This window comes from Citreicoccus inhibens (assembly GCF_019039035.1).
Lineage (GTDB): Bacteria > Myxococcota > Myxococcia > Myxococcales > Myxococcaceae > Citreicoccus > Citreicoccus inhibens.
The window spans coordinates 1-41,435 of record NZ_JAHNZT010000052.1 but is presented as its reverse complement, the minus strand read 5'-3'; the positions used below and the strand labels follow the sequence as shown (position 1 = coordinate 41,435).

The window sequence follows — 41,435 nt, the reverse complement described above, 5'->3', positions numbered from 1 at the left end:
ATGCGTCGCCACAGCTCGTCTGGCACTCGCCAGCCATCGTCCTTCTTGACTACCCCATGGCTGCGTCCTCCTGCCTCTTCAACCCGGCAGGAGGCCGACCTTCTTCCCTACCGAAATAGGTTCTAAGTGCGGCGCCACCGCCCCGCTTGTATGATTCTGCACATGGAGAGCCACTTGCTCTTGGGCGGCGGAAGGGCGTTGTACGTCGGCCGCTTCGATGTGCTGCCCAGGCATCGCTTCGCGGCCAACGCCGTGCTCGTGGGGCTCGATGACGCGTTCGCGCTCGAGGACGACGACGGCCACGTCGAGTACCACGCCGCCGCGTTCGTGCGCGGGTGGCAGTGGCACGCGCTCGATTTCCAGGGCGGACGCGCCGCCGTGCTGTTCCTGGAGCCGGGCGCGGGGATCCGTCGTCGCATCGGCGCGGGCGTGTTGCGCGAAGCCGTCGAGGCCGCCCTGTCCGCGCGAAAGCCCGAAACGTGGACCGAGCTCCTCCAAGATGCCCTGGGGCTCGGGCCGTGTCCGCTGACGGTTGACGCCCGCATCGCCCGGGTCGCCGCGTTTCTCTCGACACCCGACGACGCGCCCGCTGACGCGATGTCGCTGGCGCAGCGCGTGGGGGCTTCGCTGTCACTGGTCGAGCACCGATTCCGAGCGCAATTCGGTGTCCCCATGGGGGCGTTTCGCGCGTGGCACCGGATGCAATGGGCCGCGGCGCTCGCGCTTCGTGGCCAAAGCCTGACGGAGGTCGCGCACGCCGCGGGCTTCTATGACTCGGCTCATTTCTCGCGGCTGTTTCGAGGGATGTTTGGGTTGTCTCCCTCGAAGGTCTTCACCCAGGGGCTCACGGGTGCCGTCTTCGAGCCGCGAGACGCCGAAGTGAGTCGCTGACGCCAGGAGGCCACGCCGCCCGGTGCATCTGCTGCGCTGGGATTCGAGGCGGCGCCGGTATTCCCAGTCCGCCACATGCGGACGCTGCTGCTCTGAGTCACGTCGCGTGGGCCGTGACGCGGGGCTCGTCGGGATGGGGCTCGGAGATGGCTGGCCCGGGCACGACTTCATGGCGCTTCCACAGGAAGTAGACCGCCGGGTAGACGAGCAGCTCCAGCAGGAAGCTGGTCAGCAATCCTCCGACCATCGGTGCCGCGATGCGCTTCATCACGTCCGCGCCCGTGCCGGTGGACCACATGATGGGGAGCAGGCCGAGCATCGCCGCGAGGACCGTCATGGCCTTGGGGCGCACGCGCTTCACGGCCCCGTGGACGATGGCTTCCACCAGGTCCCCCTCGGTGCGCAGCACCCCGCGCTTCTTCGCCTCATCATGCGACAGGTCGAGGAAGAGCAGCATGAAGGCGCCGGTCTCCGCGTCCAGGCCCATGAGCGCAATCATGCCCACCCACACCGCGATGGAGACGTTGTAGTCGAGCGCCCAGAGGAGCCACACCGCGCCGATGGCGGAGAAGGGAACCGCGAGCATCACCAGGCCTGCCTTGAAGGCGGACTTCGTATTCAGGTACAGCAGCCCGAAGATGAGCACGAGCGTGAGCGGGATGACGACCTGGAGCCGCTCGCGGACGCGCAGCATGTTCTCGTACTGCCCACTCCATGCCATGGAGTAGCCCGTGGGCACCTTCACGCTCGCGGCCACCGCCACCTTGGCGCGCTCCACGAAGCCGCCCACGTCGTACTTCGACGTGTCGAAGTCCACATAGACGTACCCCGTGAGCATGCCGTTCTCATTGCGAATCATGGACGGGCCATGGGCGAGCACCACGTCCGCGATGGCCTCCATGGGAATCTGCCCCTGTCCGCCGGGCAGGGACAGCAGGACGCGCTTCAAGGCCTGGAGGTCCTCGCGATAGTCGCGGGCATAGCGCACGTTGATGCCATAGCGCTCACGGCCCTCCACGGTGGTGGATTGGTTGTCGCCGCCCACCGCCGTCATCACCATCATGTTCGCGTCGTCCACGCTCAGGCCGTAGCGGGCCAGCTCGTCGCGCTTGAGGACGAAGTCGAGGAAGTAGCCGCCCGCGACGCGCTCGGCGAACGCGCTGCGGGTGCCCTCCACCTTGGCCACCGCGGCTTCCGTCTCCCGGGCAATCCGCTCCACGGTGGTCAGGTCCGCGCCCATGATCTTGATGCCCACGGGCGTGCGGATGCCGGTGCTCAGCATGTCCAGCCGGCCCTTGATGGGCATGGTCCACGCGTTGGAGAGGCCCGGCAGTTGGAGCGCGGCGTTCATCTCGGATTCGAGCTGCGCCTGGGTGATGCGGTCCCGCCAGAAGGGGCGCAGCAGACCCTTCAGCCAGGAGGGCGCCCAGCCGCTGTACCAGCGGGGGACCTCGCGCCACGCGGACTCGGGGCGCAGCAGCACCGTGGTCTCCATCATGGTGAACGGCGCGGGGTCGGTGGAGGTGTTCGCGCGGCCCGCCTTGCCGAAGACGCGCTCCACCTCGGGGAACTTCATGAGCAGCTTGTCCTGGACCTGGAGCACTCGCTGCGCCTCGGTGACGGACATGCCGGGCTCCACCGCCGAGGGCATGTAGAGGAGGGTGCCCTCGTTGAGCGGGGGCATGAACTCGCTGCCCAGGCGCAGGTACACGGGGAGGGTGGTGGCCACCAGCAGCGCGCTCACCGCGAGCGTGGCCTTGGCGTGGCGCACCACGAAGCGGCAGGGCCCGTCATAGAGTCGGTGCATCAGGCGGCTGATGGGGTGCCGCTCCTCCGCGTAGTACTTTCCCACCAGCGCCTGGGTGGCGGCCCACGCGAGGAACTTCGGGCGGAAGCGGAAGGGCTCCACACGGGCGAAGAGCATCCGCAGGGCGGGGTCGAGGGTAATCGCCAGCACCGCGGCGATGGCCATGGCCAGGTTCTTCGAATACGCCAGTGGACGGAAGAGCCGGCCCTCCTGGTCCACCAGCGTGAAGATGGGCATGAAGGCCACGGCGATGACGAGCAGGCTGAAGAAGACGCCCGGCCCCACCTCCATCAGCGCTTCCAGGCGCACGTGATGGAAGTCGCCCTTCTTCCCGTCCTTCATCCAGTGGTGGATCTTGTTGTACGCGTTCTCCACCTCGACGATGGCGCCGTCCACGAGCACGCCAATGGAGATGGCGATGCCGGCCAGCGACATGAGGTTGGCGTTCAGCCCCATCAAGTACATGGGGATGAATGCCAGGGCCACCGACACCGGGATGGTGACGATGGGCACGATGGCGGAGGGGATGTGCCACAGGAAGAGGAGGATGATGAGGGAGACGATGATGATCTCCTCCACCAGCTTGAAGGACACCGTGTCGACCGCGCGCTCGATGAGGTCCGAGCGGTCGTAGGTGGTGATGACCTCCACGCCTTCCGGCAGCGAAGGGTGGAGTTCGGCGAGCTTGGCTTTGACGCGGTCGATGACGTTGAGGGCGTTCTCCCCCTGGCGCATCACCACGATGCCGCCCACCGCGTCTCCTTCTCCGTCCAGGTCGGCCACGCCCCGGCGCAGCTCAGGTCCCAGCGTCACGCTGGCCACGTCCTTGATGGAGACCGTGGTTCCGCCCGAGGACTTGAGGACGAGCCGCTCCAGGTCCTCGACCTTCTTCACGTAGCCACGCCCTCGGACCATGTACTCGCGCCCGGCCAACTCCACGAGCCGCCCGCCCACGTCGTTGTTGCCTTGGCGGACCGCGCGCACCACCGCGTCCAATGAAAGCCCATAGCTGGCGAGTGCGTTGGGGTTGACCATCACCTGGTACTGGCGCACCTGGCCACCCACGGTGGCCACCTCGGAGACCCCGGGCACGCTCTGGAGTTGGTAGCGCAGGAACCAGTCTTGATAGGAGCGCAGCTCGTCCAGCCGGTGCTTGCCGCTCTTGTCCACCAGCGCGTACTGGAACACCCAGCCCACGCTGCTGGCATCCGGCCCCAGCTCGACCTTCACGTCGGATGGAAGCTGCGGCGTTATCTTCGAGAGGTATTCGAGCACCCGCGTGCGGGCCCAGTACAGGTCCGTGCCGTCCTCGAAGATGACGTACACGTAGCTGAAGCCGAAGTCGCTGAAGCCGCGCACCGCCTTCACCTTGGGCGCGCCCAAGAGCGCGGTGGTGATGGGGTAGGTGACCTGGTCCTCGATGATGTCGGGGCTGCGGTCCCACCGGCCGTACACGATGACCTGCGTGTCGGACAGGTCCGGCAGCGCGTCCAACGGCATGTTCCGCAGGGTCCACCACGCGCCGAAGAGCGCCACCACGGTGGCCGCGATGACCAGGTACTTGTTCTCTGCGGAGAAGCGGATGATGGCTCGAATCATGGCTCAGAGGTCTCCGTGGCTGGAGGCCGTGCGGGGCGCGGGCGGTGGTGTCGCCGCGGGGGGCGCGGAAGAGGCGGTCAGCGCGGTCAGGGACGCGCGCAGGCGCGACTCGGAGTCGATGAGGAAGTTGGCGCCAGTGACGACTGAATCACCTGCCTTCAAGCCCGAGGTGACCTCGACGTTCGTGCCATCGGATTCACCCAGCCGGACCTCGCGTGGCTGGAAGCGTCCGTCGCCGAGCGCCACGAAGACGACCTGGGTGGTGCCCGTGGGGACCACGGCGTCCGAGGGAACCTTCAGCGCCTCGCGTGGGGTGCCGCGGAGCACGACCTCGCCGAACATCTCGGGGCGCAGGTCGCCATCGGGGTTGGGGAACTCCAGGCGGACCTTGACGGTGCGCGTGGCCGGGTCGAGCACCGGGGCCAAGAAGGCCACCTTCCCCGCGAACACCCGATTGGGGAAGGCCTTGAGCTGCAGCGTGGCGGGCATGCCCACTTTGACGTGGCGCAGCTCATTCTCATACACATCCGCCAGAACCCAGACGCGTGACAGATCGACGACCTCGTAGGGCGTGGCACCCAGCTCCAGCCTCGCGCCCTCCACGATGTCCTTCCGGGTGATGACTCCGGAGATGGGTGACACGAGGGTGAGCGTGCGGCTGGCCTCTCCCGCGCGCGCGAGCCGTTCCAGCGCGGCCTGGGGCACGTCCCAGAGCTGAAGCTTGCGCAGGGCCGCATGGACCAGGGCCTCGCCGTCGGTCGTCATGCCCCCGGCCTGGCTCAATGCCTCGCGGGTGCGCAGCGCCAGGAGATACTCCTCTTGGGCCGCGAGCAGCTCCGGGCTGAACACGGAGAACAGCGGCTCGCCCTGTCGCACGGCCTTGCCCGTGAAGTCCGCATACACGCGCTCGACGAAGGCAGGCACCTTCATGTTGACGCGGCGCACGCGCGTCTCGTCCTGGGCCACGCGTCCGTTGGTCCGCCACGTTCCCCCCACCTTGCCCTCCGTCACCGGGGCGGTGCGCAGTCCAATGAGCTGCTGGCGCGAAGGATCGATGGTGACGGAGGAGAGGCCGTCCACCGTGGAGCCACTCGAATCGCCCGGCGAAGCGGGCGCGGTCGTCACGGCCACCAGGTCCATGCCGCAGATGGGGCACTTGCCTGAGTGGTCCTGCACGATGCTCGGGTGCATCGGGCACGTGTACTGGCGTGGCGCTGGCGTGGCGTCGGTGGGCGTGGCGCCAGCGGGCGCGACCGCTGTGGGGGCATGCGCCGCATCTCCATGGGACAGCAGGTGCACGGCACCTCCGCCAAGCACCGCGCTGACCAGCGCCGTCGAGGCGAGCGCGATCGCTCCGAAGCGGCGGCGCGAAGCGACCGGAGAGGGAGGAGTGGGAGTCACGGGAGACATGCGGACCTCGGAGCTACATTCCGGACATGGAGGAAGAGGAGGGCGGCGCGGCGCCGGGCGCACTGCTCGAGGACACCGTGCCGCCAGCCGCCGACGAAGGCGCGCTTCCCGCGCCGGGCACGCCGACCGACCCCACCGCGCCCCCGGCGATGGATGGCACGGGCTCCAGGCTCACCTCCGCCAGGGCGATGGCGATGCGCTGCGCTTCGACGAGCGTGCGCAGGAAGTCTTCTTCGTCGCGGAGGATGCCGCCGTTGGCCTCCAGCACCGACGCGAAAGAGGCACGCCCGACGCGATACTGCGTCAGGGTGCTCTCGGCGGTCGCGGCCGACTGCATCAAGAGGCCATTGCGATAGAGCGTCACCGTTTCGCGCAACGCGGTCAGCGCGGTGAGGCGCTCCCGCACGCGCAGCCGAAGCACTTGCTCCACGGTCTCCGTCGCACGGGCGGTTGCTTCGGCCTGCGCCTGGCTCTCGGCCACCGCGCGGTTCTGCTTGCTCCCGGAGAAGACGGGCAGGGTGATGCCGACATTGGCCTGCCACATGGGAGGGAAGTCTCCGCCGCGAGGCATGACGCCGGCGCTCACCGTGAAGTCGGGCAGCCGCTCCCGGCGAGCGAGCGCCACCTGCTTGTTCGCCTGGGCCATGGAGGTGCGCCCCCCGGCCAGTTCCGGGCTGCGCGCGAGCGCGTCCGCCTCGGCGGATGCGACGTCGCCGGGCTCCGGCACCCCGAGGTCTCGCACGCGCGTGGTGGTGGGCAGGGCGTCATCGAGCGGTCGGCCACTCAACCGGTTCAGGGTCTCCACGCGGGTGCGCTCTTCGGCGGTCAGCGCCACGCGGCGCTGACGGATCCGATTGAGTTCAAGCTGTGCGCGAAGGAGGTCGGACTGGGCCCCGTCGCCGGTCTCGTATCGGATGCGCGCCAGGTCGGCGGATTGTCTCCAGAGCGCATCGAGTCGGTTGAGCAGCCCGAGCCGCTCGCGCGTCAGCAGCAGGTCCAGGTAGGTGCGTCGCACCTCGGCTTCGATGGTGAGCCGCGCGCGGGCGATCTGCGCCGACGCGACTTCGGCCCCGAGGCGTGCGACCTCGGTCCGCAGCGCCCGCTTGCCAGGGAAGGGCACGCCCTGGGAGGCCATGATACTGTAGTAGCTGCCCTCCATCTTGCCAATCATCAGCGCGCCAAACCCGTCGTTCTGGATGCCCAGTTGCAGCACTGGATCCGGCAGCGCTCCCGCCTGGGGAATGCGCTCGTGGGCGGCCTGGGCTTGGGCCTCGACCTGCCGCAGCTCCGGGCGCGCTTCGAGCGCCTCCGTGAGAAGTCGCGCGAGCGTCGCGTCCGTCGACACCGCCGTCGTCTGCGTCGCGGGTGTGGCAACGTCGCCCTGGGCCAGCGCCGCCATCGACGAGACGAGCGCCAGCAAGAGGGCCCCGCGCATCATGGCGGCGCGCCTCCGCGCGGGGAAGGGAACGGGCTGGGGCATGGAGGACACGTCAGGGAGAGACTGCGGAGCCTGGAGGGGAATCAGCGCGATGGAGAGCGTAGCGCGACGCCATCGCCACCATGGCGTGGGCCTCACGTGAGGCCCACGCCACCGCGCGGCGGAATCACTGGATGGTGACGAGCCCGCTGATGTGGTCCATCGCGCAGGCGTAGCGCAGCGTGCCCGACTCGCTCGGGGTGAACTCCACCGTCACGGGCGTGTCCAAGGGGAGCGGCTGGTTGATGCCCAGGTCGGCCACGACAATCTCCGTGGCGCATGTCTTGTCTGTCTTGCGCGTGACGACGAGGCGCACCGGCTGCCCCGCCTTCACCTTCACGTTCGCGGGCTCGAAGCCCTTGGGCGTCACCGTGAGCTCCACGGTGTGCATGCCATTCTTGCTGGCCGGGGCCGCGGCGGGCTTCTGCGTCGGGGCCGCGGTGCCGTGCGCTGAATGCGCGCCGTGCTCGCCCTTGCTCGGGGCGGCGCTCGGCGCGGCGTGCTCCTCACAGGCGCGCGCGGGGGCCGCGACAAGCAGGGGCAGGGCGGCAAGGACTCCCATCAGGTGTGTCTTCATCGGCGGGTGCTCCCAGGTGGGGATGCCCTGGCGACGGCCGGCATCCAGTGCGTCCCGGTCGCTAGAGCACGGCGCGTGCCGAGGCCCGAACGTCCCTGTTCCCGCGAGGTTGCGGGCGCGAGGCCCGCGCCCGGAGTGCCCGAACCGGTTTCGGTGTAACCGGCGCAATCACAGGCGGACCGTGTGGTCGGCCTCGACTCCAGATGCCGCGCGAGCCTGCCCCTGGGCCCGTGGGTCAGACGGGAGCCCCGGAGCGCTCATCGGGATGCCGCTCCGGAGGCGCCATGAACTCGGGGCCCACCGGGTCCCGCACGGACTCGCTCACCACGGAGTCCGTGTAGGCCAATGCCTCGCTGTCGAGGCTCCAGCCCGTCACCTCCCGCAGGGGCGCCAGCTCGCCGGGATGGCGTGCGCCCCACAGCGCCACCGTGACGCCGGGTTGATCCAACACCCAGCGGATCGCGAACGGGAGCATGCCCTTGCTGTAGCGCTCGCTCGCGAACTGCGCGAGCCGTTGGACCGCCTGGAGGTATTGCGCGTAGCGCGGGGGGAGGAACTTCGGGTCGGTCTTTCGGAGGTCGTCCCCCTCGAACCGGGTGTCCTCCTTCATCGTCCCGGTCAGCAGTCCTCGACAGAGCGCTCCGTAGGTGAGGGTGGAGACGCCATGCGCTCGGCACCACGGGATGATCTCCTCCAGGGCCTCTCGCTCGAAGAGGTTGAGCGGAGGCTGGGCCGAGGAGAGCGGCGCGATCCGCCGGAATCGCTCCATCGCCTCGATGGCGTAATTGGAAACGCCGATCGCGCGAATCTTTCCGGCGCGCTGGAGCTCGAACAGCGCCTGCGCGGTCTCTTCGTAGGGCGTGGCGAAGTCGGGCCAGTGGACCTGGTACAGGTCGATGTAATCGGTGCGCAGGCGCCGCAGCGAGACCTCGACCTCTCGATTGAGTTGCTGCCGCGACGAATTGCGGATGACGCCATCGCCGCGCTGCTCCAATCCCACCTTGGTCGCCACGACGATGCGCTCACGCCCGCCTCGCTCGGCGATCGCCCGGCCCACGACTTCCTCCGAGTGCCCGAAGCCGTAGGCCGGCGCGGTGTCGATGAGCGTGATGCCCAGGTCGAGCGCCGCATGGATGGTGCGCACGGACTCGTCGTCGTCGGTGCCGCCCCACTGCGTCCCGCCCATGGCCCAGGTGCCCAGGCCCACCCGACTGGCAGGGGTCGAAATGCCCAGAATGGATGCGTACTCCATGGCTCTCCTCCGTGTGCGTGGTGCCGGCTTCGTGTGGGGGCTTCATTCCGCGGGCGGCGCGGCCTCGGGCCGGGGCCCGAGGTGATTGACCGGGGAGCGAGGAGGAAGCCCGCTCAGCACTCGCACGGCCTCCTCGGCGGCGATGCGGCGCACCGCCGTGATGGACTCCTCCGAGTAGTAGGCGGCGTGGGGGGTGATGATGACGTTGGGCAGGCGGAACAGCGGATTCGTCGGGCGCCAGTCGCGCTGCTTGGCGGGCTCCTCCTCGATGTCGTCCAGCGCCGCCCCGGCGATCCACCCCTCGGTGAGCGCCTGGTAGAGCGCCGCGTCCTCCACGATGGGACCGCGCGCGGTGTTGATGAGCAGCGCGGTGCGCTTCATCCGTCGCAGCGTCTCGCGGTTGAACAGGTGACGCGTGTCCGGTGTGAGGGGCGACTGGATGATGAGGGAGTCGGAGCCCTCGAGCAGCGCGTCGAACGACACGGGGCGCACCTGATGTTTTCGGACCTCGGCGGCGTCGAGGAACGGGTCATGGGCCCAGAGCTCGACACCAAAGGGGCGCACGCGCTCCGCGATGAGGCGCGCGATGGCGCCAAAGGACAACAGGCCGACCACCCGTCCCCGCAGGCGCCAGATGGGCTGCCCGGTCTGCCAGGCCCACTCTCCCCGGCGGGTCGCATGGTCGTACTCGCAGACCTTGCGCGCGGCCGCGAGCCAGAGCGCCACGGCGTGGTCGGCGACCTCCTCGGCGCACCACGCGTTGGGGGCGTTGGTGACCTGGATGCCTTTGCGCGTGGCGGCGTCCACGTCCACGATGTCCACACCCGTGCCATAGCGAGCGATGACGCGGCAGCGGGTGAAGGCCTGGATTGCCCGAGCCCCCACGCGCGCGTACTGCGTGAGGACTCCCTCCGCGTCGCGGCCGTTCGCGATGACCTCGTCCTCGCTCTTGCACTGCGCCGCGGCGAGCCGGAATCCCGCCCCCTCGATGATGGCGCGCTCGATGTCCGCATCGCCGAAGTCGGAATCCGCGATGAGGATGGTGCCCTTTGCTCGTTCGCTCATTGCGCCCCCTCCGTCATGGTGCGCGCGGGCTCTCGCGGCTCAGTGGGAGTCACGGGGGATGCCCATGGTGTGCGCGATGTCTTGGTACTTCAGGGCCAGCTCCAGGCAGCCTCCGCTGTCGAGCTGACCGACCGAGTCTCGGTACATCTCCTGCCAGGGCGTCTGGTTCTTGAGGGTGAGCGGAGGGAGTGCTCGCCGGCGCGCGGCAATCTCCTCGTCGGTGAGCAGCACGTCGACGCGCGCATGGCCCAGGTCCACGCGGATCCGATCGCCCGTCTTCAAGATGGCGAGATTGCCGCCCGCCGCGGCCTCGGGGCTGGCATTCAGGATGGAGGGCGCATCCGCGGTGCCGCTCTGTCGCCCGTCACCGAGCGTTGGCAGGGCCTTGATTCCCCGCGCGATGAGCGCGGTGGGCGGCTGCATGTTGACGACCTCGGCACTCCCCGGATAGCCGAGCGGCCCGGTGTAGCGGATGACCAGGATGCAGCCCTCGTCAATCTCCAGCCCAGGGTCGTCGATGCGCGCGTGGTAGTCCTCGGGGCCCTCGAACACGATGGCGCGCGCCACGAACGCATCCGGATCCTCGTGATTCGAAAGGTACTGTTTGCGGAACGCCTCGCCAATGACAGAGGTCTTCATGACCGCCGAGTCGAAGAGGTTCCCGCTCATGACGAGGAACCCGCCGTGCTCGACCAGGGGGGCGTCGTACGTGCGGATGACCGCCCGGTCGTGGGTGCGGGCCTTCTCCGTGTTCTCGGCCACCGTGTGGCCCGACACGGTGAGGACATCCCCATGGAGCTGTCGCGCGACCAGCAGCTCATGCATGACGGCGGGGACACCTCCGGCGCGATAGAAGTCCTCGCCCAGGAACTCCCCCGCGGGGGCCACGTTCGTGAGGACGGGGATGTCTCCGGCGATCGTCTGCCAGTCGCGAATCGAGAGCTCCACGCCCACGTGTCGGGCGATGGCGTTGATGTGGATGGGGCAATTGCTCGACGCGGCGATGGCGGCCGCGACGGCGATGGCGTTCTCGAAGGCCCGCCGGGTCATCACCTTTCGGGGCGTCAGGTCCTCGTGTACCAGGGCGACGGCGCGGCGCCCTGTTTCGTAGGCCATCTGCGCCCGCTCCCGGTACGGGGCCGGAATGGCCGCGCAGCCGGGCAAGGTCATCCCGAGCGCCTCCGCCAAGGCGTTCATCGAGAGCGCGGTGCCCATCGTGTTGCAGTGGCCCACGCTCGGCGCCGAGGCGGCCACGCGCTCCATGAACTCGTCGTAGTCAATCTTCCCGCCTGCGAGGAGTCGCCAGCACTGCCAGAGAATGAGCCCAGAGCCCGCGCGCTTCCCCTCGTAGTACCCGTTCAGCATGGGGCCGCCGGAGAGGACGATGGCGGGGAGGTTCACCGTCGCGGCCGCGGTCAGACATGCGGGCGTCGTCTTGTCACACCCGGTCGTGAGCACGACCCCGTCGAGCGGGTAGCCATAGAGCACCTGGACGATTCCGAGATACGCCAGGTTGCGATCCAACGCCGCGGTCGGTCGTATTCCTGTCTCTTGAAGGGGATGGACGGGGAACTCGAAGGGGATGCCGCCCGCATCGCGGATGCCCGCCTTGACGCGCTCGGCGAGGACGAGGTGGTGCCGGTTGCAGGGGACGAGGTCGCTGCCGGTCTGCGCGATCCCGATGATGGGCCGCCCGCCTTGCAGCTCCTCGCGCGTGAGGCCGTAGTTGAGGAAGCGCTCCAGATACAGGGCGGTCAGCTCCGGGTTCGCCGCGTTGTTCCACCATGCCTCACTGCGAAGCCCCCGCCGCGTGTCCCTCGTCGCCATGGCACTTCGGTGGGCACCGCGTGCCCGCGAGTCAAGCTGTCGCCCGTCCGGGCCGGGGGGCCTCCTCGCGCTGTCTGGCCCACGAGGGAGCGACTCGGCCGCCCGGTGCGGTCGCCCAGCTCCTGCTCTCCGCCGTGGGGACATGCCTATCTGTGCGACAGGCTGTCATTGCGCGAGGTGCGGCATGCGAGCGGTCGCGGTGTTTCCCAAGGTGCGCGAGGTCCGTGTCATCAACCTGCCGGAGCCCCCACCCGTGACGGGCTCGCATGTGCTCCTGAAGGTCCTCGAGGTCGGCATCTGCGGCACGGATCGCGAGATTGGCGCGTTCGAGTATGGGGCTCCGCCTCCAGGCTCCGACCACCTCATTCTGGGGCACGAGGCGCTCGCCGAGGTGGTGGCGACGGGCCCGGATGTCACCTGGGTCCGCAAGGGAGACCTCGTGGTCCCCACGGTCCGCCGCCCCTGTCCGCAGGCGCGCTGCCGCCCGTGCCGCGCGGAGCGTCAGGACTTCTGCGTCACGGGGGAGTTCTGGGAGCGGGGCATCAAGGAGGCGCACGGCTTCCTCCAGGAGTGGACGGTGGAGGAAGAGGCGCACCTGGTCGCGGTGCCTCGCAAGCTCGCGGATGTCGCGGTGTTGACCGAACCGCTCTCGGTGGCCGCCAAGGCCGCGGAGCAGGCGCAAGCACTTCAGGGGCGGCTGCCTTGGGAACGCGCTCACGTGCGCGCGTTGGCGCTCGGCGCCGGACCCGTGGGGCTCCTGGGCGCCATGAGCATGGTGGTGAATCACTTCGACACCTTCGTCTACTCCCTGGAGCCCGCGGCCAGCGAGCGCGCGGAGCTCGTCCGCTCCTTCGGCGCCACCTACCTCTCCGGGCAGGACGTGCCCCTGGGAGAGCTCCGACAAAAGGTGGGAACCTTCGACATCATCTATGAGGCGGTGGGCGTGTCGAAGGTCGCGTTCGCGGCCGTAGATGCCCTGGGGGCGAACGGGCTCTTCATCTTCACCGGCATTCCCGCGCACGGCAGCCCGAGCCCCGTGGATACGGACACCCTGATGCGCAACATCGTGCTGCGGAATCAATTGCTGCTCGGGACGGTGAACGCGAGCCGGAGCGCCTACGAGCTGGCGCTTCGTGAACTCGAGCAGGCGATGTTCCTGTTCCCGCGGAGCGTGCGCGCGCTCATCACGCACCGCGTCCCCATCGAAGCCGCACCCGCGCTCATCACGGGGCACGGTGGAGTCAAACAGGTCATCGCGCTGTCGTCGGCAGGGACTCCCTGAGTGGGGGCGCTGGGGGTGACGCGGTTGCGCGGGCCCGCTCCACATCCCAACTTCCTGCCATGTCATCCCCCCTCGAGCACTACGGCCTCATCGGCGACCTGACGACCGTTGCCTTGGTCTCCCGGAGCGGCTCCATCGATTGGATGTGCTTGCCACGCATCGACTCCGGGGCTTGCTTCGCCAGGTTGCTTGGCACCAACGCGCACGGCTACTGGAGCGTCCGGCCCGCGGCGGAGGTCCGGGCCGTCCAGCAGCGCTACCGACCCGAGACGCTGGTGTTGGAGACGGAGGTCACCTGCGACGGCGGTCGGGCGCGCATCATCGACTTCATGCCGCCGGGGGAGGGGGAGCACGACATCATCCGCATCGTGGAGGGGCTCGAAGGCGAGGTCCCGATTCACACCGAGCTGCGCGTCCGCTTCGCCTACGGCAAGCTGACGCCGTGGATCCGCTGCAATGGCCACCGCGCCACCCTGACCTCGGGGCCGGATGCCCTCGCCTACCTCAGCCCGGTGCCGCTCCAACCGGACTGGGACGCAGCCTGTCTGGAGGCGGACTTCGTCGTTCGCGCGGGCGATCGGCTCCCCTGCTCTTTGACGTACTTCGAGTCGCACAAGCCCGCGCCGGAGCAGGATGTGGATGCGGAGCGGGACCTGGCGCGGACCGAGCAGTACTGGCGCGACTGGGCGAGCCGGTGTCGATATGCGGGCCCGCATCGCGACGCGGTGGTGCGCTCGCTCATCACCCTGAAGGCGCTCACCTTTGAGCCGACCGGCGGCATCGTCGCGGCCCCCACGACGTCGCTCCCCGAGGAACTCGGCGGGGAGCGGAACTGGGACTATCGCTACTGCTGGCTTCGCGATGCGTCCCTCACGCTCGAGGCGCTGATGCGTGGCGGGTACCTTGAAGAAGCGAGGGCCTGGCGCGAATGGCTGCTGCGCGCCGTGGCCGGCGCCCCCGCCGAAGCGCAAATCATGTATGGCGTTGCGGGTGAGCATCGCCTCACCGAGGTCAAGCTGCCATGGCTGCCCGGCTACGAGGAGTCTCGGCCGGTGCGCATCGGGAATGCCGCGTACGATCAATTCCAGCTCGACGTCTATGGCGAGACGCTGAACGCCATGTATGAGGCGCGCATCTACGGCATGCCGGAGGAGGGCTCGCTCCCCTGGGACACGCTGAAGGTGATTGTCGACTTCGTGGAGAAGAGCTGGCAGCGCCCGGACGAGGGCATCTGGGAGATTCGCAGCAAGAGCCACCTGCACTTCACGCATTCGAAGCTGATGGCGTGGGTGGCGGTGGATCGCGGCGTCCGGTTCGTCGAGCAGTTCGGCGCCAACGCGCCGGAGCAGGTGAAGAAGCGCCTGTATCGCTGGCGCGCGCTGCGAGAGGAGATTCGCGCCGACATCCTGGCGCGCGGCTACAGCGCGCGGGTGAGCGCCTTCACGCAGTCCTATGGTTCGGATGCGCTCGACGCGAGCGTGCTCTTGATTCCGCACATGGGCTTTCTGCCAGCGGATGACCCGCGCATGTTGGGCACTGTCACCGCCATCGAGAAGGGCCTCACCAAGGATGGATTCGTGGAGCGCTACTCGACCGAGACGGGAGTGGATGGGCTGGCAGGCGACGAGGCCACGTTCCTCATCTGCAGCTTCTGGCTCGTCGACAACTACATCATGTCGGGTCGCCTCGATGAGGCAGAGGCTCTGTTCGAGCGCCTGGTCTCCATCCGGAACGACCTCGGGTTGCTCGCGGAGGAGTACCACCCCGGGCTGCGGCGCCAGTTGGGCAACTTTCCGCAGGCGTTCTCGCACGTCGGGCTCATCAACAGCGCGGTGCTGCTCGAAGCCAAGCGCGCGGGCCGCGACGTGTCGTTCTCGGCGGTGGCCGCGGCGAGCCTGCACTGAGCGGGAGGCCAGGCAGACAGTTCACCGGGAGTGGAGTTAGAGTCCGATGAATGCGCCACGCGCCTCGAGGACTTCGCTCATGCATCGCGTCTGTTTGTGCCAGGGCATGGGTTCGACTGGGGCTGGTGTGTTTGTGCATGGCGGTCTCCTCCGCGCGCGCGGATGAGCCCCAGTCCATGGGGGTTCAGCTCGACCTGGAGCCCATCACCGCTGTGCCTCCGGGAACCGAGAGCACCTGGGCCACCGAGGTTCATCTGCACCTTGAGCCTTCCGCCGGTGGCTTCCTCGGCGCGGAAGGCCCGGGCCCACGGATCGGATGGGGCCTGTCGCTGAAGGCAGACTTCCCCTGGGTCACCGCGCGAATGCTGACGGTGGCCAGGATGGTGATGTGGGTCCTGAGCCTCGGCGCCCTGGGCTCGGACGCGTGGCTGGAGCGCACGCCTGTCTCCATCCAGGTGGAGGTCTTCGGAACCCGGTTCTCGGACACCACGCTGCTGAACAACGGCTGGGCCTGGGGCGGGGGACTGGGGGCACGTGCCCACCTCTATGAGCGCCCGCCGGAGGAAAGCGTGGTGCGGAATGTCTGGTGCGACCTCAATGCCCAGCTCAGCTCTCGCGGCTTCGGGATGGACAGCGCCCTGGGGCTTCAATTGTCCTGGGGCGGTCTCGTGTCGATGGGGCCCTTCATCAAGTTCGCACGCGTGGCGGGCGTGAATGCGCTCTTCGGGGGCCTCTCGCTGGACCTGGGCGCACCTCCTGGTGGCCCCGCGGCCCCTCCGGCGAAGGAGTGACGTTGTCGAGGGGCGAGCGCACGCGGTGTCTGAACCGCATCGCATGGGGCCGCTGATGCATGGTGTGCAGCCAGCGGCGTTGGGCTTCGAGCGGCCCGTCACCCGTCACTGCGCCTCAAGCGATTCTCGCAGCCGCCAGACCTATCGGGGGTGGACGGGCGCGACATCTCCGGCGCGCTCCGCGAATGGACGGGCGTCACGGACGAGGGAGAGCAGCACCTTGCCTGGCTCCTCGGCCATCACCTCGTGCGCGGACTGCTCGAACCAGATGAGCTTCTTCGATGGGGCCTTGACGCCCGCGAACCATTCGGCGGCGACCGTCGCCGAGACGTTGCGGTCGTGCCGCCCCAACAACAGGAGCAGCGGGGTCTTCAACCGCTTCACGTGTGACAGGTCCGCCGTCAGGATGGCGGGAAGCAGCTTCTCGACCGAGAGCTCCTCCGCCTTCCACATCTGGCGGATGTCCTCGTCGGTGTACTCGGGCGACAGGTTCGACGCGGCGCCCTCGAAGCTCGCATCGAGACGCCGATACGCGGCACCTCCGAAGAAGTTGAGCCAGCGCCGCTGGAGCCCGATGTCCTTCAGCGCGATGGGCTCCTTGCCCACGCCGTAAGGCGCGAGCGAGTCGAGGTCGCGGATCGCCTCTTCGTTCTTCGCCGCGCGCGCCTGCTCCATTGCCCAGGCCCACCCGCGCCGCTCACTCTCGCGTGCGTCAACCGCCTGCCCGACGCCGATATAGGCGTGGAACCATTCGGGGTGCTTGTTCGCGAGGGTGAGGCCCAGCAGGCTCCCCCAGCTGTGGCCCAGGATGAAGATCTTCTCCTTGCCGAAGGTCGCGCGAGCCCACTGGACGACCTCCTCGGCGTCGGCGTTCAGCCGCTCGACCGTGAGCGTGGGAGTGACCGTGGCGGGATTGTTCGCCACGTAGGTCTTGCCCGCGCCGCGCTGGTCCCACTGGACGACCGTGAAGAACTCGTCCCAACCATGCGTGACGTACCAACTCGTCGGCATCGCGACCCAGCCGGGGCCGCCATGAAGCACCAGGAGCACGGGGTTGCGTAGGTCTCTGCTGCGGACCGAGACCCATTGGTCGATGCCTCCAATGCGAATCTTCTCGGTGCGCTCCGTTCCCTCGGGCGCCACGACCCTGCGCAGGTCCGCGATGATCTTGGTGGCTTCCGCCCGGCCATGCGGTCCGGGCGCCTCCTCGGCCTGGGCGTGCAAGCCCACGAACAGCAGCGCCGCCACTGGTAACCACGATTCTCGTCGCACCCGATCCCCCTCCAGCCACTCCATCCTGATTCAACGTATCCGGTTCAGCGCGAAACGCGCGCTGGCTATAGTCCCTACGATTGGAGCGATTCAGTGATTGCCGTCACCCGGAGGTCCGCTTCACCTCCGGGATGTGCGACGCGGGGAGGACGGGATGCGAAGGTCTGTGCTGATGCTAGGGCTCCTGGGGTGCGTCGGGTGCGCCTCCGCCACACGAGGACTCTCCACCCGGCTCAACCCAGAGACCGGCCTGTACGAGACGCCCACGCACGAGGTCATCTATTCGGTGCCTGTCGAGGACGCGCTGCTGACGGTCCGGTACATCCTGGAGAAGAACCACTACTCCGTGATGGAGAAGGAGGGGGGCCTGGAGATGTTCAGCTCCTTCATTCCGGAGGTCGTCCCGCCCGAGCGCTATTTCATCCAGGGCGAGCGGCTCGGAGCGCGACAGTCCCTCGTTCGAGTCTTTCGGATCCGATACACCATGCTGGGGGGCTATGGCGCTCAGGCCTCCGACAGTGGCATGCAGCAGGTCTCCATTCCGGCCGCCTTCTCCAATATCCCAGGCCTCGAAGGCTACAGCCCCGCGCATGGCTACCGGGACCTGGTCATCGAGCAGAAGCTCCTGGAGCGACTGGAGATGGCGCCCTCGCTGGAGGTGGTGGCCGGCAATCCACCGTTCGCCGTGCGCTCCGTGATGATGGAGAGCGGGGGAGAGGAGCAGAAGACGGGCGCCTTGACTCCCGAGTGTGGCGCGCCCTTGGAGGGCGCCTCGTCCCTGTTCTCCGCGGGAGGCGTCCTGCTCATGGCGGATCCGCTGGGGACGCAGGAGGTCCCGTCCGCGGTGCTGCGGATGGTGTGTGAGGCCTCGGCCCAGAACCTGCCGGTGACGCTCGCGCTGTCCATTCCCGCCTCCGAGCAGCCCATCCTGGAGCGGTACCTCGCGAGCAACGGCGACGCCGCGGCCGTGCAGGAGCTCCTCTCGTGGAGCGCCTTCTGGCGTCGGACCTACCAGGATGGGCGCAGCAGCCGCGCCATGCTGTGGCTCGTCGAGCAGGCCCGGCGCTTGCGCGCCTCAGGCAAAGACATCGCCTTGGCCGCCATCGACACCGAAGCGGCCAAGGGCAATGCGCGTGAGGAGCTGCTGGCCCAGCACCTGTTGGATGCCCAGTCGAAGCGCCCCCAGTCGTGGACGCTGGCCCTCACGGGCAGCGTCCACGCGCGCACCACGGAGGTGAACTGGAATGGCGACCTGGAGACGATGGGCGCTCGCGTGGCCAAGGCCCTGCCCTCGGTGCGAGTCCTGGACGTGGGCTTCCAACGCGGCACCCAGTTCACCTGTCGCTACAACGACTGGACGGAGGAGGTGGAGTGCAACGTCTTCGGCCTCAGCCCGGCGCTCGAGTCCCGGCAGTCTTCCCATCAGGCGTTCGGCTTGAAGCTCTTCACGCCCAAGGAAGCCCACGGCTTTGATGGTCGGCTGTATCTCGGCGCGCTGACCGCCTCACCTCCGGCGCTCCAGGCACCCAGTCAGGCGAGTGCGGTCAGGCCCGTTCCCGCCGCGGAGTGACTCCGCCCCCCTCTGCCTCGATGACCGCGTCATCCATCGCGGCCAGGAGAGCTGGCACCTGGTGAACACGGGCAACGGCTGGAAGATTGTCTCGGTCATCGGGTCCAGCAGCTAGGAACACACGCTGCGCTGCACAGGGCTTGTCCAAGTCCGAAGGCGTCCCCAGCCTATGCGGCATGGTTTGCAGGCTCGTATCCATGCCAGCGTTTCGCGGGGCCCGTGCCGTTCAGGGGATGAGCAGTCGGTTCGTGTTCTCCCCCAAGCACTCTCTTGCCCGGCGTGACGAACCCGCGGCGGTCCCACGGCATGCCGGGGACTCTCTGCCGCGGGTCGTCCCCTAAACGCCGGCCAGGGTCCTGCGCGCCCCACGCGAGGCGCGCGGACGAGTCGGAGGGGCGCTCTGGCCCCTCGCCGAGAGCAGGCTCACGAACGCACGTAAAGGATTGCCTTCATGTTCCAGATTCCTCTCTCCGAGGCGGGCTTCAGCGCAGGTCATGTTCACGAATGGCGGCTCGGCCCTCCGCTGAACACCCTCGACATTCTTTCGGCCGGCGACAGGCCGGCCTCCTACAACCAGGAGAAGCACTTCTCGGCCGCGGTGGCGGCACGCAAGGAGCACGTCTCGGAGGACTACTGGATTGGTTTGTCGTTCAGGATTCCGGGGCCGCTCAACCTGCCCGCCCTGGAGGCCGCGCTCCTGCGGTTCGTGAAACGGCACGAGGTGCTGCGCTGCGGGTTCGAGCAGCTCATCGCTGGCGATCTGCGCTGCGACGTGATGACGCCCGAGGAGGTCCGGCTGGTGCACAAGGACGTGGGGGCCTTCGAGTCGAGTGAGGCGGTGACCGACCACATTCGGACCACCTTCAATCGAGACATCGACACGCTGTCCTGGCCCCTGTTCGTGATGGGCGTGGTGGTCGAGGCGTCGCAGTCCACGGTCTACATGGGGTTCGACCACATCCTGTGTGACGGTCTCTCGTTGGTCATCGCGGTCGACGAGGTGGAGCGGGACTATGCGGCCCTGTCGATGGGCCAGCGCCCCGAGTTCGAGGTGGCGGGCAGCTACTTGGACTTCGGTGATGCCCAGCGGCGTCGCTATTCCAAGCTCACCGCGGACAGCCCCGAGTTGGACTACTGGCGCTCCTTCATCGCGGACGCGGGGAACCTGTTTCCGCGCATCCCGTTGGACCTGGGCCTGGACTCCGGCCGCATGTATCCGGCGCGCAATGTGACGGTCCGATTGCTCGATGATACGAGCGCCCTGGCCCTCGAGCGCATCTGCAGACAGCACGACACGAAGCTGTTCATGGGCTTGCTGGCGGTCGTCGGCCTCGCGCTTCGAGACATCTCGGGCTGTCAGACGTACCACGGGTTCCTTCCGGTCAGCGAGCGTCAGGACCCCCGTTGGCACAAGTCGTTCGGCTGGTTCGTCAACACCCTGGCGATCACCTTTCCCATCGCGGACGGGATGACGTTCCCAGAGGTGGCCGCGGGCGTGAAGGCTGGCTTCAAGCAGCTCATCCGCAATGTCGACGTGCCGTTCGTGAAGGTCTGGGAGCTGCTGGCGCCGCAGTACTACCACCTGCGGACCTGGCCATTCCCGGTCAACTTCTTCTCGTTCCTCGACTACCGCAAGTTGCCGGGAGCGGAGCACTTCGACGTCTGGCAATCGAAGACCATCCCGGCGTCATCCCATTCCAACACCGGCAATATGTGGTTCTTGCGCAACGCGCACGGTCTCTACCTGAACTCCATCTTCTGCGACGTGCCCAAGAGCATCGAAGCCTTCGCCCGGTACCGCGCGGCCATCTCCGCCACGCTCGAAGGCCTCATTCAGGGCTCCACTCGGGATGGTGCCGTGCCCAGGGAGAGCCCTCAGCCGACCGCGGCGCTCTAGCGAGGAGTCATTCGCGAGGCCATCTTCTGCCTCGACTGAATCCCCGGGTACGCGCCTGGGGAATCCCTGCGGGAAACGCCTTGGCGCGTAAGCGCCAGGGATCTTGCTCAATCGTCCGGACGGTCAGGCGAAGCTCGGCTCACGGAGAAGTCGGCCCTGAGCCGAACGCGGTCGAGCGATGTCCCAAGTCCTCCGGTCATACGCATTCATCTGTTCGTTGCGCGAACGCGCGATGGGAGCGGCTCGGCACCGAGTCCTGGTGCGACCTCCCCGCGCGAGCGCTGCATTGACCTCTGAAGTCCATCACGAGGTCCCCAACCTGTGCTGGGAAGTAGGTCTGCACAAAGCCGATTGGGTTTGCCGCGCTGACGTGAAATCGCGTCGCACGAATTGAGAATCCATTCTTGTCAAGAGCGGGTTGATACGCACCCTGCTACACCGTGTGTGCGTTGTTTGTACTCGGCGTCTTGACAAAAGAATCAGATAGTTGCGAAGTTTCATATTTGTCACCTTCTTTGGGGAAATCGCGTTGATCGCCTTGGAGGCGGTGACGTTGTTGCTGCACCCACCCCGTACACCCAAGGAGGAAGCAATATGAGCAGCAATCTCTCGACGCTCGCGGACCGTCTCCAGGCGAAGCTCAACGGCGCCACCGAGAAGAACCTGGTCGTTGCGGACCAGGACCTGGTGGAGCTCATGGACGTGCACCTGGATGCCGTCAGCGGCGCCGCGATCCACGGCTCTGCCCACGGCTCCGGCCACCTCTCGGGTCACGGCTCGATTGGCCGTCAGGCCGAGTAGTCACTCGCTGTAGGCGGCCAGACGCCGCTGGCTCAAACCCGCGGCGTCTGGCCACTTCTTGCACTGCAACCCAGAGGATGAGTGAGGCGAGGATGAGCGGAGAACCTCGAGAGGCCGTCAACTGTCTGGACGTGGTCCTCAAGATCGCGGAGCGGTGCAACCTGGCGTGTCCGTATTGCTATTACTTCTACCAGGAGAACGACCTCTACAAGAGCAGTCCCGCGCTCATCTCCGAGGACACGGTTCGCGAGGTCGCCAGGTTCCTGCGCCGGGGCGCGCAGGAGCTGAACATCCAGCACCTCTTCATCGGCTTGCACGGCGGTGAGCCCCTGCTGATGCCCAAGAAGCGCTTCGAGTCGCTCTGCCGTGTCTTTCGCGAAGAGCTGTCGGATGTGACGAACGTCCGACTGGCGATGCAGACCAATGGGACGCGCGTCGACAAGGAATGGGTCTCCATCCTCGCCGAGCATCAGGTGTCCGCGGGCGTGAGCCTGGATGGCCCGCCGCACATCCACAACGCGGCCCGCCCCGACCACAAGGGCAAGGGCAGCTACGACGCCACGGTGCGGGGCCTCCGCCTGCTCCAGGAAGGGGTCCGCGCCGGCACCAACCGCGCCACCGGTATCCTCTGCGTGGCCAATCCCAACTACAGCGGCGAAGAGGTCGTGAAGCACTTCGTCGAGGACCTCGGCATCGACAACTTCAACATCCTCCTGCCTCGCGAGGGCTACGACAGCGATATCTGGAAGCCCCAGAGCAAATGGATCGACTACTTCACCGAGATCCTCAAGTACTGGCAGTCGACGCCCAAGACGTTCGGCCGGCTCGTCACCATCCAGCTCATCTCCGACATCATGCGGGGAATGGCCTCGGAGCCCAACGCCCGGCAGATGGACATGCGGCGCTCCGCCCGCCACCACATCATCACCATCTCCGGGGACGGCAAGCTCGGGATGGATGACAACATCATGGCGCTCGACAAGGCGCTCTTCGACGCGAACATCAACGTTCGCAACACCACCCTCGCGCAGTTCATGGCCAGCCCCCGTTGGCAGCAGTTGGTGCAGGCCATCGACAAGGCCCCCGAGAAGTGTGCGAGCTGTGAGTGGTACCGCTCTTGCCGCTCCGGTGAGCTCTTCAATCGCTACAAGAAGGGCGCCGGCTTCGACCAGCCCTCGGTCTTCTGCGAGACGCTCGACACCCTCCACACCGCGGTCGCCGCCATCGTGGCCCGCTGGGAGAACGGCGTGGAGCGCCTGACGGGGGTGCTCTCACAGCAACCCGCGTTCTGGGCTCGGGACTTCATGCACCCGGTGCCCCTGGGGCAGGCTCCCAGGTCCGCGTCCGAGGCCAACTCCATCCAACTGCCCGTCGTGGAGTGAGACCATGGAAATCTTCAACACCCTGTCCAATCCCTTCGAGGGGGATTACGCCGCCGTGACCGCCGAGCTGGCCACCAACCAGTTCCGGGTGTTCGTGCGCCGAGCGGCCCGCCTCGCGGAGCAGCACGGCTTCACCGCGGACCCGCGCCTCGCGGACATCGGCCAGCGGCTCGCCAGGCGGGGGGCGCTCAACGCCTATTGGATCTCCGAGGTCTCGGTCCTCTTCAAGGGGCTCACCAAGGCGACCTTCACGGAGGGCGATTGGAACTGGCTCCGGGCCCAGGTCTCCATCGCCGCGCACGTGACGGGGGTGACCCCCGAGATCGACCTCGACGTCGAGACGAATACGCCCCTCGTGGTGGCCGGCCAGATCATCCCCGCCGGGCGTCTGTCCATCCGGGGCGACGTGGACCGGATGACGCTCCAGGCCGAGGGCTCCGCTCCCCGGTCGTTCCGGGTCATCGCCCAGCGCGACGGCAGCCCCGTCTGGGCCGAGGACGGAAAGCAGTCCACGTTCGTTCGGGTCGATGGGCAGCCCTGTATCCGCGTGGTGAACGCGGACTGGCACCTGTCCTTCCAGGATGAGCTCAGCCACCCCACCGGGGGGGTGACGCCCGAGGCGATCTCCCAGTTCGAGGAGGCCCTGGCGTTGATGGGCCGAGTCATGCCGGAGTATCGCGCGTGGGTGCTTTGCCTGCTCAAGGAGATTTCGCCCATCATCCGCCCGCAGCCGAACATGATCGCCAGCGGCTCGTCGCCGCACCGCTTCGGCGGAATCGACCTGTGCGTTCCGGCCACACCCACGGAGACCGCGGAGATGATGGTGCACGAGTGCACGCACCAGTACTTCCACATGGCGAGCTGGCTCGGCTCGTTCATGACGGCGGATGCCAAGCCGCACTACTCGCCGCTGAAGAAGTGCGAGCGGCCGCTGGATCGAATCCTCATCGGCTATCACGCCTTCGGCAACGCGCTCATCGCCTTCGAGAAGTTCCGTGAGGTGGGGCTCCAGCAGGAGACGGCCATCCGCCGAAGCACCATTGCCGGATACATGGAGCAGCTGCGCGTGCCCATCGAGGCGGAGGTGGGGCTGAGCGAGCTGGGCCTCGCGTTCTCGCGGCCCCTGCGGGACCGACTGAAGACGATTGGTGCCTGAGCCGTGCCTCCCGAGCCCATCCAAGGTCGGCCCCTCTTCCGGCCCGAGGCGATCCAGCACCGACTGGTGCGCCACTTCGGGGAGATCAGCCTGCTGCGGCCGTTGCCGTTGCGGCTGGTGACCTTGTGTCCGCTGCTGCTCGTGGCGCTCCTCGGCCTCGGGCTGTCGCGCATCGACCTCCAGTCGATGTTCGTCGCCCTGGTGGAAGCCGCGCCGCCAGCGGGGCAGGGGCTCGTGTTGTCGCTGGAGCCGTCGGCCGCCGAGCAGCTGCGTCCTGGCGATACGCTCGAGTTTCGCTTCGCGGGCTCCGCGGAGCGCTCGCGGGGCATCGTCTCGACGCTCATCACCCGCCCGTGCAGCCGCGAGTCACGTGCCTTCTTGGAGGCCGCATCGCGCCAGGCGGAGGGGGGATGTCTCCACGTGGAGCTTGCCCCCGACCCGGCCCTCCCGTTCCCTCCAGCGCCGTTGCCCCTGAAGGTGCAGGTGTGGACGCCGCCCCAGAAGTACCTGGATCATCTTCTTCGCGGGTAGACCTCGCCGCATGTGCCCTCCATGAAGCCCTTCGCGAGAAAACACCTGCCGATGCTCTACCAGTCGGAGAGCAGCGAGTGCTCTCTGGCCTGTCTCGCGATGGTCGCGGGCTACTACGGCCTGGAGACCACCCTGCTCGAGCTGCGCGAGCGCTACGCCATCTCGATGAAGGGAGCGACGCTGCGCGACGTGGTGGAACTCGCCAATCACATCCAGCTCAGCTCCCGCCCGGTGCGCTGCGAGCTGGCGGGGTTGGGCAACCTCACGCTCCCGGCCCTGTTGCACTGGGACTTCGATCATTTCGTCGTCCTGAGCCGGATTCGCAACGGGCGTTACACCGTGCACGACCCCGCGCTCGGTATCATGGAGTACTCCGAGAAGGAGCTGTCGAACCACTTCACCGGCATCGCGGTGATGATGTCGCCCGCTCAAGACTTCACGGGCGGGAAGTCCGGGGAGCGGCTGTCGCTCGGGGCCCTGTTCCGGAGCACGCGCGGCCTGGTGCCGTTCGTCACCCAGGTGATGTGGCTGACGGCCTTCCTGGAGCTGTTCGCCCTGTGCAGCCCGTTCGTATTGAAGACGGTCATCGACACCGGACTGGCGCAGGGCAGCTTCGCGTTCATCACCGCCCTCAGCCTGGGCATCGTCAGCATCGCGGTGTGCCAGGGCGTCCTGACGCTCCTGCGCGACTACGTCATCCTGTACTTCGGGGTGGCCTTCAATCAGCAGATGATGAGCAACCTGTTCGCCCATCTGCTGCGCCTGCCGATGCAGTTCTTCGAGAAGCGCCTGACAGGCGATTTGATCGACCGCTACCAGTCCACCAACCAGCTCCGGTTCCTCTTCACGAGCAATCTGCCCTCCATGCTGTTGGACGGGCTGGTGACGGTGATCGCGCTCGTCATCGTGTGCTTCATCTCCCCCGTGCTGGCGGTGCTCATGCTCGGGGGCTTCCTGCTCTACCTCATCACGCGCGCGTGGCTCTATGACAAGCAGCGGATGCTCGTGGAGAAGGCGCTCAAGGCGCGCTCGGAAGAGAACGAGCACGTCATCGACACGCTGCGAGGCATGCAGCCCATCAAGATCTTCGCGAAGGAGACCGAGCGGCTCAACCTCTGGAGCAACTACTACGCGCGGTTGATCAACGCCGAGAAGCGGGTGGGGATGCTGGTGTCGGTGCAGGCCGCCATCAAGGCGCTCATCCTCGGCGCGGATACCGCGGCCAGCGTCTACTTCGGGGCCATGCTGGTCGCGCGCGGGGAGATCACCCTGGGCGTGCTGTTGGCCTTCTTCTTCTACAAGGCGCACTTCACGCAAAAGTCGGTGCTGTTCGCCGAGCGGCTCATGGAACTGCGACTGGTGGGCGTGCACCTGGACCGGATGGCGGAGATCGCCCTGTCCGAACCCGAGCCGAGCAGCCTGCACAAGAAGCCGGTCCTCGAAGCGGACTTCCAGGACTGCCGCATCACCTTCAAGGACGTGTCCTACAAGTACGGCGCGATTGATCCGCTCGTCCTCACCGGGGCTTCGTTCGAGGTGCGCGCGGGGGACTTCGTCGCGATCATCGGTCCCTCGGGCGGAGGAAAGACGACCCTCTTCAAGCTGATGCTCGGGATGTTGCCGCCCACCTCGGGACAGATTGAGTTCAATGGCACTCCGCTCGAACATCTCGACGTGCAGCGCTACCGCCGGCACTTCGGGGTGGTGATGCAGCAGGACCTGCTCCTCACCGGCTCCATCTACGACAACATCGCGTTCTTCGAGGCGAACCCGGTGGAGGCCAAGGCGCGCGAGTGCGCGCGCACGGCGCTCATCCTGGATGAGATTGACGCGATGCCGATGAAGCTCAACAGCCGCATCGGGGACCTGGGCTCGGCCCTGTCGGGTGGACAGAAGCAGCGCATCCTGCTCGCGCGCGCGCTGTACCACGACCCCAAGGTCATGCTGCTCGACGAGGGCACCGCGAACCTGGACCCCGCGGTCGAGAAGCAGCTGCTCGACAACCTCAAGGCGCTGGGCATCACCTGCGTGTCCATTGCCCATCGCCCCGAGACCATCTACCGCGCCAACAAGGTGCTGCGCCTGCAAGACGGGCGGCTCACCGACGTGACCCAGGAGTTCAAGGGCTCCGAGCGACGCGTCGGCTGAGCCTCATCTGTCCATTCCAAGGTTCCTCGAATTGCTGAATGATTGGGCTTCAGTTCCCTGCCAGAAGAGATGCGTGGAATGACGAGCTGGGTGGATGATCTGAGCCGTGATGTCCGCTTCGCGTTGCGCAGACTGGGCAAGAGCCCGGCCTTCACGACGGTGGCGGTGTTGTGCCTGGCGCTGGGGATTGGCGCCAACGCGGCCATCTTCAGCGTGGTGGATGCCACGCTCCTTCGCCCGCTGCCCTATGCGCAGCCGGAGCGGCTCGTGCGCCTCTACGAGACGACGCCGCAGCGAGATCCCACCCTGCGCGAGTCCGCCTCGTGGCCGAACGCGCGCGACTGGGCGGAGCAACTCAAGAGCCTCGAGGGCCTCGCGACCTACACGCTCCGGGCCCGCAACCTGGGGGGAGGCGAGGGCACCGAGCGACTGCGTGTCGCGGAGGTCTCCGCCAACTTCTTCCAGGTCCTGGGCGTATCGCTACAGCCGGGGCGGGGCTTCTCCCAGGGCGAGGACACCCCTGGCGCCGGGCCCGTGGTGGTGATGGGCGAGGGGCTGTGGAAGCGGCGCTTCGGTGCGAGCCCCACGCTGCTGGGCCAGAGCGTGACGTTGGACGGCCAGCCCTACACGGTCATCGGCGTGTTGCCGGCGTCGGTCCAGTTCCCCGCGGGCAGCACGCCCGCGGAGATGTTCATCCCGCTGTCCATCACGGGTCCTCGCGCCGAGGCCCGCGGCTCGCGCTTCCTGAGCGTCCTGGGCCGGCTCAAGGCCGGGGTGGGCGTCGAGGCCGCCAACACCGAGCTGCGCGAACTCGTGGCGCGCTTGCAGGAGGCGTATCCGAACGACCTGACCGGACGCAGCGCCTCGGCGGTGCCGCTCACGGAGACGGTGATGGGGAAGGTGCGGCCGGTGCTGCTCATTCTCCAGTGCACGGTGGTGCTCGTGTTGCTCATCGCCTGCGCGAACGTGGCCAACCTGCTGCTCGCGCAGGGCGCCTCGCGCCGACCGGAGATCGCCATCCGGCTTGCGCTCGGTGCGAGCCGGGCTCGCCTCATCCGCCAGATGCTCGTGGAGAGCCTGGTGCTGGCGCTGGCGGGCTCGGTGCTGGGGGCGGTCCTGGCGGCCTGGGGGCTGAGCGCGCTGGAGGACCTGGTGAAGCGCTCGCTGCCGCTGCTCGGTGACATCTCTCTGCGGGCGAGTGTCTTTGGTGAACTCTTGCTGGTGGCAGTGCTCAGCTCGGTGCTCTTCGGGCTCATCCCGGCGCTGCAGGCCACGAGCACCGAGCTGCGAGCCAGCCTCAATGATTCAGGAACGAAGGCCTCGCCGTCACGGGCGCACCATCGCTTCCGCAATGGGTTCGTGGTGGTCGAGCTGGCCCTGTCGCTCATCCTGCTCGTGGGCGCGGGGCTGCTGCTGCGCGGCTTCGCGACCCTGCTCGGCGAGGAGGCGGGGTTCGACACGCGCGGGGTGCTCACCGCCCGCATGGCGGTGCCCGTCTACAAGTATCCTCTTGAGGAGGCCCCGCAGCGCATCTTGCAGCCCCTGCTGGAGCAACTGCGCGCTCAGCCCGGCATGCAGTCCGCGGGGCTCACCTCGCTGCTGCCCATCGAGCAGGGGTCCATCACCACCAGCTACACCATCGAAGGCGAGCCGGAGCCCGAGCCGGGCAAGGAGTCGATGGCGGAGTTCCGCGCGCTGAGCCCGGGCTTCTACAAGGCGCTGGGGATTCCCTTGCTGGCCGGACGCGACTTCACCGAGCAGGATGGCCAGGGCGAACTGGTGGTCGTCATCAACCAGTCGTTGGCCCAACGGCACTTCGGCCAAGGCGAGGCCGTGGGCCGGCGCATGACGTTCATGCGACAGGCGGCCACCGTCATCGGCGTGGTGGGCGACGTGCGCCAGGGAGGGTTGGACCGCAAGCCTGTCCCCGAGATCGACCTGCCGTACAACCACCCCGGCGCCAACCCGTTCGGCCTCCAGGACGTCTTCCTGGTGATGAAGACCTCGGTGGATCCAACGGCTGGCGCCACCGCGCTGCGAGCGGTGCTGAAGTCGGTGGACTCGGAGTTGGCCGTCGCCGAGGTGTACCCGATGGAGGAGGTCATCGCGCGCTCCATGGCGGCGCGGCGAATGAACCTGGTGTTGTTGGGGGCCTTCTCCGTCATCGCGTTGGTGCTCGCGACCGCGGGCCTCTACGGCGTCATCTCCTACACGGTCTCCCTGCGCACGCGAGAGCTGGGCATCCGCATGGCCTTGGGGGCACAGGCCGGGGACGTCGTGAACCTGGTGATGCGCCAGGGCGCGCTGCTGGTCGCGCTGGGGCTGGGCGCTGGGCTCGCCGGGGCCTTCGCGCTGTCGCGCTTCCTGGAGGGCCTCCTCTACGGCGTGAGTACGAAGGATCCGCTCACCTTCGGCGCGCTCGCGCTGCTGCTGGGCCTCATCGCCCTGCTGGCCACGTGGATGCCCGCGCGTCGGGCCTCGCGCGTGGATCCCATCATCGCCATCCGGAGCGAATGAGCCGAGGAACGAGGCCCACGCGCTCACGGCGCGCTGGGCCGCTCCCCTCACCGGGACACACCCCGGGTACGAAGCATCCAGGCAGGTCAGGCGGACTCGGCCGGCCTATAGTCGCGCGCCCCAGTGGTTCGCTTCGACGCTCCTACCCAGGTCCACGCCTTGCGCATCTGCCTCGTCTCCAAAGAACTCTCGCCATTCTTCGGGGGTGGCATCGGCACCTATGTCACCCTCATGAGTCGGGCCTTCGCGGACGCGGGGCATGAGGTCCACGTCCTCACGGCCGCGCTCCCCGGGATCGAACGTGCGCCCGAGCTGCTCCCCGGTGTGCACGTTCACTCCGTCGCGGAGCTGGAGCCGGGGTACGCGGGGGCCTTTCCCTTTCCGCCCTTGCGACACGCCATGGCGGCGTACACCTTGTTGCAGACGCTGCACGCGCGGCACCCCTTCGACCTCATCGAGTTCCCCGAGTACGAAGGCGAGGGCTACTTCGCCTTGCGCGCCCGGAGGACGTTGGGACAGTTCTCCACCGCGGTGCTCGCGGTGCGCCTCCACACGCCCACGCACGAGGTTCAGCACTTCAATCGAGTCACCACGCTGGACATGGACGCGGCCCAGCAGGAGTTCATGGAGGACTGCTCCATTCGGGATGCGGACCTCCTGCTGTCGCCCACCCAGTCGCTCCTCGACCTGGTGCGAGCGCGGCTGGGGCTGGGGGACAAAGGCGTGGTGGTGCCGCATCCGTTCTCCACGAGTTCCTTCGCCCGGTCAGTCCCACGTCCACGGGCCGAGCCGCCTCGCGTGCTGTACTTCGGGCGACTCGAGTATCGGAAGGGCGTGCAGCACCTCATCGAGGCGATGCAGACACTCTTCGCCCGAGGGCTGGATGCGGATGTCCAGCTCGTGGGCGGCGACACGCGGACAGGGCCCTTCGGTCGCTCCATGCGCGAGTGGTTGGAGCGCCGCATCGCGCCCGAGTGGAAGCACCGCTTTCACTTCGAAGCGCCGCGCCCGCGCGCCGAGCTCGCCTCCGCCATCGCGGAGGCGACGGTGTGCTGCTTCCCGTCGCTCTGGGAGAACTTCCCCAACGTGTGCTTGGAGGCCATGAGCGCTGGATGCTTGGTGGTGGGCAGCGACGCAGGTGGCATGGCGGAGGTCATCGAGGATGGCCGCAGCGGCCTCCTGTTCAGGTCCGGAGATTCGACGCATCTGGCGGAGGTATTGGAGCGGGCGCTGACCACGCCCTCGTTGCAACAGGCCGTGCGAGAGACCGCGCCCGCGCGAATCGCCGACACCTGTCAGCCCGCGCGCATCGTGCAGCAGGTGGAGGCCGCCGTCGCGGCGCATCCCCCGGTTCTCCCTACGCTTCGCTCGACGCCCACGCACAAGGAGGCCGCGCCGCGAGTCTCCTTCCTGGTGCCCTACTTCAACATGGGGCAGTACCTGCCGGAGACGTTGCGCTCCATCCGCGCGCAGACCTTCACGGACTACGAAATCATCCTCGTGGATGATGGCTCCACGGATCCACACAGCCGCGCGCTGCTGGAGACCTTGGACGCACCCGACCTGCGCATCATCTCGAAGCGGAATGGAGGGCTCAGCTCCGCTCGGAACGCGGGGCTGCGCGAGGCGCGGGGGCACTACGTCCTGCCCTTGGATCCGGACGACCTCATCCACCCCACGTTCCTGGAGAAGGCCGTGGCGGTCCTGGACGGCTCGCGAGACTTCGCGTTCGTGACGTCGCTGGTGTCCTACTTCATCGACGACCCGGCTCGAATCGTGGGCGGCTGGGTGCCCTGGGGCGTCGAGCGCGATGCCCTCTGGGTGTTCAACGTGGCCTCCACCTGCACCGCGCTGATGGAGCGCCGGCACGTGGAGGAGGTCGGTGGCTATGACGAGTGGCTCACGGCGTATGAAGACTGGGATGTCTTCTGCGCGCTCGCCGAGCGCGGTCTCTCGGGGACGGTCATTCCGGAGCCGCTGTTTCAGTACCGGTTGCGCCCGGACTCGATGACCCGCACCACGCTGGTGCATGACCGCTACGCCGTGATGGCGTACCTGTACCAGAAGCATCCCTCGCTGGCCCTGCATCCCGAGCGCTCCCTGCGCATCCTCCAGGGCGAGGCGCACAAGCAGCAGCAGTTGGCTGCCCTCGCGCCCACGCCCGCCAGGCCGCTGCTGCATCAGGTCGCGGACCGGATGAATGAGGCCCTGAAGCAGCAACTCGAGCCCATTCACCCCGCGCTGCGGCGGACCGCGAAGTGGCTCTTGCAGTCGGCGCCCGAGGACTCACGCCCCCTGCGCTACCAGCTCATGGAGTGGGTCAAGCGCCTCAAGCCGCCCCGTCGGTAGGGCAGGGCGCGCATCCTCCCCGTCGCGCTGGAGGACGGCGGGAGTCAGCCCCGTCACCCGCCGGAAGACGGGGTGGAGTGGCGCTGCGAGCCGAAGCCGACCTCGAGCGCGATATCGCCCAGCGAGCGCGAGGTGCGGCTCAGCGGCTCGCGTGCGCGCTCCACCCGCAGTCGTTTGCAGCCACGGCGCTCATCCCGGATGGGCCGTGTCTGTCCATCCGGTTTGAGGTGAACATCGGCCGGACTCAGGCGGGCGCTGTCGAGGCCTTGATGAAGTCAACGAACGCCCGGAGTGGCGCCGGAACGAAGCGACGTCCGGGGTAATAGAGAAACGGTCCTGAGAAGGACTGCCACCAGGGCTCAAGGACGGGTTCGAGCGCGCCACGGTCCAGGTGGGGCCGCAGCCAGTCCTCGAAGAGATACACAATGCCGCAACCGGAGAGCGCCGCGTCGACGGCGAGATCGGTCGCCCCTCCAACGCGCACGATGAGCGGCCCCGTCGGCTCGATCTTGACGACCTCGCGACCCCGCTCGAACTCCCATTCGGGCATCGCCCCGCTCGCGAAACGGCCGCGCAGACAGACATGCTTGAGCAAGTCGCGAGGGTGCTTCGGCCGACCATGCCGTTCGAGATAGGCCGGGGAGGCCGCGGCGGCAAAGCGCTGGATGCGTGGCCCGATGGGCACCGCGATCATGTCCGGCTCCAGCCGCTCGTCGTAGCGGATGCCAGCATCGCACCCGGCCGCGAGCACGTCGACGAAGCTCTCGTCCGTCATCACCTCCAGCCGAACCTCTGGATAGGCTGCGAGGAAGCCTGGGACGATGCTCGGCAGAATCAGCCTCGCCGCGCTGACGGGAACATTGAGTCGCAAGGCCCCCGCTGGTCGCTCACGGAAGCCGTTCACCACATCGAGGGCCGCCTCGACCTCCGTCAAGGCGGGACCAAGCCGCGCGAGCAATCCCTCGCCAGCTTCCGTGAGGGCCACGCTGCGCGTCGTCCTGTTGAGGAGCCTGACGCCGAGTTGGTCTTCCAGTCGGCGCACGGCCTCGCTGAGTCCAGACGCGCTGCTGCCGCTGACGCGCGCACCATCGCGAAAGCCACCGGCGCGGGCCACTGCCAGGAAGGCGTTCAAATCACCGAGGTCGACCTTCATTGTTCGCCACTCCGCACAGCCTGTGCGAATTGTACCTGATTCGCTCCAACTGGCTCTGGCTTACCTTTGCCCCGTCTTCAAAGGAGAGCGCATGTCCAGCATCGATCAGGTCGGAACGTTCAGCCTTGGCGACCGCCGCGTGAAGCGGCTCGGCTACGGCGCCATGCAGTTGGCAGGCCCTGGGGTGTTCGGTCCGCCGAGGGACCGTGATGCGGCCCTCGCCGTACTGCGGGAGGCCGTCGCGCGCGGGGTCGACCACATCGACACCAGTGACTTCTATGGCCCGCACATCACCAATCAGTTGATCCGAGAAGCGTTGCACCCTTATCGCAAGGACCTCACCCTCGTGACGAAAGTCGGCGCGCGGCGAGGCGCGGATGGGTCTTGGATCCCTGCCTTCTCACGCGAGGAGCTGACCCAAGCGGTCCACGACAACCTCCGCAACCTGGGGCTCGAGGCCCTCGACGTCGTCAATCTGCGCAGCATGCTCAGCGTGCATCATCCCGCGGAAGGCTCACTGGAGGCGCCACTCCGTGTGCTCGCCGACCTTCAGAAACAAGGGTTGATTCGTCACATCGGACTGAGCAACGTCACCCGCACGCAGGTCGCGGCAGGACGCCAGCTTTGCAACATTGTCTGCGTGCAGAACCAGTACAATCTGGCGCATCGAGAGGACGATGCGCTGATCGACGAACTCGCCCGGGATGGCATTGCGTACGTGCCGTTCTTCCCGCTCGGCGGCTTCACCCCACTGCAATCGTCCACCTTGTCCGACGTCGCAGCGCGCCTCCAGGTGACGCCCATGCAGGTCGCGCTCGCTTGGCTCCTTCGCCGCTCGCCCAACATCCTCTTGATCCCTGGCACTTCCTCCCTGACCCATCTGAGGGAGAACCTCGCCGCTGCCGAACTCACCCTTCCAGGAGATGTGATGACCGCGCTCGACACCGTGGCGGACATCGGCCCTGCCTGAGCATCACGGACTCCGTACCTCGACTGCGCCGCGCTCCGTGAGGTCGCCACGTCAGGGAACACGGATGCCATGGCGCAGGAGCGGCGCCCGCACCTGCGTCTCCGCGGTCTCCTGGCTCACCGTGACGTAGTCACGCGACTCCATCCACCCCAGCTCCGTTACGTGCTCCAGGAGGAATCCCTCGCTGGTGACGCCGTCCTTCGTGGTGCTGCGCAGTTTCTCCCAGAACGGTGTCTGGGCATCCAGTGCCTCCCGCGCGACGCGTCCCAGCCGCTCCTTCTCCGCGGCGTCCAACTCGGAGGAGATCCAATCCAAGTACAGGAAGCCCAATCGCCCGTGCAGGGCTTCTTCCTGGACGAGCGTCGTAAGCACGGCACGCGTCAGTGGGTGGGACGTGGCACGAAGACAGCCGGACAACAGCGCGAAGGACAACGTCTCGCCTACGCAGCACACCCGCACGATGAGCTCGTTGGCGCGCTGGAGGAAGGTGAGCGATGGGTCAAAGGGCACGGCGAACGCCCCGGGTGCATAGGACATCCGGGTGCCTCCTCCCAACCGCATCGCCATTCGCGCACAGAGCTCCACATGGTGGATCTCCTCCGCTGGGAAGCGCGCCGCCAGGCTCCACAAGTCCAAGGGAACGCGCGCCTCGCCCATGACCTGCACCAACTGCCCCATCACCGTCGCGCTGCCGAACTCGTTGAGCGCTCGCAGCGTCCACGAGTACCGGGCCCGCTCCACCAACGCGGGCGGGTAGCGTGACGCCGCCATCGAGTCCCAGGGATAGCGCTCGGCCAGGTGCCCCGACGCCCGTTCATGCAGCGTCAGCGCGGGGCCGTCCGTCAGGTCCAATTCGAAGAGTTCGGTGGCCACGGCGGACCCTCCTTCAAGGCACCGATGGCGGGCCCGCGTCTGTTCCGGCGTCGGCCCCTGCGTCCGGTGTCTGTGGGTTCCCGCTCGGGTCGCAATCAACCAAGCCGGCGTCGTAGACGCACGGAGCGGGATTGGTCGTCATGAACGGCTCGCACGCGGCCAGCGTGATGGCCGCGCTCGCCGCGGTGGCCGCGAGCAGCACCCTGCCTCGGCGGCGGTGCTCTGGTGTGGTGGACTCCGCGGGGCTGGGAAGAGGGGCGGGCGCATCGGGCTTCAGGGAGAAATCGCTCATGGGTTCCTCGCGAGCCGCCGGCCCACCAGCTCGACTGCGAACCCTACTCCAACTGGCCCGGGGCGAGGACTCATGGGAGTCTTGAGGTAGCCCCAGGGTGATGCGTGCACGAATATGACTTGATTGCGGACTGGTATGCCTCCCACCGCACAGCTCATCTGGGTGTCCCGGAAGTGGCCGCGCTCGCGGCCTCGCTCCCGGCTGGCGCCTCGGTGCTGGACGTCGGCTGCGGCACGGGATTGCCACTGACGCGGGTGTTGGTGGAGCACGGCTGTGTCGTGATGGGCGTGGACAGCTCTCGCGAACTGCTGGCGCGATTCCAAGCGAACTTCCCCCACGTTCCGGTGCGCTGCGCGCCCATTCAATCGTGTGACCTTCAGCCGCGCGCCTTCGATGCCGCGATTGCCTGGGGCGTGCTGTTCCACCTGCGCCACGAAGCGCAGGCGCAAGCGATCGCCAATATCGCGAGGGCCTTGAAGCCTGGCGCCGCGTTTCTCTTTACGGCGGGTGACGTGCACGGCTCCATGGACGGAACCCCGATGCATGGCGTGCCGTTCCGCTATCATTCGTACAGCATCGACGGATATCGCGAACTGCTGCGCACGCACGGGCTCACGTTGGACGCGACGTACAAGGACTCAGGCGGCAACGTTTGTTTCCAGTCCCGCAAGACGGGATGACTCACGAGCGTGCATGGAAGGCGCCTTCGCCAATTCCACTGCGGTGCCAGCCTTGCGTGACAATGTTCGATTTGCGCTCGGCTGGAATTCAAGCGCCTGGATGAGACGTCAATCGCGCGAGCCGTGTCTGGCGTAAGGAGTTGTTGACGCTGAGGTCTGGGGCGCTCAATCATTTTCCAACTCCAGGGGGCCCGAATGGGACGACCACCGGTTTTGCGGAAGTGTCTTCATGTTCTTCTGGGCAGTCTCTTCGCCGTGGGCGCGGCATGTGGGCCGCCCGCGAGCGACGAGGATGCCCTGCCCGCGAGCGCCGTCCTCACGGACGCCAGCGCTCCGAGCACGGTTCAGATGCAACTCCTGCCTGCGTTGGATAGCGCCTATCAGACCGTTCTGTATGACGACGCCGTCGCGTCCGGCTGGAGCACGGACTACAGCTGGGGCAGCATCACTCAGGGGGCGACGACGAGCACGAAGGTCTACGGTGCTTCGTCACTGCAGGTCTCCTCTGCCGCCGATAGTGCGTTGGCCCTGGGCGCGAATGGGCAAGCGCTCTCGACGAGCACCTACGCGGCCGTGAGCTTCGCCATCCACCCGGGGACCGCGAGTCTTGCGGCGATCAAGAGCCTCAAGCTCATAGTCAGCCAGGAAGGGGTCGATGGAAACGCGGGCGTCGCGATTGGCTCCTACGCCAGCCCGAGCTTCGACTCCTTGGGGGCGGATGACTGGACTCGCGTCACCATCCCGATGAGCGCGCTCAAAGGGTCGCTGACCACCTTCAACAAGCTCACGCTCATGGCGGTGACGGCGGTCAGCTACGGCATGGATGGCATGGCCCTCGAGCTTCCGCGACTGCCCGCGCTCGACCCGTCCTCGATGACGGTCCTGTATGATGATGCGGTCGTGTCCGGCTGGAGCACCGCCTACAGCTGGGGCGGGACCACGCTGGTCTCCGATACGGCAAGCAAGGCCTACGGAACTGCATCGCTGAAGGTCACGGCTCCAGCCAACAGCGCCATGGCCTTGGGGGCGTTCGGTTCCAGCATCGCGGTCGCCAATACGACCGCGGTGAGCTTCGCCATCAACCCGAGCACGTCAAACCTCACCGCAATCCAGGCCCTCAAGGTCATCGTGAGCCAGGAGGGGACCGACGGGAACGCGGGTGTCGCCATTGGCGCCTATGCGAATCCGAGTCTGGGTTCACTGGCGCCGGGCCAATGGACGCGCATCAAGATCCCGATGAGCGCGCTGAAAGGCGGGCTGACGACGTTCAACAAGATCTCGGTCCAGAGCGCCTCCGCGGTGGCCTATGGCATCGACGGAATCGCGTTGGAGAATGGCTCCACCCCTCCACCGACGGGTGTCGGGAAGACCTATCCCACGGGCGTGGCGTATCGCGGTATCAACCGCGCTGGAATGGAGTACGGCAGCGACTGGGGGGGCTGGACAGGCCAGACCTACTACGAGGTGCCGTCGTCCACGCAGATCACCTCCGAGCTTGCGTACTACAAGGGAAAGGGCTTCAACCTGATTCGCTTGCCCATCGCGTGGGAGCGCCTCCAGCACACCCTCAATGGGCCGCTGGATATGGCCTATTCGAACGGCATGATGAATTACATCAACCTGGCGACGGCGCAGGGGTTCTCCATCGTGCTGGACCTGCATAACTACAATCGCTATGCGACGGGCGCGTTTGACGACGCTGGAAACCAGACCGGGGGCTATGCCCAGCACGTCATTGGCGATGGCACCCTGACGGTGAACCATCTCGCGGATGTCTGGACGAAGCTCGCGAATCTGGTGAAGACGAACCCCAAGGTGATCCTGAACCTCATGAACGAGCCGCATGACCTCCCGATGACCTCGACCTCTTGGTTCTCTGGGATTCAGACGGTCATGAACGCCGTGCGTGCGACAGGGTCAACTCAGTTGATCCTTGTCCCCAACTCGCGGGCATCGGACGTGGGGCACTGGAACACCTGGGCTCCGGGCGGAGGTCCAGTCGACTCGGTCGCGGCCCTGTCCATCACGGACAGCGCCAATAACTACGCCTTCGACATGCACTCGTATTATCCAGAAGGCTATGGCAGCAATGATGAGTCCTCCTACGGAGCCCAGCTCACGGTGGTGACCAACTGGGCGAGAGCCAACGGCAAGAAACTGTTCTTGTCCGAGATGGGAATCCGGACCCAGGAGTCTTATGCCCAGGGCCAGATCACGAACGCGCTCACGTTCATGAACAATAATCGTGATGTCTGGATCGGCTGGTCTCCCTGGGATTTGACCTATTGGCAGCTCACCACCAACAACCATACGGCGGACTACACGTCCAACGGCAGCACGCCCGTCAACTGGTACGCCGCATACCTCACCGCGAACTTCCTCGCGTTGTGAGCGAGTGACGTGGAGCCGGCGAGGCCTGCGAGAGGCCTCGCTTGCCCCTCGCCTCGTTCTCGATGTTGCACAGTTTCTTGGAAACGTGGAGTCGCGGCGTCAGGGGCGAGGGGCGATTGTATGTCTCACGAAGGAATTGTCGTGCTCTCTGGGTTCGTTTCCTGCTGATAGTCTCGGTCTCCAGCCGGAGTTCTCGAGCATGACGCTGCGCCTTGCAATCTGGTCAGTATGGGTTGTTGCCCTCGTGGGATGCGCGGTCTCGCCGGAGGCGCCCCGGGTGGAAGAGCCTCCCGTGGAGCAGTCGCCAGCTTCCTCTTGCTCGGCGTCCGAGGCGCTGTCGGGTCCCAATGCTGCCTGGATCGTCCGCCATGGCCTCACCGACGCCCAATATCAGGCGGAGCTTCAGTCCCGGGTGGCGCAAGGCTATCGCCTCTCCTATGTCAGCGGCTACGAGGCTGGGGGTAGCGCCTGTTACGCGGTCATCTGGGAGAAGTCGGGTGACCTGGCCTGGAGGGCCTTCCTGGGGCTGTCCGCAGATACCTATCAGGCCATCATCACGGAGCAGCAGGCTCAGGGTTACCGTCCGGTGGTTCTCAATGGCTACACCGTTGGGGACGCGACCTACTTCGCGGTCATCTTCCACTTGGACAGTGGGGCTGCGTGGGTGGCCCGCCATGACCTGAGTGCGGCCGAGTATCAGTCGGAGTTCAACACCCGGGTGGAGCAGGGGTACCGGCTCGTGCACGTCAGTGGTTACACGTCTGGAGGCGCGGAGCGCTACGCGGTCATCTGGGAGCAGACGCGCGGTCCGGATTGGAAGGCCCGGAACGGACTGACCGCATCCGAGTTCCAGGCCGCGGTCGACACCAATGCGGCACAGGGCTATCAGCTCGCGCAGGTCAGCGGCTACAGCGTGGGCGGCACGGAGCGGTTTGCAGCCATCTTCCAGGTCTCCTCGGGGATTCCAATCGCCGCTCGACAGGGGCTGACCTCCACCGAGTACCAACAGGCCGTGATGGACCTCAAGTACCAAGGCTACCGTCCCCTCCAGGTGGCGGCCCATCGGAAGGGGGGCCAGTCGGTCTTCGCGCTGCTCTGGCAGAACCTGGCGTTCAGCGCGGATGACCTGCGGCACATTGACGACACGGTCCAGCAGGCGATGTCCCACGCGAACACTGTCGGCCTGTCGTTGGCCATCACTCGGCGAGGGCGCCTCGTGTTTGCCAAGGGGTACGGCTTGGCTCAGAACTCCAGCAGCACGCCAGTCAGCACAGCCCATCGCTTCCGTATCGGCAGTGTGTCCAAGACGCTGACTGCCATCGGCATCATGCAGTTGATGGAGCACGGCCAGATTCACCTGACGGACCGCGTTTTCGGCCGGGGAGGATTGCTCGGTGAAACGTATGGTGCGCAAAGCTCCTACCGAGACAGCCGTGTTCTGGATATCACCGTCCAACATCTGCTCGAGCACACCGCAGGCGGCTGGGACAGCGACAGTTCGGATGGCACGGGCGAGCCCATGCTCATGAACAATAGCTTTACGCACGACCAACTCATCCAGCATGTGCTGCAGGACGTGTCGCTCGAGTTCGCACCTGGGACGACGTACCAGTATTCAAACTTTGGTTATAGCGTGCTCGGCCGCATCATCGAGCAGGTCACGGGGATGCCCTATGAAGACTACATGCGCGAGCACGTGTTCTCCCCCAGTGGAGCCACCAGCTTCGCCATGGCGGGTGACACGCTGAACGAGCGACTGACAAACGAGGTCGTCTACGCTCAGCTTGGCACGGGCTCGTACAGTCCATACAGCGCACCGCTGCGTCGCACGGGGGCCGCTGGTGGCTGGGTCGTCACGCCCATCGACCTGCTGCGCGTCGCAGTGCGAGCGGATGGGTTCTCTACCGTCCCGGACCTGCTGAGCCCAAGCTCCCTCGCCACGATGACCACCCGTACGGCGGCGCTCGACACTTCAGGCAAGCCGGTTACGTACGCCAAGGGCTGGGTCGTGACGAACTCAGGCAACTGGTGGCACAACGGCTACCTCCAGGGCACCCAGTCCCTGCTGGTGCGGACCCATGACGGCTATGGGCCCAGCCGCTCCGAGGAGTTCGTCTGGTCCGCCATGACCAACTCCAACAACAGCCCCAGTTCGAGAGTGCCCGACATCGACTTGGACAGCCTCATGTGGACCGTCGTGAACGGCGTCAGCGCCTGGCCCGAGCACGACCTCTTCTAAGAGGGGCAGTCGCATGCGGCCCCACAGGGGCGTGCGTCGAAACTGCTCATCCGTCTCTCCCGTGCACTTCTCCCAAAGAGGCCCGGCGCATCCCTGAGAAACGCGCCGCACCTGCTGGACCGGACGTGGGGTCAAGCAGGCGAGGCGTACGGGATAACACCCGTGAATCCACCCGGCGGATGCCGATTCCCTGCGTGGCCACCGAATGGTGGGGGGAGGGCGCGGCTGCTCGCGGAGCATGTGCGCTCCATGCTTCGCGCGGCGCCTGAGCTATCCGTCCACGATGTACCGCACATGGCGCGGGCAACACTGCAAGAGGGTGGCAGCCTGCCTTGCGCACATCCAGGACGCGCGCCGCGGCCCAGCCACAACTCCACGCCGCCCTCGGGACGCAGGCTCGCCGGTACATCGAGAAGAACTTGATGGCCCCTGACCTCTCAGTGGAGCGGCTCGCAGTGGTCCTGGGACTGTCACTGCCAGTGCTGGACCCGTCGTTCGAGACCTCCCACGAGTGGTGCGGCACATCCAAGGGCGCCGGCTCGAACGGACTCGCATGGTGTTCTGCGAGCCAGCGGAGCACTGCCGCATCGCGGACGTCGTCGAGGAGCACGGCTCCCCCAATGAAGCGCTCTTCAGCCACTCCTTCCGCAGGCGATTCGGATGCTCCGCCAAGGACGAACGTGGCGCGAGGGTCGGCCGGCAGCAAAAGGGAAGCGCTCGAATCCCGACCGCCGTCATGGACGCGGAGCACCTGCCTGCGCCCAATGGGTGAAGGACCTGGGCGCATAGGAGGAGCGGCCTCTGGCGAGTGCCGAGGTTCGCGCGAACAGGATGCGCTCCGATGCAGAGAATCAGAATTCAGCCCGCAGGTTCATTGACATCGGAAGCGGCGGTGGTACAAGCCGCCCCCTCGACGGACAGCCCGCGCACTGGCGCGGAACGAGCTATCCGGAAGTGGGCTGAACAGCGAAATACGGCGGTCAACGAAGTAGGTTGACGCGGGAGGCGGCGAAGCGGTAGAAGCCGCGCCCCCGACGAAGAAGACAGCGGAAGCCACTGGGCGGCGCTGGAGACTTCGAAGGACGCCGAAGAGGAAGCGAAAGCAGCGGTTGACAGCGGACGCGGCCTCAAATAGAAAGCGCGGCTCTCTGACGGAAGAAAAGTCGGAGTGCTGACGAGAAGAGACGGTAGCACAAGGTCGCGGGGCAGGACAAGCGACTCGGTCTTTGAAAACCAAATAGCAAGCCCAAGTAGATTGAAGATTGCGGAAACCGCAGTCAATTCTTTAGGGCACCTCGAATAGGCCGCGCGGAAGCGCCGCTGAAAGAGAGT

28 protein-coding genes are annotated in these 41,435 nt (G+C 67.0%); 17 read left to right on the top strand and 11 right to left on the bottom strand.

Going from position 1 to position 41,435, the window contains the following annotated elements; translation table 11 throughout:
* The first annotated feature begins 162 nt into the window (after positions 1-162).
* Positions 163-891 (top strand): AraC family transcriptional regulator, encoded by a 729-nt coding sequence (locus KRR26_RS33800; protein WP_236069458.1) that lies wholly within the window; start codon positions 163-165, stop codon positions 889-891.
* A gap of 97 nt (positions 892-988) precedes the next feature.
* On the opposite strand, the gene KRR26_RS33795 is transcribed toward KRR26_RS33800, so the two are convergent.
* The 7 genes from KRR26_RS33795 to KRR26_RS33765 all read right to left on the bottom strand — a co-directional run bounded on the left by KRR26_RS33795 (position 989) and on the right by KRR26_RS33765 (position 11,905).
* Positions 989-4,297 carry an efflux RND transporter permease subunit gene (locus KRR26_RS33795; protein WP_217081838.1) on the bottom strand — a complete coding sequence of 1,103 codons (3,309 nt, stop codon included), beginning with the start codon at positions 4,295-4,297 and terminating at the stop codon, positions 989-991.
* Between the two features lie 3 nt (positions 4,298-4,300).
* Positions 4,301-5,707: an efflux RND transporter periplasmic adaptor subunit gene (locus KRR26_RS33790; RefSeq protein ID WP_120205534.1), complete on the bottom strand. Its 1,407-nt coding sequence runs from the start codon at positions 5,705-5,707 to the stop codon at positions 4,301-4,303.
* A gap of 13 nt (positions 5,708-5,720) precedes the next feature.
* The gene (locus tag KRR26_RS33785; protein WP_217081837.1) at positions 5,721-7,145 is read right to left on the bottom strand and encodes a TolC family protein; all 1,425 of its coding nucleotides are present in this window, start codon (positions 7,143-7,145) and stop codon (positions 5,721-5,723) included.
* Positions 7,146-7,311: 166 nt separating this feature from the next.
* Positions 7,312-7,761 (bottom strand): cupredoxin domain-containing protein, encoded by a 450-nt coding sequence (locus KRR26_RS33780; protein WP_120205538.1) that lies wholly within the window; start codon positions 7,759-7,761, stop codon positions 7,312-7,314.
* A gap of 235 nt (positions 7,762-7,996) precedes the next feature.
* On the bottom strand, positions 7,997-9,013 hold the full coding sequence (locus KRR26_RS33775) for an aldo/keto reductase (protein WP_217081836.1): 1,017 nt from the start codon (positions 9,011-9,013) through the stop codon (positions 7,997-7,999).
* 42 nt (positions 9,014-9,055) lie between these two features.
* Positions 9,056-10,078, bottom strand: a complete 1,023-nt coding sequence (locus KRR26_RS33770; protein ID WP_120205541.1) for a C-terminal binding protein — start codon at positions 10,076-10,078, stop codon at positions 9,056-9,058.
* Positions 10,079-10,117: 39 nt separating this feature from the next.
* Positions 10,118-11,905 (bottom strand): IlvD/Edd family dehydratase, encoded by a 1,788-nt coding sequence (locus tag KRR26_RS33765; RefSeq protein WP_120205543.1) that lies wholly within the window; start codon positions 11,903-11,905, stop codon positions 10,118-10,120.
* A 184-nt stretch (positions 11,906-12,089) separates the two neighbouring features.
* On the opposite strand from KRR26_RS33765, the gene KRR26_RS33760 reads away from it, so the two are divergent.
* The 3 genes from KRR26_RS33760 (at position 12,090) to KRR26_RS33750 (ending at position 15,882) form a co-directional block, all read left to right on the top strand.
* Positions 12,090-13,187, top strand: a complete 1,098-nt coding sequence (locus KRR26_RS33760; RefSeq protein ID WP_120205544.1) for a glucose 1-dehydrogenase — start codon at positions 12,090-12,092, stop codon at positions 13,185-13,187.
* Positions 13,188-13,246: 59 nt separating this feature from the next.
* Positions 13,247-15,091, top strand: a complete 1,845-nt coding sequence (locus KRR26_RS33755) for a glycoside hydrolase family 15 protein (protein WP_217081835.1) — start codon at positions 13,247-13,249, stop codon at positions 15,089-15,091.
* Between the two features lie 137 nt (positions 15,092-15,228).
* Positions 15,229-15,882: a hypothetical protein gene (locus KRR26_RS33750; protein WP_217081834.1), complete on the top strand. Its 654-nt coding sequence runs from the start codon at positions 15,229-15,231 to the stop codon at positions 15,880-15,882.
* Positions 15,883-16,023: 141 nt separating this feature from the next.
* Here KRR26_RS33750 and KRR26_RS33745 read toward each other — a convergent pair whose 3' ends face one another.
* Positions 16,024-17,154 (bottom strand): alpha/beta fold hydrolase, encoded by a 1,131-nt coding sequence (locus KRR26_RS33745; protein WP_328707259.1) that lies wholly within the window; start codon positions 17,152-17,154, stop codon positions 16,024-16,026.
* Positions 17,155-17,308: 154 nt separating this feature from the next.
* On the opposite strand from KRR26_RS33745, the gene KRR26_RS33740 reads away from it, so the two are divergent.
* The 9 genes from KRR26_RS33740 (at position 17,309) to KRR26_RS33700 (ending at position 31,505) form a co-directional block, all read left to right on the top strand.
* On the top strand, positions 17,309-18,724 hold the full coding sequence (locus tag KRR26_RS33740; protein WP_217081832.1) for a hypothetical protein: 1,416 nt from the start codon (positions 17,309-17,311) through the stop codon (positions 18,722-18,724).
* A 451-nt stretch (positions 18,725-19,175) separates the two neighbouring features.
* A complete protein-coding gene (locus KRR26_RS33735; RefSeq protein ID WP_120205553.1) occupies positions 19,176-20,621 on the top strand; it encodes a condensation domain-containing protein in 1,446 nt (481 codons plus the stop codon).
* Between the two features lie 594 nt (positions 20,622-21,215).
* A complete protein-coding gene (locus tag KRR26_RS33730; RefSeq protein WP_120205555.1) occupies positions 21,216-21,422 on the top strand; it encodes a hypothetical protein in 207 nt (68 codons plus the stop codon).
* Positions 21,423-21,514: 92 nt separating this feature from the next.
* A complete protein-coding gene (locus tag KRR26_RS33725) occupies positions 21,515-22,804 on the top strand; it encodes a radical SAM protein (protein ID WP_217081831.1) in 1,290 nt (429 codons plus the stop codon).
* 4 nt (positions 22,805-22,808) lie between these two features.
* A complete protein-coding gene (locus KRR26_RS33720; RefSeq protein WP_120205558.1) occupies positions 22,809-23,960 on the top strand; it encodes an aKG-HExxH-type peptide beta-hydroxylase in 1,152 nt (383 codons plus the stop codon).
* 3 nt (positions 23,961-23,963) lie between these two features.
* Positions 23,964-24,491, top strand: coding sequence for a hypothetical protein (locus KRR26_RS33715; RefSeq protein ID WP_120205559.1), 528 nt, complete (start codon positions 23,964-23,966; stop codon positions 24,489-24,491).
* Positions 24,492-24,512: 21 nt separating this feature from the next.
* Positions 24,513-26,639 (top strand): peptidase domain-containing ABC transporter, encoded by a 2,127-nt coding sequence (locus KRR26_RS33710; protein WP_217081830.1) that lies wholly within the window; start codon positions 24,513-24,515, stop codon positions 26,637-26,639.
* A 78-nt stretch (positions 26,640-26,717) separates the two neighbouring features.
* Positions 26,718-29,156, top strand: a complete 2,439-nt coding sequence (locus KRR26_RS33705; protein WP_236069457.1) for an ABC transporter permease — start codon at positions 26,718-26,720, stop codon at positions 29,154-29,156.
* A gap of 123 nt (positions 29,157-29,279) precedes the next feature.
* Positions 29,280-31,505 carry a glycosyltransferase gene (locus tag KRR26_RS33700; RefSeq protein WP_328707258.1) on the top strand — a complete coding sequence of 742 codons (2,226 nt, stop codon included), beginning with the start codon at positions 29,280-29,282 and terminating at the stop codon, positions 31,503-31,505.
* 244 nt (positions 31,506-31,749) lie between these two features.
* On the opposite strand, the gene KRR26_RS33695 is transcribed toward KRR26_RS33700, so the two are convergent.
* Positions 31,750-32,658, bottom strand: coding sequence for a LysR family transcriptional regulator (locus KRR26_RS33695; RefSeq protein ID WP_120205566.1), 909 nt, complete (start codon positions 32,656-32,658; stop codon positions 31,750-31,752).
* Positions 32,659-32,749: 91 nt separating this feature from the next.
* Here KRR26_RS33695 and KRR26_RS33690 point away from each other — a divergent pair, with 91 nt between their 5' ends.
* Positions 32,750-33,628, top strand: a complete 879-nt coding sequence (locus tag KRR26_RS33690; protein ID WP_217081827.1) for an aldo/keto reductase family oxidoreductase — start codon at positions 32,750-32,752, stop codon at positions 33,626-33,628.
* Positions 33,629-33,679: 51 nt separating this feature from the next.
* Here the strand turns inward: KRR26_RS33690 and KRR26_RS33685 are convergent, their stop codons facing one another.
* The gene (locus KRR26_RS33685) at positions 33,680-34,501 is read right to left on the bottom strand and encodes a diiron oxygenase (protein WP_217081826.1); all 822 of its coding nucleotides are present in this window, start codon (positions 34,499-34,501) and stop codon (positions 33,680-33,682) included.
* Positions 34,502-34,514: 13 nt separating this feature from the next.
* Positions 34,515-34,793 carry a hypothetical protein gene (locus tag KRR26_RS33680; RefSeq protein ID WP_217081825.1) on the bottom strand — a complete coding sequence of 93 codons (279 nt, stop codon included), beginning with the start codon at positions 34,791-34,793 and terminating at the stop codon, positions 34,515-34,517.
* A gap of 119 nt (positions 34,794-34,912) precedes the next feature.
* Between KRR26_RS33680 and KRR26_RS33675 the strand changes: the two genes are divergently transcribed.
* From KRR26_RS33675 to KRR26_RS33665, 3 genes are all read left to right on the top strand, one after another.
* Positions 34,913-35,473, top strand: a complete 561-nt coding sequence (locus tag KRR26_RS33675; RefSeq protein WP_236069455.1) for a class I SAM-dependent methyltransferase — start codon at positions 34,913-34,915, stop codon at positions 35,471-35,473.
* Between the two features lie 348 nt (positions 35,474-35,821).
* Positions 35,822-37,864: a glycoside hydrolase family 5 protein gene (locus KRR26_RS33670; RefSeq protein ID WP_217081823.1), complete on the top strand. Its 2,043-nt coding sequence runs from the start codon at positions 35,822-35,824 to the stop codon at positions 37,862-37,864.
* Between the two features lie 277 nt (positions 37,865-38,141).
* Positions 38,142-40,103, top strand: a complete 1,962-nt coding sequence (locus tag KRR26_RS33665; RefSeq protein WP_328707257.1) for a serine hydrolase — start codon at positions 38,142-38,144, stop codon at positions 40,101-40,103.
* Positions 40,104-41,435: the final 1,332 nt, after the last annotated feature.

Bases quoted from the DNA above. Each gene is read 5' to 3' on its own strand.
- KRR26_RS33800 (WP_236069458.1), top strand. From the start codon at position 163: ATGGAGAGCCACTTGCTCTTGGGCGGCGGAAGGGCGTTGTACGTCGGC.
- KRR26_RS33795 (WP_217081838.1), bottom strand. From the start codon at position 4,297: ATGATTCGAGCCATCATCCGCTTCTCCGCAGAGAACAAGTACCTGGTC.
- KRR26_RS33790 (WP_120205534.1), bottom strand. From the start codon at position 5,707: ATGTCTCCCGTGACTCCCACTCCTCCCTCTCCGGTCGCTTCGCGCCGC.
- KRR26_RS33785 (WP_217081837.1), bottom strand. From the start codon at position 7,145: ATGATGCGCGGGGCCCTCTTGCTGGCGCTCGTCTCGTCGATGGCGGCG.
- KRR26_RS33780 (WP_120205538.1), bottom strand. From the start codon at position 7,761: ATGAAGACACACCTGATGGGAGTCCTTGCCGCCCTGCCCCTGCTTGTC.
- KRR26_RS33775 (WP_217081836.1), bottom strand. From the start codon at position 9,013: ATGGAGTACGCATCCATTCTGGGCATTTCGACCCCTGCCAGTCGGGTG.
- KRR26_RS33770 (WP_120205541.1), bottom strand. From the start codon at position 10,078: ATGAGCGAACGAGCAAAGGGCACCATCCTCATCGCGGATTCCGACTTC.
- KRR26_RS33765 (WP_120205543.1), bottom strand. From the start codon at position 11,905: ATGGCGACGAGGGACACGCGGCGGGGGCTTCGCAGTGAGGCATGGTGG.
- KRR26_RS33760 (WP_120205544.1), top strand. From the start codon at position 12,090: ATGCGAGCGGTCGCGGTGTTTCCCAAGGTGCGCGAGGTCCGTGTCATC.
- KRR26_RS33755 (WP_217081835.1), top strand. From the start codon at position 13,247: ATGTCATCCCCCCTCGAGCACTACGGCCTCATCGGCGACCTGACGACC.
- KRR26_RS33750 (WP_217081834.1), top strand. From the start codon at position 15,229: ATGGCGGTCTCCTCCGCGCGCGCGGATGAGCCCCAGTCCATGGGGGTT.
- KRR26_RS33740 (WP_217081832.1), top strand. From the start codon at position 17,309: ATGCGAAGGTCTGTGCTGATGCTAGGGCTCCTGGGGTGCGTCGGGTGC.
- KRR26_RS33735 (WP_120205553.1), top strand. From the start codon at position 19,176: ATGTTCCAGATTCCTCTCTCCGAGGCGGGCTTCAGCGCAGGTCATGTT.
- KRR26_RS33730 (WP_120205555.1), top strand. From the start codon at position 21,216: ATGAGCAGCAATCTCTCGACGCTCGCGGACCGTCTCCAGGCGAAGCTC.
- KRR26_RS33725 (WP_217081831.1), top strand. From the start codon at position 21,515: ATGAGCGGAGAACCTCGAGAGGCCGTCAACTGTCTGGACGTGGTCCTC.
- KRR26_RS33720 (WP_120205558.1), top strand. From the start codon at position 22,809: ATGGAAATCTTCAACACCCTGTCCAATCCCTTCGAGGGGGATTACGCC.
- KRR26_RS33710 (WP_217081830.1), top strand. From the start codon at position 24,513: ATGAAGCCCTTCGCGAGAAAACACCTGCCGATGCTCTACCAGTCGGAG.
- KRR26_RS33705 (WP_236069457.1), top strand. From the start codon at position 26,718: ATGACGAGCTGGGTGGATGATCTGAGCCGTGATGTCCGCTTCGCGTTG.
- KRR26_RS33695 (WP_120205566.1), bottom strand. From the start codon at position 32,658: ATGAAGGTCGACCTCGGTGATTTGAACGCCTTCCTGGCAGTGGCCCGC.
- KRR26_RS33690 (WP_217081827.1), top strand. From the start codon at position 32,750: ATGTCCAGCATCGATCAGGTCGGAACGTTCAGCCTTGGCGACCGCCGC.
- KRR26_RS33680 (WP_217081825.1), bottom strand. From the start codon at position 34,793: ATGAGCGATTTCTCCCTGAAGCCCGATGCGCCCGCCCCTCTTCCCAGC.
- KRR26_RS33670 (WP_217081823.1), top strand. From the start codon at position 35,822: ATGCAACTCCTGCCTGCGTTGGATAGCGCCTATCAGACCGTTCTGTAT.